The following is a 56,535-nucleotide window of genomic DNA, read 5'->3' as shown; positions in this document are numbered from 1 at the left end:
CATCAGCAACTGGTCGCCGGCGATTGTCTGGTATGGCTCGAAGCCGCCCCCCGTCTGGCGCGCGACGACGCTGACCACGCCGAGCGGCGCCAGTTCGTAGCCGATGCGGTAGTCGCCCAGCGCCGGCGACGTGGTGTTGAAACCGAGATAGATTTTTCCGTCGACGATGTTGACCCGCTTGGTGCCGGTATAGGCGGCGTCTATGGCGGCCGACTGATCGGCAGACAGTGAGAACATCTTGTCGCCGCCGATCAGGTCCAGCACGGGCCGGTCGAGCGTGAAAGCACCGAGCTTGCCGTCCGGAATCTGGAATTGCTTGCTGTGGATCTCCATCGGCGGATTCTCGTGGCCGTCCGGCTTCTTGAACTCCGACGAATTGATCTGGCTGTCGTCCCACACCTTCGAATAGCTGTAGGTCGTCACCGTCTCCTCGCCGCCGCCCAGCTTCTTCGTCGTCTCGGATTTCTCCTCTTCTTTCCACTGGTACATCTCGGCGCCGCGCGACAGCCGCAACCCCTGCGCCGAAATACCGAAGTCCGGATCGGCAAGGCCGCTGCTCGCCGTCACCGCCCCGGTGACATGGACGAGCTTGCCGTCATTGGCGGCATCGACGCTGTCGGCGCCGACCGAGACCACCGCGCCCGATCCCTCGGCCAGCGAGCGCGCCGTCTGCACGGCCCGGCCCTCGTTCCAGAACAGGCCGATCACCATCAGCACGATCAGGAGCAGCCCGAAGACGACCCCGGCGAGCGCGCGTTTGATCCGCCCGAACCACGAGACGGACGTCACTTCCTGAAATGAATCGCTCATTATTTCCCCCATCCCCCGAAACCAGTCTCGCGAAATCCGCGCTCTGCCGCGCAGTGGCAAGCAACCAGCGTCACCCCAAACCGGGGCGGACGCCCATCCGTCTCGGCACCGGGAGCTTATCGCAGTCGGCGAGCCGCCGATACGGCACAGTTGCGATCCGACCGGTTTCGCGGCCGTAAAGCCCATCGCTCACCGCCAATTCATTGAATTCGTTTCCGTCAAATCGCGTTGATGTCAGATTCGTCTGCAGTTGGATTGTAGCCGAATCAGCCGTTCCTTGGGGGGCGCGGCAATCACCAAAGCTTGATGGTCCGCAACTATTCCGGAATCAGATCGGCTAGTGGGCAATGCTCCACCAGCAGGCTCTTGCAGAGTGCGTAGTCTTCGTACGCGAAAACACCTTGGTGCGCCCTTAACCCCGTTGCGTGACGTGGTGCGGCAGACGGCGAACGACAATGCGGGCAAGGCGAGGCATGCGATCAATCCGAACGCAGAGCCTGTCGGTTGGGCAGCAAAAAGTGCACCATCATCGTAGTTCGATTCGGACGGATCTCAGTATAAAAAGGAGAGATATAGGAAAAATAAATAGGACAATAAATCCATATATGCTGCCGGCTATCAAAAATACGTTCTCATATGGGTAAAATGTAGTTATTAGACAAGCGATAATATACAATACTACGTTCTTTTCGTACAATTTGTCACCAAGTATGTTCAACATAAGATATGTGTACAAAATAGCGCATGTAAATATTTGTATTAAAGCCAGGCCGCTCATGCTCGCAAGCGGTCTAAAAAATACGTGAGGTATAGCCACTATGAGAATGGCAATCGACATCCCCTTGAGAGCTCGCGCTTTCATTTCAGTCCCTCGGTAATTTCCTTCTGGCAATTTTCCTACGTACGGACCGCAGTTTGATCAAGTCCGAGCTGTGGAGCCTGAAGGGCCGAATTACCTTCATGCCAGCATCTGAATCGGCGCACGCAGTGGCGTGCGCTGACCGGCTCCGCGCCCGCTATCTTGTTGTTGGACCATGATGTTTTTCCAGAATGCGTTCGCCCTTTGCGAAATGATGTTCTATTTTTTGAACCCACGGCTTGCGGGGCCGATTGATCGGAAGAACAAACGCATTTGAGCCCGGGAAAGCATTTATGAACGACGACACACCGGAAAGCGAAAGCGCCTCGGCGCTGGCGCCGTTCCGGCACGGCATCTTCCGGGCGGTGTGGTCCGCCAGCCTCGTCTCCAATTTCGGTGGCCTCATCCAGGGCGTTGGCGCCGCCTGGATGATGACGACGATCGCCACCTCGTCCTACCAGGTGGCATTGGTCCAGGCCTCGACCACCTTGCCGATCATGCTGTTTGCGCTGCTGGCCGGCGCCATCGCCGACAGCTTCAACCGGCGCAAGGTCATGCTGATCGCGCAGATCTTCATGCTCGTCGTCTCGGCTCTTCTGACCGTCTTCACCTATCTCGACCTGATGACACCGTGGACGCTGCTCGCCTTCACCTTCCTGATCGACAGCGGCACCGCGCTCAATAGCCCGTCCTGGCAGGCTTCGGTCGGCGACATGGTGCCTCGCACCAAGGTGCCGGCGGCGATCGCGCTCAACTCGATGGGCTTCAACCTGACGCGCAGCGTCGGCCCGGCGATCGGTGGTATCATCGTTGCCGCGGCAGGTGCCGCCGCGGCCTTCGCCGTCAACACGCTGAGCTATGTCGGCCTCATCGTCGTGCTGGCCCGCTGGAAGCCGGAACTGCCGGCATCGACCTTGCCGCGCGAGACACTGGGCGCCGCAATGGGCGCCGGCCTGCGCTATGTCGCCATGTCGCCTAACATCGGCAAGGTGCTGGTCAGGAGCTCGGCTTTCGGCTTCAGCGCCGGCGCGGTCCTGGCATTGCTGCCGCTGGTCGCGCGCGACGTCGTCAAGGGTGATGCCTTGAGCTACGGCATCATGCTCGGCGCCTTCGGCATCGGCGCCGTCGGCGGCGCGCTGACCAGCGTCAGGCTGCGGCAGCTGCTGTCCAGCGAAACCATGGTGCGCATGGCATTCGCCGGTTTCGCCGTCTGCGCCTTCAACGCCGCCGTCAGCAATCATGCCTGGCAGACGTCGCTCGGCCTGCTGCTCGGCGGCGCCTGCTGGGTGACGGCGCTGTCGCATTTCAACGTCACCGTGCAGATGTCGACGCCGCGCTGGGTCGTCGGCCGCGTGCTTTCGGTCTACCAGACCGCAACCTTCGGCGGCATCGCGCTCGGCAGTTGGGTCTGGGGTGTCGTTGCCGACGCCCATGGCGCCGAAGTCGCCCTGATGGCGGCCAGCGTCGCCATGCTGGCGGGAGGCGCCATCGGCCTGCTGCTGCCGCTGCCGCAGCAGGCGGTGCTCAACCTCGACCCGCTCAACCGTTTTCAGGAGCCGCATCTGGCGCTTGATCTCAAGCCGCGCAGCGGTCCCATCGCCATCATGATCGAATATGTCATCCGCAACGAGGACGTACCGGAATTCCTCGCCACCATGGCCGAGCGCGGCCGCATCCGCCGCCGTGACGGCGCCCGCAACTGGACATTGGCGCGCGATCTCGAAAATCCGTCGATATGGATCGAGCACTACCACACGCCGACCTGGGTCGAATATATCCGCCACAATCGGCGCGCCACCTACGCCGACGCGGTCATCGGCGAGCGCATAAGGGCGCTGCACAGCGGCAACGAGCCACCGCGCGTCCGCCGCATGATCGAGCGCCCGACGACTGCCGGCACGGCGCTGGTGATGCCGAAGGGACCGATCGAGCATTAAAGCATTTTGCAGCCAAGTGGAATCACTTGACGTCGCAGAAATGCGGTTAAGACAAATAGATAAAGCGGGATGCACCGTTCAATTTGAACGCATCCCGCTCCAGCGCAATTCCAGGAAAAGTGTGAAACGGTTTTCCGTCCGGAAGAGACAGAGCGGTTCGCCGTTTCCGTGAAACGATGAACCGCTCCAGCCACCCTGACGCCCTTCCGCTGGCGATTCGACTACATGAGCTCTATGACGAAATAATCGCCCTGCTGTATCCACTTTACCAGGAAGTTGATCGTCAGGTCGGTACCGCTCCAATACATCTCGACGGTTGATGGAGACGGCTTTATGAGGCCTCCCTCGATAAAGTCACTCGACCTCGTCCCAGATACGCCTGAGATGAAATTGAAATCCTGGAACTGGAATGTGACCTCGCAGCTGAGAGTGAACGGCGTGAACCCGCCGCCGGCCGGCTTGGGCAACGCGAACTGAACCAACGCCGGCTCTGCGTTCGGCTTTTCGGTCTTTGAAAAGCTGCCGGATGGCCCCTGCAGGTGCCAGGTGATTTCAGTGATTTCTTTCTTGGTGGCGTTGAACCAGAGACCCGTTGCTATCGTCAGCATCGCCGGCTTGGCGACCGGCGCCGCAGTAAGGGGAATACTGATGGTCTCGGTCTTGTAGCCAACGGCTGCAACTTGCAAGCTGACCGATGCTTGGCCGGTAGGCGGAGATAGCGTGAACGCTGTGTTGGTGGCCCCGACCACCGCGCCCCCTTGCGATATGGTCCCTCCAACCGATTGGGACTTGTTATCGGCGTCGACTGCTTTGATGGTTATCGTCGCCGGCTGGCCCGCTATCAGGGACGGGGGAGCCGCGGAGAGCAGCATTTCCCCGAGGGTGACATTGACGGGAACTCTGGTGAGCGGAGACATCTTCGTGCACAATGTCTGCATCACCGTAATTTGGTCTTCTACCTTGAGCTCGCCTACGTAAATCCCGAAGAAGAGCGTCGTCCAACCAAGTGGCGTATCGCTGGCGCGCCACTTCCCGTTCACGAATACATGCACGCGCGCCCCGGGAATCACGCCTGATACGTAAATTAGCCGCTGGAAGACCCGGACGGGCTGTTGAATATCCGGGGTCTTGAGTGGGGTCAGGTCGGACACTTTGATCGGGCCCCCGACCCGAAGCGCGAGGGGCTGACAAGTAAGCTCCAGCTGGGCGTGAATGTGCTCGCCGGCGCGCAACGGCCGAAATGTCTCGACCCAGACGAGGCCGCCAAAACTGAATACGGGCTTGCTGATTACAGGAGAATCTGGCGCATCCGAGTACAAACGTACGACCGCGTTGTCGACGCTGTTGACGAAAGCGCCGCTTGCACATTCAAATGCAGGCTCCATGACGGTCGGCGGAAATACGCTGCCCTGGTAAGACCCTACCACCAGCAACTTATCCGATGTGGCTGTCTTGCCGCATAGCTCCTGGATGACGACGAGCGATGGAAACGGCGGCGAGGCCGGGATCAGGGCCGACACGTCGGGAATCCAGTATTGGCCGGAACTCACATCCTCGCCGACTCCGATTCTCCCGAGCACGGTAGCTGCACCCGAAGTCGGATCGACAAGTTGGATCGTCAATGTCGCGCCGGGCTCGAGATTGGAGATAGGCAAAGCACGGGCTGCCGGGCAGGAGTACTGTGAGGCGTCGATTACGGGCTTTCTAACCGGCAAGGTTTCGTCGACGATCACCGGAGGGGCAGATGACGGACTTGATGCATTGCAGCGCTCGAAGTGCTGCGTGGCGCTGAAGACATCCGGATTGTGCGCGGCACGGCCAAGCAGCGCCAGGAGGTTGGCACCGACGAAAGGATATTCCAGCACGTCGCCATTGAAGTGGACCTTCGTGGTGGCGCCTTGAGCCAACCCCCTGACGGGTACTGCTTGCGCGCACCCAGGAACCGGGCCGACTGCTGGTGCCGGCATGGTATTTTCCCGATACGGCGTCTGTTCGGCGGGCAAGCTCGGGGTCTGACTGCTCTTCACCTGTCCGGCAGGCGTCTGAACGGACTGCACTGCGCTAAGCACATCGTTGGCCTGGATCGCCCCGCGAATGCGCACTGGTACGACATTTCCGCGTGCAGTATCGCTGCCAATCAATGCGCCGCCGTTGAAAATCTCGACCGTGGCGCCAGGATAGGCTGCGCCTATCAGCACCCAGTCGACGCACTCGTGCACCTGACTCAAATACACCAATGGGCTTAGCGTCGAGGGATACCCGAGCACGACGATCGGGACCGGGCTTGGATCACTGGTTTCGGCGCCGAGCGTCCAGCGTGCGGTCAATGCATCCCCCACGTTGAGGGAGCCTGCGGCGACCGGCACAAAGGTACTGGTTGTGGCGCCGGCATTTACCGCAGGGACGGGTACGCCATTTACCAGGAGGGAAATGCTCGAGCCGGGAAGCGGCCCATCGATACGGACCGAGGTACTCAAGACCGATACGGGGCCAATCACAATTGGTGCAAGGAGCGTGCTCATGTTCGTTTCCCTCTCTGTACGGCGCAGACATGTCGCCTGGTTCGAAACAGGACATAGAGGGAGCGCACTTACGGATGACTTACGGATGGGTCGGCGCGGTGCTGGACTGCGCGCGCGTCCGCCGCATGATCGAGCGCCCGACGACTGCTGGCACGGCGCTGGTCATGCCGAAGGGACCGATCGAGCATTAGTGGCTGGCGGTGCGTCCAGTTGGACGAGCAAATGAAATTGCGGCGCCTGGCCCAATCCGCGAATGCACGAACAGGATGGCCATTGTGGAGAGACGGTTATATCAGTTGGTGTGACTATGACCACTAAGGGGAGACGATGCGCTACATACGTCCGCTTTCAATGGAAGATGCCGTTGGCCAGTTGGCCGGATCAGTCGGCACGGTCGCCATTCTCGCCGGAGGCAGCGACCTCCTGGTGAGGATGAAAGGCGGCTTTATCGAACCCGACCTGATCCTCGATATCAAGGCGATCGAGGGCTTGAGTGAAATCCGCGAAACGGCGGACGGCTTTAGCATTGGCGCTGCGGTCCCCTGCGCCGTATTGGGAGAGAGCGCGGCCCTGATTAAGGCATGGCCGGGCGTCGTCGAGGCGGCGAAGCTGATCGGCTCGAAGCAGGTGCAGGGACGCTGCACCATAGTCGGCAATCTCTGCAACGCCTCACCGGCGGCGGACAGCGTGCCGGCGCTGGTGGCAGCTGGCGCCAGGGCATTGGTAGTCGGGCCAGGAGGCAGGCGCACGATTGCCGTGGAAGCGGTGCCGACTGGGCCGGGCAAGACGTCGCTGGCCAAGGGCGAGATCATCGAGGCAATCCTGCTCGACAGCCGTCTGCCGCGTTCGGGCGATGCCTATCTGCGTTTCATTCCGCGCACGGAGATGGACATCGCGGTGGTAAGCGCCGGCGTGAACTTGACGCTCGATGAGCAAGGTCGCGTCAAATCCGCCCGTCTGGCGTTGGGCGCCGTGGCGCCGACGGTGATTCTGGTCGAGGAGGCCGCCGAGGTTCTCATCGGCTCCAAGCTGGACGAAGCCACGCTGGAGAGGCTCGCCAAGGTCTGCTCGGGCGCCTGCCGCCCGATCGACGACAAGCGCGGCACTATCGAATTCAGACGGAAAGTCGCGGGTGTGCTGGCCAAGCGGGCCGCCACGACCGCCTATGCACGCGCAGGAGGCAAATGATGGCTGGTGTGGCAGTATCAACGACAATCAACGGCGACAATGTCGAGTTCCTTTGCCAGCCGGACGAGACGCTGCTTGATGTCCTGCGCGATCGCCTGGGGCTGACGGGCGCCAAGGAAGGCTGCGGCACCGGCGACTGCGGGGCCTGCAGCATCATCCTCGACGATCGGCTGGTGTGCTCGTGCCTGGTGCTCGGCGCGGAGGCCGAGGGCCGGCACGTCGAGACCATCGAGGGCATGGCGCATGGCGACAGGCTGCATCCGCTGCAGCAGAAATTTCTGGAACACGCCGCACTCCAATGCGGCGTCTGCACGCCGGGCTTCCTCATGGCTGCCAAGGACCTTTTGGCCAAGAATCCCGATCCGACCGAGGAGGAGATCCGCTTCGGCCTCGCCGGGAACCTCTGCCGCTGCACCGGCTATGACAAGATCGTGCGTGCCGTTCAGGACGCCGCCAGCGTGATGAAGGGAGCATGACGATGAATTTCGATCCGCGTTACTCCGGACGCAATTTCACCTCTGTCGGCACGCGTCCCATCCGTCCCGACGGCGTCGACAAGGTGACGGGCCGCGCACGCTATGGCGCCGACTTCAACATGGCCGGGCAACTGGTCGGGCGCGTTCTCAGAAGCCCCCATGCGCATGCCACGATCAGGAAGATCGACACGTCGAAGGCGGAGAAGCTCGCCGGCGTCAAGGCCGTGATCACCGCGGCCGACCTGCCCGACCTCACCGACGGCGATGCCGCCATGTACGACATCCTCGACAACTGCATGGCGCGCAAGAAAGCGCTCTATGACGGCCATGCCGTGGCCGCGGTGGCTGCGGTCGATGCCCGCACGGCGAGGCAGGCACTGAAGCTGATCGAGGTCGACTACGAGGTGCTGCCGCATGTCACCGATGTCGACGAGGCGATGAAGCACTCCGCACCCCTGGTCAACGACGCCATCTTCACCGAGGGCCTCGAGGAGAAGCCCGTCAAGCCTTCCAATGTCACCAAGCGCACCCAGTATGGCCATGGCGACATCCATGAAGGTTTCGGCCAGGCCGATTTCGTCGTCGAACGCTCCTTCAAGACCGAGCAGACGCACCAGGGTTACATCGAGCCGCATGCCTGCGTGGCCAATGTCAGCTCCGACGGCACCGCCGACCTGTGGGTCTGTACGCAAGGCCATTTTGTCTACCGGCAGCACTGCGCCCAACTGCTTGGCATGGAAGCCTCGAAGCTGCGCGTCACCTCGTCGGAGATCGGCGGCGGTTTCGGCGGCAAGACCCATGTCTGGGCCGAGCCGGTGGCGCTGGCGCTGTCGCGCAAGGCCGGCCGGCCGGTCAAGCTGGTCATGACGCGCGACGAGGTGTTCCGCGCCTCCGGCCCGACCAGCGCCACCTCGATCGATGTTCGGATCGGCGCCCGCAAGGACGGCACGATCACGGCGGCCGAGGCGACACTGCGCTATAGCTGCGGCCCCTATGCCGGCATGTGGGCCGAGATCGGCGCCATGACGGCCTTTGCCTGCTACAAGCTCGAGAACGTCAGGACGGTCGGCTACGAAGTGCTGGTCAACCGGCCCAAGACCGCGGCCTATCGCGCGCCGTCGGCTCCGATGGCGGCGTTTGCGGTGGAAAGTGCGGTCGACGAGCTGGCCAAGGAGATCGGCATGGACCCCGTCGAGTTCCGGATCAGGAACGCGGCGCAGGAAGGCACCAGATCGTCCTATGGACCGGTATACGGCCCGATCGGCATCGGGCCGACGCTGGAGGCGGCGAAGAATCACCCGCACATGAAGGCGCCGCTCGGCAAGAACCAGGGCCGCGGCATGGCCTGCGGCTTCTGGTTCAATTTCGGTGGCCAGACCTGCACCGACCTCAACATCGGCATGGACGGCTCGGTCTCGCTTGCCGTCGGCACGGTCGATGTGGGTGGTTCCCGCGCGTCGCTGTCGCTGGTGGCGGCGGAGGAGCTCGGTATCCCCTATGAGCAGGTCAAGGCGGTGGTCGCCGATACCTCCAGCCTCGGCTACAACGACATGACGGACGGCAGCCGCGGCACCTTCTCCTCCTCCATGGCGACGATCTCGGCCGCCCGCAACGCCATCAAGGTCCTCAGGCAGCGCGCCGCGCAGATGTGGGACATACCCGTCGACGACGTGGTCTGGGAAGAGGGTCACGCGATTGCCAAAGGCGCTACGCACGGCAACCTTTCGCCGCTGTCGATGAAGGAGATCGCGGCCGCGTCAGGGAAGACGGGGGGACCGATCGCAGGCCACAGTGAGCTCGTCGCCGACGGCGCCGGCGTCTCGTTCGCCACCCATATCTGCGATATCGAGGTGGATCCCGAGACAGGCTCCACCAGGGTGCTGCGCTACACCGTCGTCCAGGACGCCGGCAAGGCGGTGCATCCGACCTATGTCGAGGGGCAATACCAGGGGGGTGCCGCGCAAGGCATCGGCTGGGCGCTCAACGAGGAGTATATCTACGGCAAGGACGGGCGGCTGCAGAACCCTGGCTTCCTGGATTACCGGATCCCGGTCTGCTCGGACCTGCCGATGATCGACACGCAGATCCTCGAAATCCCCAATCCCAACCATCCTTACGGGGTGCGCGGCGTCGGCGAGACCTCGATCGTGCCGCCGCTGGCGGCGATCGCCAATGCGGTGTCGAACGCCGCGGGCGTGCGGATGACGCATATCCCGATGTCGCCGCCGCGCATCCTGGCGGCGCTCGAGGCGGAACGGGGAGGCTGATGGTCGAAGTAACGCTCTGGGGGTCGCTCGGCGCGATCGCCGGAGGCAAGAGCAAGGTCGAAATCGAGGCGAAGGATATTCGGGAGCTGTTCAGGAAGCTGGCTGAGCAGTATCCCGGCCTCGAGCCATACATCGATCGCGGCATCGCCGTCGCCATCGACGGGACGATCTATCGCGACACGTGGTCGAAGGAACTGCCGGAAGGGGCGGAGATTTTCCTGCTGCCGCGTCTTGCCGGGGGATAACTGGACAACCCTGTCCTACCCATTGACGACCAAGACATGGCCTAGGCTCGAGAAAAACCTCGGCTATCCACGAGAATTCTTGGCCAGTTCAGCCTGCGAGTTTGGCTCCTTTTCGATGACTGCTTCTGTGTCAATCACAGACATAGAGGCGAGCGAGCTACACGTCTGCTTTGAGGCGAAAGCAGCCGCCCGCAGCGTAGAAGTCAAATGGCTTGGGTCAGAACCTACCATTTACCAATGTCAGCTTCATGATTCATAGGCGCAGTCTTGGGGTCAGATGCGATGGCGGAGCGCCTCCACGATCACCGCCATCGCAGGCGAGAGCTGTCGCCTGCTCGGGTAGTAGAGGTGATAGCCCGCAAACGGCGGGCTCCAGTCGTCAAGCACGAGCCTAAGGCATCCCTTGGCGATGTGGTGGCTGACGAGGTTTTCCGGGACATAGGCGATCCCGAAACCGCTTATCGCAGCCTCGATCATGGGAATGGACGAATTGAAGGTGAGTTGGCCTTCCACCCGCACACGAAGGTCGCGGCCATCCCTGGCGAATTCCCAGGCATATAATCCGCCGAACGTCGCCTGCCGCATATTGATGCAGTCATGATCGACCAGATCCTGCGGTGCGGTCGGAACCGGATGGCGGGAAAAGTACTCCGGCGAAGCCACGGCCACGAGCCTCCAATCCGGCCCGATGCGCACTGCGATCATATCCCTGTCAATGCTCTCACCAAGCCGCACGCCTGCGTCGAAACGCTCCTCCACAATGTTCTTCATGCCGTTGTCGCTGTAGAGCTCGACACACACGTCAGGATAGTCGCTGAGCAAGGGCTGCAACTTCGGCCAGACGGTCGTCTGGAGCGCATGGTCGGACAGCGTGATGCGGACCGTTCCGGAGGGCTTGTCGCGAAAGGCCACCAGACTTGCAAGGTCGGCTTCGATTTCCTCGAAGCGGGGAACAAGAGATTGGAAAAGTCGCTCGCCGGCCTCGGTCGGAGCGACGCTCCGCGTCGTACGCGTCAGCAGGCGGACGCCAAGACGAGCTTCAAGCTCCTTGATTGTCGAGCTCAGAGTCGACTGCGAGGTTCCGAGCTTGGCCGCCGCCTTGGTGAAGCTGCGCTCCCGGGTGACCGCCACGAACCAGAGCAGATCCTTCATGCCATCGCGCTGCATAGGGCACCTCCCGTCTGACATTTATATCATAAGCAGATAAGTCCATGCGAATTACTCAGTCTAATAGAATGGGTTCCTCTGCAATATCTTCCAGCATGGTGACGGGGATGGGCGGCTGATCCACCCCCGTCGCCTTGCAAGGATGCCAATTATGGAAACGACCTACGACACAAGACTTGTCGAAGACCGCGCCGCATGGGGCGCGGTGCTGTCGATGGCTCTGTGTGTTTCCGTGCTCATCGCGTCGGAATTCATGCCGGTCAGCCTGCTGTCGCCGCTCGCGGCCGATCTCGGCATCACCGCGGGCCGCACGGGACAGGCGATCTCGATTTCGGGCGCTTTCGCCGTCGTGACCAGCCTGCTGGTCGCCGGCCTCACGCGCCGGATCGACCGCCGACTGGTCGTGACCGGCTTCACCCTTCTCCTCATCGTGTCCGGGCTCACTGTCACCTTCGCGCCGAACTACGCGTTCCTCATGGTCGGCCGAGCGCTGCTCGGCATCGCGATCGGCGGGTTCTGGTCGATGTCGACCGCGATCGTCATGCGCCTCGTGCCGCAAGACATGGTTCCGAAGGGTCTCGCCATGCTAAACGCTGGCAATGCCATTGCGGCCACCATCGCCGCGCCGCTGGGCAGTTTTCTTGGCGCCTATGTCGGCTGGCGCGGCGCTTTTTTCCTCGTCGTGCCGTTTGGGCTCCTGGCGCTGGTCTGGCAGTGGACAAGCCTGCCGGCGCTGCCCCCGCGCCGGAGGAAGCGTCCAGGCAATCCGCTGGCGCTCCTCGGCCGTTTTCCTGTCGCCATCGGCATGGCGTCGATCATGATGCTGTTCATGGGCCAGTTTGCGCTCTTTACCTATCTGCGGCCCTTCCTCGAGAGCGTCACTAGGCTCGACATCGCCGCGCTTTCGGCGATCCTGCTGGCGATGGGGCTGGCCGGGGTGCTCGGCACCCTCTGCATAGGCCGGCTTTTGCGCACGCGCCTGTTTAGCATCCTCATCGTCATCCCGCTGGTCATGGCCGCGTTGGCCGTAGCGCTCATCGCCTTCGGTACGCTGCCGATTCCTACAGCGCCGCTGCTCGTTGCCTGGGGCTTCTTCGGCACGGCCGCGCCCGTTGGCTGGGGCACGTGGCTCTGCCGCACGTTGCCGGACGACGCGGAGGCCGGCGGCGGGTTGCAGGTAGCCGTCATCCAGCTCGCCATCACCGGCGGCGCCGCCATCGGCGGCACGCTCTTCGATACGGTCGGCTGGTGGGGTGCATTCACTTTCGGCGCGGTGCTGCTCTGTGGATCGGCGCTCGCCGCCTTTGCAGCGTCGCATTTGGCCCGGAGGTCGCAGCCATGACGATCGACCGTCCGGACCTCAGCCGCCGCGCGTTGCTCGGCGGCGCGCTCGCGGCAACGGTCCTGCCGCGGGCCGCCCGCAGCCAGCAGGGCAGCGATCCAGGCAGCCAGGAGCCCACTGACATGAAGATCAAGATGATTTTCAATGGCCGGACCATGACCGCCACGCTCTACGACAATCCGTCGGCGCGCGACTTCTTCACCATGCTGCCGCTCGATCTCACCATCGACGACTACGCGCATAACGAGAAGATTGCCTATCTGCCGCGCAAGCTGACGGAGGAGGGCAGCGGCCCGTTCGGCAACGAGCGGCCATACGACCTTTGCTACTTCATGCCCTGGGGCAATCTGGCCATGTTCTACGCCGACTACCGCCATCCCGGGCTGATCAGGCTCGGCCGCTTCGACGCGGGCGAAGAGGCCCTACACGTAAGCGGCAAGTTCCCGCTTCGCATCGAACGCATTTGAGGACCCAACGGAGATAACCATGGACATTCTTCGCGCTGGCACCAGGCCTTCCGGCAAGGGGCCACCTGACTGGTTCACCGGCACGGTGCGGATCGATCCGCTCTTCAATCCCTTCGATGCCGGGCGGGTCCAAGGCGCACAGGTGACCTTCGAGGCCGGCGCCCGCACCGCCTGGCACACGCATCCGCTCGGCCAGACACTGATCGTCGTCTCGGGCCTTGGCCGCGTGCAGCGCGAGGCTGGCCCGGTCGAGGAAATCCGTGCCGGCGACGTCGTCTGGTTCGCGCCCGGCGAGAAGCATTGGCACGGTGCCTCACCCGAGACGGCCATGACCCACATTGCCCTCCAGGAGGTCAAAGACGGCAAGGTGGTGGACTGGCTGGAACACGTCATCGACGCCGACTACGGCGCCTGACATCGATTGAACGAAAGGAAAGCAAAATGCTCGCAACCGTTCTTCATAAGCCCGGCGACATCCGCTGCGAGGAAGTCGAAGACCCAATGATCCTTCGCCCGACGGATGCTATCATCAAGCTCTCGGCGAGCTGCATCTGCGGCTCGGACCTGTGGCCCTATCGCGGGCTGCAGCCGGTCAACGGCCCGATGCATATGGGCCACGAATATTGTGGCATCGTCGTCGAGGTCGGCGCAGAGGTGCGCACGGTCCGTCCCGGCCAGTTCGTCGTCGGCTCGTTCTGCCTCTCCGACAATACCTGCCCGCATTGCCGCTTCGGCTTCCAGTCGTCCTGTGTGCAGCGCGAGTTCATGTCGGGCGCGCAGGCGCCTTACGCCCGCGTGCCGTTGGCGGATGGCACACTGGTCGCCACCGCCGAGGTGCCGCCGGCCGAACTCATCCCTGACCTGCTGGCTGTGTCCGATGTGCTCGGCACCGGCTGGTATGCGGCCGACGCAGCCGAGGTCCGAGAAGGATCGACGGTGGTGGTGGTCGGCGACGGTGCGGTCGGCCTGATGGGCGTGCTTGCGGCCAAGGAGATGGGCGCCGAGCGCATCATCGCCATGAGCCGGCACGCCAGCCGCCAAAAACTCGCCCGCGAATTCGGCGCGACCGACATCGTCGCTGAGCGCGGCGAGGAAGGTGTGGCCCGGATCAAAGGGCTCACTAAGGACGTCGGCGCGGACTCGGTGCTGGAATGCGTTGGCACGGCGGAATCCTTCGACCAGGCGCTGGCCTGCTCTCGCCCCGGCGGCACCATCGGCTATGTCGGCGTGCCGCATGGCGTGAGCTTCGATGGCCAGAATCTCTTCTTCGGCCAGAAGCGCATGCTGGGCGGCCCCGCGCCGGTGCGCCGCTTCCTGCCCGACCTCATGGACCGTGTGCTCAAGGGCAGGATCAAGCCCGGCAAGGTCTTCGACCTCAAGCTGCCGTTGGCCGAGGTCGCTGAAGGCTACCGCGCCATGGACGAGCGGCGCGCCATCAAGGTCATGCTTTCGGTGTAAGCGAAGATTGGGCGGACGGCCTGTCCGCACCCACAAACCAGAAAAAGGACAACGACATATGACGATGAGATTGAAGATCGCTGCCCTTGCGCTTGCGCTTTCGGTCGCCACGCCGGCTTTCTCCCAAGAGTCCCCGATCATCGGCGCATGGCGCATGAGGTCGCTCGAGGCCGGTGCCGAGGGAAACCTCAAGCCCGTGCCATATTCCGGCCAGGTCATCTTCACCGAGGCCGGCACCCTCTCGGTGCAGGCCCAGAACCCCGACGCTAAGGCGCCGGACACGCCTTACAAGGCGAATGGCTACGAAGCCTATTACGGGCCGGTCGCCATCAACGACCAGGACAAGACCTTCGTCATCACGATCGAGTCCTCCCTGGTCCGCAACCTTGTCGGGAAGAGCATGAAACGCAAATTCGAAGTCTCGGACAACAAACTGGTCCTGACGCCGGACAATCCGGCCGAAGGCTGGCGCGTGACCTACGAACGTTACTGATCGGAACAGCCCGGCTGTCAAAGTGTTATCGGTGGCCACAATGGCGCGGACTTCTGACCGAAATGGCGCGATGGCGGAACTGGTGCCAATCATGGCGGCTGTCTTCGCCGGCTTCCTCCTGATCGGCTTGGCGCTACCCGTCCTGCCGCTGCATCTTCACCAGCAGCTCGGCTTCGGCCCCTTCGCAGTCGGGCTGGTGACGGGCAGCCAGTTCGTCGCCTCTATGCTGTCGCGCATTGGAGCCGGAAATTATGCCGATGGGCGCGGCGGCAAGCGGGCCGTCGTCGTCGGCCTCATTGCCGCTGCCCTGGCGGGGTTCATTTACCTCGGCTCGCTGGCATTGCTCGACCGGCCGGTAGCGTCCGCATCGGCGCTCTTCGCCGGCCGGGCGGTACTGGGCGCGTCTGAGAGCTTCATCATCACAGGCGGCGTCGCCTGGGGCCTCTCCCTTGCGGGCGGACAGAACTCCGGAAAGGTCATAGCCTGGGTGGGCACGGCGATGTTCGCAGCACTCGCGCTGGGAGCGCCCGTCGGATCTGCGCTTTATGCGGCGAGCGGCTTCACCGCGATCGCACTGGCGACGATCGTCCTGCCGCTTGCAACGGTGCTTGCCATCCTGCCGATGCGTGGCGCCAGCGCCACCGCGAGCAGCGTGCGGCATTCATGGACGAGCGTGGCGCAAGCGGTCTGGCTTCCCGGCGTCGGAGCTGCTTTCAGCAGCCTTGGCTATGGCGCAATCCTGTCCTTTGGCGCGCTGCTCTTTGCCGAACGCGGCTGGCAGCCGGTCTGGCTTCCCTTCACCGCTTATGCCGCGTCGCTGATCGCGGCAAGGCTGTGCTTCGGCCACCTGCCTGACAGGTTAGGGGGCGCGCGCGTCGCCGTGATCTTCGTGGCGGTCGAGGCGGCAGGGCTGATGCTGATCTGGCTTGCGCCCGGGCCCGTTCTCGCCGCCATCGGAGCGGGCCTGACTGGCCTCGGCTACTCGCTGGTCTATCCCGGTTTCGGTGCCGAGGCCGTAAGCCATCTTCCACCACGCAGCCGTGGCCTGGCCATGGGACTCTACACCGTCTTCCTCGACGTGGCGCTCGGCTTCGGCAGTCCGGCGCTCGGCTTGGTCGCCGCGTCGGCCGGGCTGCAATTCGTCTTCTTCGCCGTCGCGACGGCGATGCTTCCGGCGTTGGGCATCGCTCTGCTGCTGGGTCGCCGTAACGCTCCACTATAGAGCCGGATAGTCCGGGCTCGAGATGTCGCGCAACTACGATCGCTCCCGCTTCGCGGGAAGCTGAGGCATCAGCCGAACCTGCTTTTGGTGGCGATAGAGGCCGATCAGGTCGTCGGATCGATCATGGCCGGGTATGACGGCCATCGAGGGTGGATATCGCGCATCGCTATCTTGCAGTCCCATCGCCAAAAAGGGATCGGCGAGGCCCTCATCCATGAGGCCGAAAGGCGGCTCGCCGGCCTTGGTTGCATAAAGATCAACCTCCAAATTGTCGCTTCCAATTCGACGGTTCTTGGGTTCTACCGAAAGTGCGGATACGAGGTCGAGGAGCGCATAAGCATGAGCAAACTGTTACCGAAAGTTTGAGGTGCTCCGCCGATTAACTCGTCGTCGCGGCTCGACGGCTCAGGTCCATTGGAATCTTGCTGCCGGTCATTATTGTGGCAGGCGAACCTCTCCGGGTGAATCGCGCTGCGGGATGCGGCCGACGGCCGAAGCCGGGCGAAGTCCAGCCAGCCGGAGGGAGCCCTACCTACGGTCGAATTACTGGAGCAGTGAGGACATGCATGCAGATCGCATCCAAGCCACGCGTCCGCCTGGCAAGCCGTCAGGAACTGGATGGAATTGGGTTGCTCGTCTCAGAGGCTTTCGCATCGTTACGGCCCGTTCTGGCACCGCACATCTTCGAGCCCTACGTCAAGGATGCGCGGGATGTCGCGGGGCGATGGGCGAAAGCCAGCGTCGCGGTGCTCGAAGCCGAGGGACGCCTCGTCGGGACGGTCACCTACTACGCCGATGCCGCCTTTGACGGCATGGGCTGGCCGCCCGGGCTGGCAGGCCTCAGGACTCTCGCGGTTGTTCCCTCGGCACAGGGCCGCGGATATGGCCGCGCGCTTTGCGAATGGTGCGTCATGCAAGCGCGTCTGCAGGGCTCAGGCGGCCTTGCGCTTCACACTGCCTCGTCCATGACGTCTGCATACAAGCTGTATGAAAGCCTTGGCTTCGAGAGACGCCCCGCCCACGACCTTTTCGCATCCGACATTATTGGCTTTGATCCAGCACTCGGCGATCAGCAGATCATCGCCTACCTGCTGCCGCTCAAGCAGGTCAAGAGCAGCCGCGATCGATAATGTTCGACCGCCGTTTGAACGGACGGAGGCATCATCTCGCTTCCGGATGCTGTCCGCAGCTTCCACCGTTTGTCTCGATGCGAGCAGATCCTAGTCTTTCGTATAGTCAGGCCCAAAACGAGTCGGCAGGTTGTCGGCGAGTTTCAACCAAGGGAGCTTCTCCTCAAAAGCGACATGCAGCGTAGGTGCAAATTTTTCTGGCTCCTCCATCGCTGCCGCAAAAAAATGCATGACATCAGACATGTTTTTTGAGCGGAAGGACAGCGGCGTACCACAGTGATCGCAAAATGTTCTTTCCACACCGGGAGAAGAGTTGAATACCTTCGGTAGCTTGCCCAGCCATCGCCATTGGCCGTTCAAGACGCCAATATAGGAGGTCATCGGCGCAGAACATTGCCGCCGACAACTTTCACAATGACAGACCACGCAGGCCTGTGCCGGGCCATCGACTTCAAAGGCAATAGCGCCACATAAGCAATGACCACGCATGCAAATTCTCCTTGAGCCAACAAGGACAGCTTCATGCCTGGGCGTGAGGGAGGCGCCATGAAATGCGTCGAGCTGGCCCCCAATTCCGACATTCGGCGCTGGCGATTGTCCTCGCGTGCGCGAGGCGTTGCCTCCAAGCTGCCTTCACTACCCCCCTTTCGGCATATAGAAATGTTCGTAGAGTTTCTCCGCCGGGCCGCTGAATTCACGGCCTGGCAGGTCTATCGCAACCCGAACACTACAGTGGAATTGCGGTCACTTCTTTGGCCGTTCGGATCACGAACATCGTGTGGTATCGCGCGACGTTACTTCGGTCTCGGAACAGTCGCTCGCACAGCGCATCGAACTCTTCCATATCCGTCAGGCGGAGCATGAGGACGGCGTCGGTTTCGCCGCTTACACTGTAGGCCTGAGTGACGGCCGGTTCCTGAGCGGCCAACTCGAGAAAGTCCCTCATATACTGCTCACCATGACGCTCCAGTTCGACGGCGACGATCGCCTTCAAGCCCCGGCCAGCCTTTGCCGGTGCGAGAAGCGCGACAACGCGGTTGATGACACCGCTCTTCTTCAGTCGTCGTATGCGGCGCAGGCAGCTCGAAGGGGAAAGCCCGACTAACCCCGCCAGTTTGGCGTTAGTTCGCGAGGCATCATCCTGGAGCAGGTTGAGAAGCCTTCTGTCGATCTTGTCCATGTCGGTCGCGCTCATCGTCGGTGCGTTGCAATTTTATTGCATGGAATCGCAAACTTTGACCACAAATGCGAAGCGTCTCACGCTACTCAGATGGCTCCAGGGATGATGGAGCAGCATGATGGCAATTTGCGCCGCCTTCTATCGCAAGACATTGGAGACGCTTGAAATCTATTGGGAACTGGTTCGCGTCATCGTTCCGGTTGCGATTGCCACGCGACTGCTGCAGGACCTTGGCGTCATCCAGGCGATTTCTCCGTTCTTCTCCCCGCTCATGTTGCAGGTGGGGTTGCCACCTGAACTCGCCTTTGCCTGGCTGACGGGATTGCTGGTCGGGATCTGGGGCGCGCTTGTGATCGTATTCACCTTGGTTCCGGTTTCGGCGCTCAGCACTGCCGACATGACGGTTCTTTCGGCTCTCTTGCTGTTTGCACATGCCATTCCGATCGAGCAACGGATCATTCAGAGGGCTGGGCCGAGCTTCCTGGTCACCGCGGCGCTTCGTATTGGCGGGGGTTTGGTCTTTGCTGTCCTTCTGCATCAGATATTCGCCGCGACCGGATGGCTGTCAGGACCGGTGAAGCCGGCGTGGATGCCGACGAATGAAAGCACCGACTGGGGCGGCTTTCTCCTAGGTACGCTCAAAACCCTGGGCATCATGCTCGTTGTTCTGCTTGCGCTGAGCTGGGTGATCGAGCTTCTCAAGATGTCGGGCATTTTGGAGTGGATGAACAGAGGGCTTGCACCGCTCTTTCGGCTCGCCGGCATCGAAAAGCAGACGGTACCTTTCGCCGCTGTTGGCCTGTTTCTCGGGATTTCCTATGGCGCAGGACTGCTGATCCGCGAGGCGCGCACGCCTAGCGCGGAGCCGCGTCAGATATTCCTCGCCTGCGTGTTCATGGGTTTTGCCCACAGCCTCATTGAGGATACGTTGGTCGTTGTCACACTTGGCGCTGATGTTACGAGCGTGCTTCTCGGTCGCCTGGCGTTTGCCGTGCTCGCGACCGCCGTGATCGCAAAACTAATCAAGGCGGTTCCCGACGCTCTTTTCTTCAAGACACTCTTCCACAAGGAAGAAGACAGTCCGCGCAATCGGATTTCGGAGCCGGCGATTAGCGGGCCGTTGACGTGAGCCCTCCTTACGCAGCAGCCGACATGTGTGTCGCATCGCAATCGGGACAGGACGCGGCTACCCCTCGCCCGACAGATCGCGCCGCGCCTTGTCGAGTTCTTCGGCATAGCGCCGCATCAGGTGGCCTTCGGTCAGCAGACCGACCACCTTGCGATCGGTGAAATCCTCGACCACCGCCAATTCCTCGGCGCCGGCGCGCTGGAAGGTCTCGGCCGCCGATTGCACGTTCATGCTCGGCACCAGCACCGCATCCCTGAATTTGGCGAAGGACAGCACCGGCATCTCGTCATCCGACAAATGGCTGTGCAATTCGGCGACGATCAGCACGCCGACATAATGCAGGTCGGCGTCAACCGCGATGACGCGCTGCGAGGCACCGAGCGGCACCTGCTTGCGGAATTCCGCAAGCGTCGTCGAGGCGTCGATGGTGCGGACATCCTTTCGCATCATCGAGCCGACAGTCAGGCTCCGCATCCAGCCGACATCATGCGCGCTGCGGATCGTTTCGCCGCGCAGGTGAAAGCGCCATGTCGAGAAGGAATAGCCGAACGTTTCGCGCACCAGGATCGCCGCCATGAGCGAGGCAGCCAGCACCACGCCGGTCAGCGTCAGGTCGCGGGTCGATTCCAGCGCCAGGAAGGTCATCGTCAACGGGCCGCCGACGACGCCGACGGCGAGCGAGGTCATGCCGACGACGGCGGCGACGGCAGGGTCGATGCCGGTCGCCGGCGAGACGAATGCCATCGCGCCGGCAAACATCTTGCCGAGCAGCGCGCCGAGAAACAGCGAGGCAAAGAACAAGCCGCCGCGGAAGCCGGAGCCGAGCGAGATCGCCGAGGCCGCCAGCTTCAGCACGAAGACGCTGGCCACCACGGCCAGCCCGTAATTCATCGCGAATTCGCGGTGCAGCGCGCCATGGCCGCTGGACAGGACTTGCGGCGTGACCAGCCCCAGCAGCCCGACCATCACGCCGCCGATGGCGGGGCGCAGCGAGGCGTCGATCGACAGCCGGGCAAAGAGGCGCTCGATCAGGCTCACCAGATGCATGATGGCGATGGAAGCACCGCCGCCCAGAAGCCCGAGCAGCATGAACGGCAAATACTGGCTGACGGTGAGCTGCGGCAGACCGGCGAGCTCCAGCGGAAACGGCACGCCGCCGAACACCTCTGCGGTCAGCGAGGCCGAGATCGCGGCGGCCATTACCGGCGCGACATTGGCGACCGAGTAGATGCCGATGACCAGCTCGAAACCGTAGAAGGCGCCGGTCAGCGGCGCGTCGAAGGCGGCGGCGATCGCGCCGGCGGCACCGCAGCCGACCAGGATGCGGACATCGTTGCGGCGCAGCCTGAACAAGCGCGCCAGCCGCGACGCCAGGCCCGAACCCACCTGCGTATAGCCGGCCTCGAGCCCGACCGAAGCGCCGAAGCCGCTCGAGATCATCGTCTGCCCGGCGATGATGAAGGTGTCGGTCAGCGACATGCGGCCGCCATAAAGCGCGTTGGCTTCGATCGGATCGACCGGCGTGCGGAACTTCCGCTTTCTCAGCCAGATCACCGTCAGCCCGAGCAGGATGCCGCCGATCGCCGGTATCAGCGCCTGCTCCGGCCTTTGCAGCGAAAACATCGCCGAAAGCCGACCGCCGGGCTGAACGCCGAACATAAGCCCATGCAGGACCTGCACCAGTCCGCTCATGCCGGTGACCAGCGCACCCGCCATCACCCCGACCAGGGCAGCCAGAATGACGACGGCAATACCGCGCGCCTCGAGCAGCGGGATCGATCTGATCAGCACCGCGCGCAACCGGCGGGCATAGACTTGCGGTTCGTTTCTGGGCGGTTCGTTTCTGGAAAGCACCGGGGCGGCTCGCCGATATTCGTGGGTGCCTGATACCCTCGGCAACATCGCATGGCAACATGCAGGCCGCCGAGGTGTCATGCCCGCGTGATGCTGCGGCGATAAAGCCCATCCTCAGCTCGGGGAACCGCGTTGACGTAAACGTCAACCCAAAGCTATATGCGCCAGCGACCGTGGCTGTAAAACCAGCCATGCGACTTCGGCCAGGTGGACGCGCCAAGGCGCGACAAACGCAACGAGACGAGGAGAACCGCCATGAGCGTTCAGGAGATTGCCGACAAGATCAGGTCGCGCGTGGCGAGTGCCGGGTTCGATCGCTCGGTGAAATTCGACACCGGCAGCGACGGCGTCATCGTCATCGACGGCGCCGATGTCTCGACCACCGATGCGCCGGCCGATTGCACCATAAAGCTGTCGCTCGACGATCTGGACTCGCTGATATCAGGCGACCTCAACCCGACCATGGCCTTCATGTCCGGCAAGATAAAGGTCGAAGGCGACATGAGCGTCGCCATGGCGCTCAGCCAGTTGATCGGCTGATCGCTTGAGGTGAAACAAGCCGCCGCACGATGGCGGGCGGCTTGCTTCGAACCATCAGGCAGCGAGCGGCAGCCGCTGCGCCTTCAGCTTGCGCCCGGCCGCCTTCAGCGTGCCTTGCGCGCCGTCGAGCGCGCCGACAACCAGTTCCCGCGCCAGCAGGCGGTGCCGCTCGTAAGGCCCCGGCATGGCCAGCGAGCCGGTCTTTGCGGCCGAAAACCCGAAGCGCTCGTAATAGGGCGCGTCGCCGACCAGCAGGATCGCCGCATGGCCAAGCCGCTCGGCCTCAGTGACCGCATGGCGCATCAGCGCCGAGCCGATGCCGGCATTTTTCAGCGCCGGGTCGACCGCAAGCGGGCCGAGCAGCAGCGCTGCCGTGCCGCCCTCGCCCAGGACCACGTCCCACAGCCGCACCGTGCCGGCAACAGTGCCCGACGCATCGCGCGCGACAAAGGCCAGGCCCTCCGCAGGCCGGCGGCCGCGCCGCAGCTTTTCCGACGACTTCTTCCGGCGCTTCGGCCCCACCGCGCGATCGAGCAAAGCCTCGCGCGCCGGGACGTCGGCGGCGGTTTCGGCGACGACCGCAATCTCCCCCCTCGAGGGGGAGATGTCGCCGAAGGCGACAGAGGGGGTTGTCGCGCGTGAAGCGCCGGCCTCCATCTGCGGCAGGAGGCCGAGTCCAGTCGAACCGACCCCCTCTGGCCGCTTCGCGGCCATCTCCCCCTCGAGGGGGGAGATTCCCACGCCTTCAACGATGAGATCTGCAATGTTCATTTCCGCGATCCTTCACAAGCGGATTGTTCCACAGGCGAGCCCGGGCGGGCGACAGGCGCCCACCGGGGATGATCTGAGCAACTCTTGCGAGCCCTCAGATCACGTAGGATCGGAGAGGCTCGAAGCCGTTGAAGGCGACCGATGCATAGGTCGTCGTGTAGGCGCCGGTGCCCTCGATCAGCACCTCGTCGCCGATGGTCAGCGACAAGGGCAGCGGGTACGGCGTCTTTTCGTACATCACGTCGGCCGAATCGCAGGTCGGGCCGGCGAGCACGCAAGGCGCGGTCTCGCTGCCGTCATGTGCGGTGACGATCGGGTAGCGGATCGCCTCGTCCATCGTCTCGGCGAGACCGCCGAACTTGCCGATGTCGAGGAACACCCATCGCACATTGTCGTTGTCGGCCTTCTTCGAGATCAGCACGACCTCCGACTTGATCACCCCGGCATTGCCGACCATGCCGCGGCCCGGCTCGATGATCGTCTCGGGGATGGCGTTGCCGAAATGCTTCCTGAGCGCCGAGAAGATCGCCTGGCCATAGGCCTGCGCCACCGGCACATCCCTGAGATAGCGGGTCGGGAAACCGCCGCCCATATTGACCATCTTCAGCACGATGCCTTCGTCGGCGAGCGTCGCGAACACCTTCTTGGCGTCGGCCAGCGCGCGGTCCCAGGCGGTCAGGTCGGTCTGCTGCGAGCCGACATGGAATGACACGCCATGGGCGTCGAGGCCGAGCGCCCTGGCATGGCGCAGCACGTCGACCGCCATCGCCGGCACACAGCCGAACTTGCGCGACAGCGGCCATTCGGCACCCTCGCCGTCGGTCAGGACGCGGCAGAACACGCGGGCGCCGGGAGCGACGCGCGCGATCTTCTCGACCTCCTCGACGCAGTCCACCGCAAACAGCTTGATGCCGAGCTGGTAGGCGCGCTGGATGTCGCGCTCCTTCTTGATGGTGTTGCCGAAGGAGATGCGGTCCGCCGGCGCACCGGCGTCCATCGCCATCTCGACTTCGGCAACGGAAGCGGTGTCGAAGGACGAGCCCATCGCAGCAAGCAGGCGCAGGATTTCCGGCGCCGGATTTGCTTTCACCGCATAGTAGATCTTGGAATCGGGAAGCGCCTTCTCGAAGGCGCGGAAATTGTCGCGCACGACATCGAGGTCGACGACGAGGCACGGGCCGTTCGGACGTCGGGTGGCGAGAAAGTCAAGGATGCGCTGAGTAGCCATCGGGTCTCTCCATCAGCGCCTTTCGGCGCGCACAAAGGCTTGCGGACGCGGGCTCTCGGCCTCGCGAACACGCGGTGGACAAAGGCGGGACGGAAATCCATGGAACCAGCCGGTGGAGACCCCGGAACCATGAAGCGCCGTCTCGCGGCGGTGAACCTTGGCCTTGCCCGGCCTCGGTTCGCTTTGTCTGCCTTGGCTTGGATGGGAGACCCGTCCGCACTGCCGGCAATGAAGGTGTGCCTCTTCAGTAACCCCGGTCTTTGGACGACCGGCAGAACACCAGAAAGGCCCGCACCGTCGTTGCTTCAAGGTGTCCTCGGTTGGCGGTTGGCCGCTAAACCGACTGGAGGGGTTGGCTCCAGTTACCTTACCGATTGCCCTCACCATTCGAGGATCGGCGGACACCCACAGGCACGTGCGACTTTGGGCAAGCGCGATATAAGATCGAAAGATTTCACAATCAATAAAAATCGTATCGCAGGTTGTAAAATTTGTGGCATCGAACAATGCTGCGGGACCAGAAGAACAATGCTGCGGCAAGCACACCCGGATATCGAACGCATGACAGGCACTCGCGGCCCGCTGAACGCTTTTCTCGATCTTGATCAAGTCCCTGTTACCAATGCGCAATCCGGCCCGCTTGCCGGCTTGCGGTTGGCCGTCAAGGATATCTTCGACGTCGCCGGGTACCGCACCGGTTGCGGCAATCCGCAGAAATACCGCGAAGCCTCGCCGGCCACGGCCACCGCGCCGGCCGTCCAGACGCTGCTTGATTCGGGCGCCCGCTTCGTCGGCAAGACGCAGACCGACGAACTCGCCTTTTCCCTGCTGGGGCTGAACGCGCATTTCCCATCGCCGATCAATCCGGCGGCACCCGACCGCGTCACCGGCGGCTCGTCCTCGGGTTCTGCTTCTGCAGTCGCCGGCGGGCTGGCCGATATCGCCACCGGCTCCGACACCGGCGGCTCGATCCGTGCGCCGGCAAGCTTCTGCGGCCTGATCGGCCTCAGGACCACGCATGGCCGCATTTCGCTCGACGGCGCGATGCCGCTGGCGCCTTCGCTGGACACGTTCGGCTGGTTTGCCAGGGATATCGTCACCTACGAAAAGGTCGGCACGGTGCTGCTCGGCGACGATCCGCACCGCCACGAACTGGTACGCCCTCTTGCCCTCGACGCGCTGGACAGCCTCGTGCTCGGCCCGCTGGAGGCCGAGGAATATCGCGCCATGGTCCGCAGTGTCGCTTCGGTGCTGGGCGCGCCGCGCAGCGTTGGCCCGCTGTCGCATTCCACCGACGATCTTTATTGGTGCTTCCGCAAGCTGCAAGGCTATGAAGCCTGGCAAAGCCACGGCGCCTGGATCGCTGGCGGCGACCGCATGCTGGGACCCGGCGTCAAGGAGCGCTTCGAGCATGGCGCGACCGTCGGCCCGGCAACCGCGCAGCACGAAACGGAACGTCGCGTTTCGTTTCGCCTCGAGCTTACCGACCTGCTTGGCGAGGACGGCGTTCTTGTGCTTCCGACCGCTCCGGGTGCCGCGCCGCTCAAGGCCGAATTATTTGATGATTTGCAGATCTATCGCGAGCGCGCGCTGAGATTGCTGTGTCTTTCCGGCCTGTCTGGATTTCCGCAGATCACGCTGCCGCTCGGCAAGACCGGCGGGGCGCCGTTCGGTCTTTCGCTGCTCGGCCCGAAGAACAGCGACCGGCAGTTGATTACGCTCGCCGCCCGCATCCTTTCAGCCCACCAAGGAGGCGCATGACATGGATACGCTGACCCGCATGCGCGCCTTCATCGATGTCGTCGAGGCCGAAGGCTTTTCGGCGGCGGCACGCAAGATCGGCCGCTCGAAGGCGCTGCTGTCGAAATATGTGCGCGAGCTGGAGGACGAGCTCGGCGCGCTACTGCTCAACCGCACCACCAGGCAGTTCTCGATGACCGAAGCCGGCCACACCTATTACCGGCGCGCCTCGGAGATCGTGCGCGAGGTCGACAGCCTTGCCGATGCGGTGCGCGAATCCTCCGGCGACGTGCGCGGCAGGATCAAGCTGTCGGCGCCGCGCACCTTTGCCGACGCGCCGATCGGCCAATCGCTGATCGACTTCGCCAAGCAGCATCCCGACATCGTGCTCGACATTCATCTCGACGACCGCTTCGTCGATCTGGTCGAAGAGGGTTTCGATCTGGCAGTGCGCATTTCGCGGCTGGAAAATTCCTCACTGATCGCCAGGCGCCTGGCGCCGTTTTCGGTACGGCTTTGCGCGTCTCCCGAACTGATCGCCAAGCACGGCATGCCGGTCAGGGCGCAAGACCTTGCCCGCGTGCCTTGCATCATCGACACCAATGGCCGCTGGCTCACCAACTGGCCGTTCAAGGGCGACGGTGCCGATACGGTGAGTGTTTCGGTCTCCGGCCCGATCGAGGTCAACAGCCCGATGGCGGCGAGGGCGGCCGCCGTGGCTGGACTGGGGTTTTCCATCCTGCCGGATTTTATCGCCGCGCCCGACATCGAAAGCGGCAAGCTGGTGACTGCGCTGGATGACCGCATTCTGCCCGGCGGCGGCATTTTTGCTGTCTATCCGCACCGGCGCTATCTGCCTGCAAAAGTTCGCGTTTTCGTCGACTTCCTGGTGCAGTGGTTCAAGACGCTGGACAACGCATGAGCTTTCAGCCGCGTTGCGGTCCCATTTTCGCCCGCTTTCTGGTAACTGTCGGCAATTCACCGAAGCCGATTGAATCGCGACCGAGAATGCACCTGAAACGGCAAGCAATGATGCTGGCTTCGGCCTTGACCGCGACGTTTGCCGCCGTCGGACCGGCTGAGGTGCATCCCCACGTCTTCGCTGAAGCCCGCCTCGAAGTGGTCCTCGGCCCGGATCACCAAACTGTGAAGGCATTGCGCCATGTCTGGCGCTTCGATGATTTGTTTTCGAGCACGGTGATGATGGAGTTCGACAAGAATTCCGACCTGAAACTCGACGACAAAGAGCTGAAGGATGTCGCCGACACCGTCCATGCCTCGCTTGCCGAGTTCAACTATTTCCAGCTCGTCACCGTCGACGGCAAGGACGTGGCAATGACCCCGCCGCCTCATTTGATGGCCAATTTCGACAATGACCAGTTGATCATCCTGTTTGAATCTGAACCGAAGGTGCCGATCAAACTGAGCGGCAAGATAGATATCGGCGTCTACGACCCGACCTTCTACACCGCGATCGATTTCACCGAGGATGCCAATCTGCAGGTCGATGGGTTGCCGCCGACCTGCACCAGCAAGGTTGTCCGCCCGAACCCGGACGAGGCGATCGCCCAGAACCAGAAGACCCTGACCGAGGCCTTCTTCAACGATCCGACAGGCACCGACATGAGCAAGATCTTTGCCACCAAGCTTGAACTGACCTGTCAGCCGGAAGGATAGATCCAGTGACCAAACCGTCCCTGCGTTTGGCATTCGGTCTTCTGGCCGTCGCCTTTGTGATGACGCACTTTCTCGGCACCGCCCACGCCCAGAGTTCACTCGGCATCGGCACCAATGACGGCATGGCTCCAACCGCCACCGGCCCGTTCGCCCACATCCTGATGTGGATCAATCTGCGCCAGCAGGAATTCTATCATGCGCTTGCCGGCGCGATGAAGGCGATGCGCCAGGACGGCAGCAAGTTGTGGCTGCTCATCGGCCTGTCCTTTGCCTATGGCATTTTCCACGCCGCCGGCCCCGGTCACGGCAAGGCGGTGATCTCTTCCTACATGGTGGCCAATGAAGTGGCGCTCCGGCGCGGCATCATGCTGTCCTTCGTCTCGGCCCTGCTGCAGGCGCTGACCGCGATCGTGGTGATGCTGGTCGCCTATTTCTTGCTGCGCGGCACTGCTGTCTCGATGACAGACGCCGCATGGTTCCTCGAAATCATGAGCTATGTCTTCGTCACTCTGTTCGGCGCCTGGCTGCTGTGGCGCAAGGCCGGCCCGGCCATCCTTCGCCTGTTCGGCGCAAATCCGGGCTACAGCCTCTCGGCTGCCCATGCCGGCCATTCACATTCCGGCCATTCACATGCCGCCCATTCACATGCCCATGCGGCACATTCCCACGCGCTTGATGCGCATGACCACCACGATCATGCGCATGACCATCACGATCACGGCGCCCACGACCACGCCCATGCTGTGCACGATCACCACAGCCATGCGGCGGGCGAGGTCTGCGAGACCTGCGGACACTCGCATGCGCCCGACCCGGCGCTGCTTTCCGGTGATCGCTTCGATTGGCGCACGGCCTGGTCGGCGGTGGCTGCCGTCGGTATCCGCCCCTGTTCAGGCGCGCTGATCGTGCTGAGCTTCGCCTTGCTGAACGGGCTGTGGTTCGGCGGCATCCTTTCGGTGCTGGCCATGGCACTCGGCACCGCAATCACCGTCTCGGCCCTGGCGACGCTTGCGGTGACCGCGAAGAACTGGGCGGTGTATTTCGCCGGCGACGGCCGCATGGGCAACCGCATCCATTCCTTCGTCGAGATCGGCGGCGCCGCCTTCGTCTTCCTGTTCGGCCTGCTGCTGCTCTCGGCCAGCCTGACGACCGGCGGGTGACGTCCAGGCGCGACTCTCCCTTCTCCCCTTGTGGGAGAAGGTGTCGCCGAAGGCGACGGATGAGGGGTGTTCCAGCTTGGCGCCAACAGCGCTCTGTCCAGCACCCCTCAACCGTCTTGGCGCTGCGCGCCAATCCACCTTCTCCCACAAGGGGAGAAGGAAGACGGCGCCACGTTAAATCCTGCCGCCCAGCTCATCCTCAATATGGACGCGTATAATCTCATCAAAACTCGTCTCCGCCGCAAAGCCAAGCTCCCTCGAGCGCCGCGCCTCGAAGCGCGTCGGCCAGCCCTTGACGATCGCCCAGATCGTCTCGTCGGGCTCCTCGCGGATCAGTTTCACCGCCTTGGCGCCGGCGACACGTTCCAGCGCTTCGATCTGTTCGCCGACGGTGACGGCGACGCCCGGCATCGTCAGGTTGCGGCGCGGGCCGACGGCACTGCCGTCGATCTGAGCCGCATGGATCAGGAAATTCACCGCCGAACGCGGGCTGGCGTGTGTGTGGACGACCGAGCGCGGCACCGGCAGGATCGCTTCATGGCCGCTCAGCGGCTCGCGGATGATACCGGAGAAGAACCCTGAGGCCGCCTTGTTCGGCTTTCCCGGCCTGACGCAGATGGTCGGCAGCCTAATGCCGATGCCGTCGAAGAAACCGCGGCGCGTATAGTCGGCAAGCAGCGCCTCGCCGATCAGCTTCTGCGTGCCGTAGGAGGTCAGCGGCGTCGGGTGGAACTCGTCCGGAATGATGTCGGGAAACGGTGCGCCGAACACGGCGATCGACGAGGTGAAGACGACGCGCGGTGTATAGGCCGCCAAGCGGATGGCATCGAACAGCGCCCTTGTGCCGTCGAGATTGACGCGATAGCCGAGATCGAAATTGGCCTCCGCCTCGCCCGACACCACGCCGGCGAGATGGAAGATCACGTCGGGGCGCGGCGCGACCAGATTTGCCGTCGCGCCCGGCGCTGCAAGGTCGCCGGTGTGGACGCTAATGCCGACGCTGTCGAGGACCGGCGCCTGCGGCGGCACGATGTCGTGAAGGTCGAGCGCGGCGATCTTGCGGCCGCCGAGCGTCCCGTCCTTGGCCAACCTGGCGATGAGCTTGTGGCCGACCATGCCTGCCGCGCCGGTAATCAGAATGCGCATGTCACTTTCCCTTTTTGCGCTGGCTGCGGCTACGCAGCCAGAACACGACGAAGATTGCCACCATGAAGATCGCCGCGACGACGCCGGCAAGCACCGTCGAGACCTTGCCGACCGCCAGCATCACTGTTGGAAGATAATAGGCTGCGATGCCGAACAGCAGCAAAACCCAGGCGGCGCCGATCGCCGCATTGCGGGTGTCGCGGTCCATCACGCGGCGCCAGGGTGGCGAGAGTTCATGTCAATCGTTGCCAATGCCCAGAACTCCCGAAGTCAGTGATAATGGCCGCGGTGCGGTGCCGTATCATGCGCATGATCGTGCTCGTCATCATGCTCATGGCTGTCGGCACATCGGCCGAATTCCGGTTCGACCGTGGCATGGGCTATGCCATGTTCCGCCGCAAGCCGCTTCTTGATCGCGCTGACCGCCATATGCGCGTCGACGCCGTCATTGAGGCAGGCATGCAACGTCGCCATGTTGCTGGAACCGTCGATCGACCAGACATGCATGTGATGCACCTCGCGCACGCCCTTGATCGAGCCTTCGATGTCCCTGGCGATCAGGTCGCGGTCGAGGCTTGCCGGCACGCCTTCGAGCAGGACGTGGGCGGCCTCGCGCATCAGCGACCAGGCCGTGGACAGGATCAGCAGCGCGACAAGCACCGACAGGATCGGATCGATGGGCGTCCAGCCCGTCGCCAGGATCACCAGCGCCGCCACGATCGCCGCGGCCGAGCCTAGCAGGTCGCCGAGCACGTGCAGGATGGCGCCGCGCATGTTCAGGCTGCCGCGGTCGCCGCCATGCAGCACGTAGAACGAGCCGAGATTGACCAGCAGGCCGGCGATCGCGACGACCAGCATCGGCCCGCCGAGCACCGGAGCCGGCGCTTGCAAGCGGCCCCAAGCCTCGTAGACGATCCACAGCGCGATGGCGAAGATGGCGATGCCGTTGGTGTAGGCGACCAGCGTCTTGACCCGGCCGAAGCCGTAGGTGAGGCGCACGGTCGCCGGCCGGCTCGCAAGGTGAAAGGCATACCAGGCAAGGCCGAGCGCGACGCAATCGGCAAGCATGTGGCCGGCATCCGCCAGCAGCGCCAGCGATCCCGTCAAGAGACCGCCAAGCGCTTCGACGACCATGAAGCCGGCGGTCAGGCAGGCAGCGATCAGCACGCGCTTCTTGTCGGTCGAGCCGTGCACATGACCTGCGCGATGGCTGTGGTCGTGGACCTGCGAAGCGTGGTCGTGGGTATGCGCCATCTATAGCCCCTGCTAGAGCCTGATCCATCCCGGCAGACTCGGGATGGAGGCTCTATCTTTCTATTTGACCATGATCTTACCCGAAAAACCGGATACCACTTTTCGGGAGCATGGTCAGGCGCCGAACTCGGCGCGGAAATCCTCGAGCCGCCGCTTCTGCTGGCCATCGCTGTCGAAATTAGCCGGATCGAGCCACGCCTCATAGGCTCTGCGCAGATCAGGCCATTCCCTGTCGATGATCGAATACCACGCGGTATCGCGGTTTTCGCCCTTGACCACAAGATGCTGACGGAAAATGCCCTCGAACTTGAAGCCGAAACGTTCCGCCGCGCGCTTCGACGGCTCGTTGCGATTGTTGCATTTCCATTCGTAGCGGCGATAGCCAAGCTCGTCGAAGACATACTTCATGAACAGGAACTGCGCTTCCGTCGCGGCCGGCTTACGCGAGATCAGCGGGCCCCAATAGATGTTGCCGATCTCAATGACGCCGTAGGTGGCGTCGATGCGCATCAGCGTCTGGCGCCCGGCGACCTTGCCGCTGGCCTTGTCGATGACCGTGAAGAACAGCGGGTCTTCGCTGGCTTCCGCCTTGTCCAGCCATGGCTGGAAGGCGGCGCGGCTCTCCGGCGGGTAGTCTGGCAGCCAGGCAAAGCGGCCGTCGACATCGGCCACCGACGAGGCCTCAAACAGGCCGTCGCCGTGCTTTTCGGCGTTGAGCGGCTCCAGCCTGACAGTTCGCCCCTCCAGCACCTTGCGTTCGGGCCGCGGGCGCGGTTGCCAATTCTTGAGATTTTCCGACACCGAAAACTCCAATCCGTTTGACTTTTGCGGGCGGACGCTCACAAAAACGCACGCTCGCTGAAAGAACCACACGGACAGGAAAAATGCTCCACACGATTTCGGCCTTCGACCGCCTCGGCGAGGAAAATGCGTTCGCAGTGCTGGCGCGTGCCACGGCACTTGCCCACCAGGGCCGCGACATTGTCAATCTCGGCATCGGCCAGCCCGACTTCAAGACGCCGCAGCACATCGTCGAGGCCGCGATCAAGGCGCTGCGCGACGGCCATCACGGCTATACGCCGGCCAACGGCCTGCTGGCGACGCGCGAAGCGGTGGTCCGCCGCACGCTGGCCACTACCGGCGTCGAAGTCTCGCCCGAAGCGGTGATGATCCTGCCCGGCGGCAAGCCGACCATGTTCGCGGCCATCCTGATGTTCGGCGAGCCGGGCGCCGAAATTCTCTATCCCGATCCCGGCTTTCCGATCTACCGCTCGATGATCGAGTTCACCGGTGCTGCCCCCATCCCGGTGCCGATGCGCGAGGAGAACGGCTTTGCCTTTTCGGCTGCGGAGACCTTGGCGCTGATCACGCCGAAGACCAGGCTGCTGATTCTCAACTCGCCGGCCAATCCGACCGGCGGCGTCACGCCGCGCGCCGAGATTGAGAAGCTGGTCAAGGGGCTGGAAGCGCACCCGGACGTCGCCATCCTCTCCGACGAGATCTACGACGTGATGACCTATGACGGCGAGACGCACTGCTCGCTGCTCGCCTTCCCCGAAATCCGCGACCGGCTGATCGTGCTCAACGGCTGGTCGAAGACCTGGGCGATGACCGGCTGGCGCATGGGCTGGTCGATCTGGCCGAATGGCGACAAGGGCGCGCATCTCTACGACAAGGTGCGCAAGCTGGCGGTCAATTGCTGGTCCTGCGTCAACGCGCCGAGCCAGTATGCCGGCATTGCCGCCATCGACGGCCCGCAGGACGATGTCGACAAGATGATGCGCGCCTTCGACCGCCGCAGGAAGGTCGTGGTCGAGGGGTTGAATGCCTTGCCCGGCGTTTCCTGCATTACGCCGAAAGGCGCCTTCTATGCCTTCCCCAATGTTTCCAAGACCGGCTGGAAGGCCAAGAAGCTCGCCTCGGCGCTGCTCGAGGATGCCGGCGTGGCGCTGATCGGCGGCCCCGATTTCGGCATTCTCGGCGAAGGCTATGTCAGGCTGTCCTACGCCAATTCCGAGGAGAACATCCTGCGCGCGCTGGAGCGGATCGAGGCGTTCCTGGCGAAGTGAGGACGGCGAAAGGAGAAGCCAGATGTTCTATGCCATTCTTGCCTATCACGAGGAAGAAGCGATTACGGCACTGACGCCTGAGCAGGATGCGGCGCTGATGACCGATCTTCTCCAGATCAACGATCGGCTCTACCAGCAAGGCACCCTTGGGCCGGCGGCCCGGCTCGGCGCGACACAAGACGCCTGCACCTTGCGCGGGCCAGGCACCGGAATGGTTATCGACGGCCCCTTCGCCGAGACCAAGGAACAATTGCTGGGGCTCTATGTCGTCGACTGCGCCAACCGTGACGCCGCCATCGACATTGCGCGCGACCTTCGCCGCGTCAATCCGACCGCCGTCTACGAAATCCGCCCGATTTCGCTATATTTACCCGGCGTGCCGCTTCCGGTCACCCGGCCCTGATTTAGACCGGGTTGAGACTAATTTAGCCTCGCCCGACAAATGGCATCTTCGTCGCCATCACGGTCATGAACAGGACGTTCGCGTCGAGCGGCAGGCTGGCCATATGGAGGACGGCATCGGCGACGCGCTCGACATCCATCACCGCTTCGGCGGCAATGGTGCCGTTGGCTTGCGGCACGCCGACCGTCATCGCTTGCGCCATGTCGGTCAGCGCGTTGCCGATGTCGATCTGGCCGCAAGCAATGTCGTAGGGCCTGCCGTCCAGCGCCAGCGTCTTGGTCAGCCCGGTGATGGCGTGCTTGGTCGCCGTATAGGGCACCGAGCCCGGCCGTGGCGCATAGGCCGATACCGAGCCGTTGTTGATGATGCGGCCGCCCATCGGCTGCTGCCTGCGCATGGCGCCGAACGCGGCGCGAGCACACAGGAACGAGCCGGTGAGATTGACCCCGACGATGTCGTTCCACACGTCGACCGGGATGTCGTCGATCAACGTCGATTTGTAGCTCGTGCCGGCATTGTTGAAGAGCAGGTCGACGCGCCCGAAAGCCGCAGCCACCGTCTCGAACAGATCGTCGACCTGATCGGCCTTGCTGATGTCGCAGGCGAAGGCCAATGCCTTGGCCTGCGTCGGCCCGGCCGCGGCGATCGCATCCTCCAGCACCGGCTTGCGGCGACCGCAGAAGACCGTGTTCCAGCCGGCCTTGAGCAGCGCCGTGGCGACGCTTTTGCCGATGCCCGTACCGGCGCCGGTGACGATGGCGGTTTTATAGTCGGTCATGGCTGTACTCCCTGAAAGGGATGAGGCATCGCAAATGACGGGAACCATGGCAAGCCGGCCCAAAGCCTGTGCTCACAAAAAGGGCGGCCGTTGGCGACCGCCCCTGATCCGAACCGGGCATGGGAGGAGGAAAGCCGATCCGACTGGCTGAAATCATGCGCTCACCGGATTAACGAGAAGCTAACGCCAACGGCGCCGAGCTCCGAGGCTTCCTCTTCAAGCTACCAGCGCGAGCCTGCGACCGGCTTGCCCGTGCTGCCCGCTGCCGGCACCTTCGCCGCCGTCACCGTCGCCTCGACATGGTCGACCAGCGCATCCGGCAGGCCGAGACGGCCGGCAAGCAGGTCGAGATAGCCGCGTTCGGCCCGCGTGTCCGGATCGATGGCAAGACGCGAGGCGGTGTAGAGTTCCAGCTTTTGCGCATCGGTCTTGGCCCCGGCGATCAGCACATCCAGATCGAGCGGCGCCTCCAGTTCCGACATCAGGAATTTCTCCGCTTCGGCGCCGACGCCCGCTAGGCTGAGCTTGCCGGCGATCTTCTGCCGCTCTTCGTCATCGACGTGACCGTCGGCCTTCGCCGCCGAGATCATCGCCCTGACCAGCGTCAGCGTGAATTCGTCTTCGCCCTGCGGCGCTTGCGACGGATGGAAGGCGGTATCGGCCGGCGGCGGCAGCAATTCCGGTTCGCCTGCAGCTTGCGTCTCGGCCGGCGCGTTGCCGTTCTTGTAGTTCTGGTAGGCCTTGTAGGCGAGGCCACCGATCGCAGCCAACCCACCAAGCTTCACCGCCGCACCGGTGACCTGGCGGCCGGGGCCGGTTCCGAGCAGCACCGCGGCCAGCGCACCGGCGGCAAGCGGATTGTCCTTGGCCATCTGCACCGCCTGCCCGGCCTTGTGGCGGACGGTCGATCCGGTGCCGGGAATTTGCGAGCCGAGCAGATCGTCGAGGAGCTTCTTGGGATCGAACATCTATGCCTCCAGAATTGGCCCGGCCGAAGGTGCGCGGGCAGGTTTGCACGTCGAAGACCTAGGTCCCGCAGTTTGACATTACAATGACGGGGTGCATCGTTTTGCCCGCTGCCACGCATGACCTCGAATGGAGGTCTGCTGGGATTTCACGCGGAAATTAAAGTGCTGCAGCCTCCTTCCGCGCCAAAAAACGCGTGTCGAAACCAGCTTCGACTTCGAGTAATGTCGCGGCACGTCGCTTGGGAGGAGCCTGGCATGACCAATGAGACAGCCCGCCAGCCGGCACGCGATCCCCAGGAGCTGGAGCGCCTGCTGATTTCACGGCAATGGGTCGGAGACATTGACGGCATGGCAGCGCTTTTCGAGCAGCATGCCGTCATCGACAGCGGTAGCGGACAACTGACGTTCGGCCGCGAAGCCATCCGGGGGCTGTTCGCGGAGATCACCGCAACCGGCCGAAAATTTCAGTCCGGAGATCAGCGCCCGGCTGTCGTCAATGGCGACCTGGCGCTCACCTCGACCCGGCTTCCCGATGGCACCATCACCACCGAGGTCGCGCGCCGGCAGAACGACGGGACATGGCTGTGGGTCATCGATCGCTTCTCTGTTGCTTGACGTGAAGTTGCTTAACGTGAAGCTAACTTCCGATATGGCGATCGCCGCGCGCTTGCGCCAGCTCGACCTGGTGCTGGCGCTCGGCGTAGCGGGCGCGATCTTCGTTCGAGCGGGCATCGAAGCAATGCGGGCATGAGATGCCGGCAGCATATTTCGGCGACAGCCGGTCTTCTGCAGCCAGCGGATGCCGGCAGGCGCGGCAGAGTTCGGCCTCGCCTTCGAGCAGCCCGTGCGATACCGAAACGCGCTCGTCGAAGACGAAGCATTCGCCTTGCCACAGGCTCTGTTCGCCGGGCACGTCCTCGAGATATTTCAGAATGCCGCCCTTGAGGTGGAACACATCCTCGAAGCCGAGCGACTTCACATAGGCGGTCGCCTTCTCGCAGCGTATGCCGCCGGCGCAGAACATGGCGACCTTGCGCCCCTCGAGCTCGTGCCGATGCTGCTCGACCCAGGCCGGGAATTCGCGGAAGCTGGTGGTGGCGGGATCGACAGCACCTTTGAACGTTCCGAGCGACACCTCGTAGGCGTTGCGCGTGTCGATGACGATGGTGCCCGTATCCGAGATCAGTGCATTCCAGTCGGCCGGCGCAACATAGGTGCCTGCACCTGCCGCCGGATCGATATTGTCCACGCCCATGGTGACGATCTCGCGCTTCAACCGCACCTTCATGCGGTGGAACGGCATCGTTGCGGCGCTGCTGTATTTGATCTCGAGACCGGCGAGACCGTCGATGGATTCGAGATGATCGATGAGCGCCGCGATTGCCGGTTCACTGCCGGCGACCGTGCCGTTGATGCCCTCACGCGCCAACAGCAGCGTGCCTTTGACGCCGCGCGCGCAGCAGAAGGCGGCGAGCGGCGCGCGCAGAGCCTCGAAGGTGTCGAGCCGGGCGAAGCGGTAAAGCGCGGCAACGCGGAAGGCTTGGCTGGGAAGTGTCATCACCAAGCCACTAGACGCTCACGACAGCCTGATCAAGGCAGAGCCGGGAGCGGTCTGATCGCGGAAGGTTTCGAACACCACGCGTGACATCGCGACACGCCGCGTTTCGTGGACAGAAAAACCGCCTTCTGCTAACCGGTCGACTTGATCAACAGAGGAGAGACGACGAATGCCCAGCACGACCGAAAAGCTCCTGTCGCTCCTCAACGGCCAGCCGGTCATACCGGTGCTGAAGATCGCCAATCCCGCCGACGCGGTGCCGCTGGCCCGGGCGCTGGCCAGCGGTGGCCTGCCGGTGATAGAGATCACGCTGCGCACCGCCGACGCGCTGGAGGCGATCCGCCGGGTGGCGGGCGAGGTCGAAGACGCCGTCGTCGGCGCCGGCACCATCCTGGACGCCCGCCAGTTCGGCGAGGCGGCGGCCGCCGGTTCGAAGTTCATCGTCAGCCCCGGCATCACCCGCGAGCTTCTCGCGGCAGCCAAGGACAGCGACGTGCCGTTGCTGCCCGGTGCCATCACGCCGGGAGAGGTCATGGCCGCCCGCGAAGCCGGCCTGCGCTTTCTGAAATTCTTCCCGGCCGAACAGTCGGGCGGCACTGCCTCGCTCAAGGCTTTCGCCTCGCCGCTTGCCGACGTGAAATTCTGCCCGACCGGCGGTATCACCGGCAAGAACGCCGCCGACTACCTCAGCCTGCCCAACGTCATCTGCGTCGGCGGTTCCTGGGTGGCGCCGGACGATCTGGTCAAGGCCGGCAAATGGGACGAGATCGAAGCCTTGGCACGCGCGGCAAGCAAGCTCGGGCGCTAGCATCTTCTGCATCAAAAGCCGCGGCCGATCTGGCCGATCTGGTTCGCCGGCTGGTTCCCGCTCATGGGCTCGAACCACGATTCACGCCTTCAAAGGGCGCTGTCCTACCATTAGACGAAGCGGGAGAATGCCGACCGCTGGTTAGCATCCCTGGATGAAGGAAGCCAGTGCCGGCGGTGGAGGTAGCCGCGCGAGGTGCCCAGCGCGGCCTACTCGGTCTTGAAGCGGGCCACCGACATGAACTTGACGGCTTTGCCGGTGAACCGGTTTGCGTCGGCCATCTCGTTGCCCGGCTGGAAGCCTATCGTATAGACCTCGCTCGGTGCCGTACGGACGAAGTCGTAGGCGTAGCGCGGCGCCGTTGTCGCATCTGAAACAGTTGCGACATACTCACCGCTGTGCAGCGCCCACCGGGCGGACTGCGGCGCGGCGGCGACCACCACCGGCTTGGGGCCGGGCTTCAGGTCGCGGGCGGTGGCCCTGGGTTCCTTGCGTGTGGTCTTCACGCCTGCACCGATGACGGCGGCCGGATCGGAGCCTGCCGGGCGGGCAACGATGGCCTCGCGCGGCGATGCCCCGTCGCTCGATGCCCCGTCGTCGCTCGCCGGTTCCTCGAACACCGATGCTTGCTCGGAAAGCGACGCGACCTTGTATTCGTCGGTCGCGCTGACCCGTTCCAGAACGGCCTTGACCTCGTCGGGCTGGGAACTGTCGGGCCGCGCCGACGGCAATACCGAGAATGCGTCGGTGGCGGTGTTGCTCCGCTCGGCCGCACTCGCCAGCGCCAGCAACACTTGCTTGTCCTGCGGCGCAAGACCCACCGACGAAAGATCGGCCGGCAGCGAATGATTGGGCCGCCAGCTCGGCACGGGAATGTTGTTTGCCGCGACCTGCACCGGGCCGGCCGCAGCAGACGGGTCTGCTATGCCGAACGGAACATTTGCCGGCGCCACGCTTGCCGGCGCTTGCGCGGTCGCCACCGCCTGTTCAGTCGATCCAGCCGCATCCGCCACGCCGAACGGAACGTTTTCAGGCGGCTGGGCGCCGACGTCGGTCTTCGGACGCGGAGCAAAATCCGGCAGCGGAATGCTGCGGGCAGGCAATGCCGCGATGATCGTCTCCGGCGTGTCGTTCTCCGGTTCAGGCGCAGGCGCCGGAGCATCGGCGACTTCCGGAATCTGAGCGCGCTTGGCATCCTGAGGCGCCACGATGGCAATGCCAGGCAGGTTGCTGCTCTTGGCGGACGGCGCCGGCTTCACGTTACGGGGCTTTGGCGCCGGCTCGGCCATCGCCACATCGGCGCTGTCGTCCGCCTCGTCGTCGCCACCGCCGAAGAGGGCTGCCAGGAACCCACGGGATTTTTTGGCACCGCCGCTTGCGCTGGCGAGTTCGATGGCCGGTGCGCCGGCGCCCTTGCGGGCTTTGTAGGAGGCGAGCGCCTGTTGATAGCCAGGCAGCGGCTTGCCGTCGCTCGGCACATGCAGCGTCTTGCCGTTGGGGAACACGCGCGCCAGTTCCTGGCGGCTGATGCCGGGCCAGTGGCGTACATTGCCGACATCCATATGCACGAACGGCGAGCCGGAACTGGGATAGTAGCCGACGCCGCCGCCCTGCATCCTGAGGCCGACGTCGCGCAGCTTCTTCAGCGGCACGCCGGGAATATAGAAATCCATCGCCCTGCCGAGCATGTGCTGGCTTTTTTCGGCGACGCCCCTGCTGCGGCTGCGCAGCATCGAATTCGTGGCCGGCGAACGATAGCCGCAGACGACCTGGATGTAGTCGGTCGCGCCGCTCTCCCGATAGGCCTCCCAGACCAGGTCCAGCAGGCGCGGATCCATCTTGGTCGGCTCGTTGCGACGCCAGTCGCGCAGGATGATGTTGATCTTTCGCAAGCCCGCCTGGTCGTAGCGCCCGTTGCGCTTGTAGACGATCTCCGCCTTTTCATGCGTGTGGAGATGATAGAGCTTCAGCGAACGTGTCTCGGCGCTGGCGCCGGTTGCCGCTGCTGCAAGGAACCCGACGGCAACAATCACCGCTGCCAGCCATCTCGGCCAGACGCTCATGTGATAATGCCGCCCGTTTTTGTGTCGTTCGATTCTGTTCAAATCAAAAGGCCTTGCAGGCTGCCGTTTTGTCCCCGGATTTGACCAAACGGATGCGTGGTGTGTGCATCCGAATATCGATCCTAATGGTTAATCATCGCTTATTGAAGCCGAAATGCGGTAACACGGTGGCGATATCCCGCCAAAAATATTGCGCAGGATATCTTGGTAAACCGCTGGTTTAGATCATGTTTTGGCGCCAGCTCGAAACACGATCTGTTACCGTCCGCCTTAATACGTGAACACTGTGGCGAACACCTCGTTTCGAGGCGCAGTTGCGTGGAATGATGTCCGGATGAGAACCGGCTTGGCCCTGTGACTCAGGAAGCGAGCCGTTCGACGCGGCCGGTTTCCGGGTCGATGCCGTATTCCTTGAGCTTGCGGTAGAGCGTCGACCGGCCGATGCCGAGGCGGCGGGCGACTTCGCTCATCTGGCCGTTATAGTGATCGATGGCGAGCTTGATCATTTCGAGTTCGACGTCGGCCAGCGCACGCACATTGCCGCGCTCGTCGAGCGCCCGCAGCGTGCCGAAACGAGGCTTGGCTGGTGCATCGGCGTCGGCGGCTGCGATGCCGCCAGCGGCCGATATGTTGTCGCGCGGCTGGCTGCCCGAAGCCACTCCGGAAGCTGGCCACCCTGGAGTTGGCCCCCCTGAAGCTGGCCACCCTGGAGCTGGCAAGGCGATACCCGAATCGAGATTGACCGTGCCCTCGACTTGCGCCCGGATCTGCGGGAATTCTTCTTCGGTCAGCATGTCGCCGTCGGCGAGCACCGAAGCCCGGAAGACGGCGTTTTCGAGCTGCCTTATGTTGCCCGGCCAGTCATAGGCCTGCAGCATGGCAAGCGCCGCAGCCGAGATGCCTCGCAGGCGGTGGCGCGGATCGGCGGGCGCCACCTTCTCCATGAAGTGCTCAACCAGATACGGGATGTCGTCGCGACGGTCGCGCAATGGCGGCACGAAGATCGGATAGACGTTCAGCCGATAGAACAGGTCCTCGCGGAACTTGCCGTCCTTGACCTGCTGCAGCAGGTTGCGATGGGTTGCCGAGATCAGCCTGATGTCGACCCTGACGGTCGAGCGCCCGCCAACCGGATCGACCTCGCCGTCCTGTACGGCGCGCAACAGCTTGACCTGCACGTCGAGCGGCAGGTCGCCGATTTCGTCAAGGAACAGCGTGCCGGTGTGCGCTTCGACGAACTTGCCGGTATGTTTTTCGGTGGCGCCGGTGAACGAGCCCTTCTCGTGCCCGAACAGGATCGATTCGACCAGATTGTCGGGGATGGCGCCGCAATTGACGGTGACGAAGGGTTTCGAGCGGCGGTCGCCGCTGCCCTGGATGGCGCGCGCCACCAGTTCCTTGCCGACGCCGGATTCACCTTCGATCAGGATCGGAATGTTGGACGCCGCCGCCTTGCGGCCGAGCCGGATCACCCGATCCATCGCCGGACTGTGGGTGATCATGTCCTTGAACGTCAGATGGCCGCCGCGCTGCCGTGACGAGCGCTTCACTTCGCCTTCGAGCGCTTCGACCTTGAGGGCGTTGCCGATCGACGCCTGCAGCCTATCGGGGGAGGCCGGCTTGACGACGAAGTCGAAGGCGCCGTGACGCATTGCCGAAACGACGGTTTCGATGCCGCCCTGCGCGGTCTGCACGATGACGGGAATGTGGATGCCACGCTCGCGCATCGCCTTCAGCACGCCGATGCCGTCGAGCCCGGGCATCATAAGGTCGAGGATGACCACCGACACGTCGCGCGCATTGGGTCCGTCGACAAACTCGAGACCCGCCTCGCCGCCATCGGCGACGATCGCGGTGTGGCCGAATTTCGTCACCGCCGCCTCGAGAAGCCTGCGCTGCACGGGATCGTCATCGACTATGAGTATGGAAGCTGCCATGACTGATCCGACCGTGCCCGCCCGAGAATGCGCCCTATGGATCATCTTGGCACAGGGTTCTAAATAAGCTTTCAAAAAACCCGGTGAATGAATTCCTTAGGATTTGACCGGCTTCTCGTTTCCTCGAATTTTTGTGTCTGGAAGGATCGGCAATGCGCATGGTTTTTGCTCGAAAGCTGGCGGCGGCGCCCGGTCAGGGCGTGGCGGAGCTTGGCGACCTGCCGGAATGGAATCTGGCCGATCTCTATTCGGGCATGGAAGCGCCCGAGTTGAAGCGCGACATCGCCAAGGCCGCCGTCGATGCCATCGCCTTCGAGAGCCGTTGGAAAGGCACGCTCGCCGCCGAGGCCGGGCGTGGCAGCGCCGGCAGGCTTGGCGAGACGCTTCAGGCCTATGAAGCGCTGGAGGAGCTGATCGGCCGCATCGTCTCCTATGCCGGGCTTGTCTATGCCGGCAACACGTCGGATCCGCAGCGCGCCAAGCTCTATGGCGACATCCAGGAAAAGATGACCGATGCCAGCGCGCACCTGCTGTTTTTCGCGCTCGAGCTGAACCTCATCGACGATGGCGCGATCGAAAACGCACTCGCGGCCGATCCGGCCTTCGCCCATTACCGGCCCTGGGTGCTCGATCTGCGCAAGGACAAGCCCTATCAGCTCGAAGACCGCATCGAGCAGCTCTTCCATGAAAAATCGATCACCGGGCGCGGGGCCTGGAACCGCCTGTTCGACGAGACGATGACCGATTTGCGCTTCGACGTCGACGGCGAGGAGCTGACGCTGGAGCCGGCACTCAATCGCCTGCAGGACGCAGACAGCGAGGTGCGCCGCCGGGCGTCCGAGGCGCTGGCCACGACCTTCCGCAAGAATTTGCGCGTCTTTACGCTGGTCACCAACACGCTGGCCAAGGACAAGGAGATTTCTGACCGCTGGCGCGGCTTCGAGGACATTGCCGATTCCCGCCACCTCGCCAACCGCGTCGAACGCAGCGTGGTGGATGCACTCGCCGCCGCGGTTCGCGACGCCTATCCACGCCTGTCGCATCGCTATTACGCGATGAAGGCGCGCTGGCTCGGCATGGAGGTGATGAACCACTGGGACCGCAATGCGCCATTGCCCGAGACCCCGCAGGCAGTCATCGGCTGGGACGAGGCCAAGAACACCGTGCTTTCCGCCTACCAGCGCTTTTCGCCCGACATGGCGGAGATCGCCAGAACTTTCTTCGACCGCAACTGGATCGATGCACCGGTGAGACCCGGCAAGTCGCCTGGCGCCTTCGCGCATCCGACCGTGCCTTCGGCGCATCCCTATGTGCTGCTCAACTACATGGGCAAGCCGCGCGACGTGATGACGCTGGCGCACGAGCTCGGCCACGGCGTGCACCAGGTGCTGGCCGGCGGCCAGGGCGCCCTGATGGCATCGACGCCGCTGACGCTGGCCGAAACCGCATCGGTGTTCGGCGAAATGCTGACCTTCCGCTCGCTGCTCGAGCAGACCACCGACAAGCGCGAACGCAAGGCCATGCTCGCCCAGAAGGTCGAGGACATGATCAACACGGTCGTGCGCCAGATCGCCTTCTACGAGTTCGAGCGCAAAGTGCATGCCGAGCGCAGGAGCGGCGAACTGACCTCCGACAAGCTCGGCCAGTTCTGGTTGGAAGTGCAGGCGGAAAGCCTCGGGCCGGCGATCAAGCTGCGCGAAGGGTACGAGATTTTCTGGACCTATATCCCGCATTTCATCCACTCGCCTTTCTACGTCTATGCCTATGCATTCGGCGATTGCCTGGTGAACTCGCTCTACGCGGTCTACCAGAACGCCGAGCGCGGCTTTCAGGAGAAATATTTTGCCATGCTGCGCGCTGGCGGCACCAAGCATCATTCCGAGCTTCTGGCACCGTTCGGCCTCGACGCGGCCGACCCTGCCTTCTGGCAGATCGGGCTTGGCGTGATCAGCGGACTGATCGACGAGCTGGAAGCACTGGACAATTGATGCGCAACACTGGGTGATGCGCAACACCGGATGACCGGGTTTTCCAGAACAGTTTAGCTGCAATGCATATTGGCGATGGTTCTATTCTTGTCTTGGATATTTGTTCTTAAATAACTTTCCATGGAAGTTTTCCGTTAGATTCCCGTAAGCTGTATGATAGCGTCCGCCCTCAAGCTCAGCCGGGCACGAATGGATCCGGTCGGAAAATCCCGACCGGTCATGGCGTGTCGGCGGATGCGACAACGGTTGTTGGCCAGGGGCAAACCGGTCGCCGACAGCTCGATCGAAGCCGGCTGTTCTGCAAATTGCGGAACCACCATCGAATGGTCCTTCGCCGAGGTCATGGCTCCACAGGCCAGGGCGGACGGATCGGACTGGAGAGAGAAAGACAATGGGCACTTTTTTCTACATGCTCCTGGCGTTCCTGGTAGGTGTGTTGGTTGGCTGGTTCATTTGGGGACGCCTGCGTGGCGAACTCGACAGTTTGCGCGGCGATCTAGACCGCACGCGCAGCGAACGCGACAGATTGCGGGCCGATAGCGACCGTCTGACCGGTGAGTTGGATGCATGCGGCCGCGCCCGCGCCGATCTCGAACGCCGGCTGGGCGAGGCGAAAACCACCCAGGCGCCAACCGCGAAGGCGGCAACAGCCAAGGCGCCAGCCGCCAAGACCGGCGCGACCAAAGCCGCGATGCAGGCGCCGTCAACGCTGATGTCGACATCCGCACCGGCTAAACCGGCGCCGAAGAAATCTGCAACGGCGAAGGCCGCGACCGCGCCACGCGCAAGTGCCGCGAAAACGGCAACGCCGAAACCGCCTGCATCGAAAGCGAGCGCCGCGCCGACGACCGCGCCAGCGGCAAGCAAGGCTGCGCCGGCGGCAAAGAAAGCCGCGACCGGCAAGGCAACAGCCACCGCGGCAGGCAAAGCCAACGATCTGCGTCGCCTGATCGGCATCGGCCCCACCAACGAGCGGCTGCTCAAAGGGCTTGGGGTCACGACCTATGCCCAGATCGCCGCCTGGACGCCCGACGATGTCAAGCGGATCGAGGCGACGTTGAATTTCGACGGCCGTATCGAACGTGAACGCTGGATCGAGCAGGCGAAACTGCTTGCCGCCGGCGACGAAAAGGAATTTGCGCGCCGCTTCCCGACCGCGGGAGAAGCCAGCAACACCTGATCCATCGCAGGCGGCATCTGGAACAAGGCGGCGCCCTCTGGCGCCGCATTTGTTTTTGCCGCCGCGCCTTTGCGTCTTGAGACGCCGCTCCCTCGATTGCACACGGTCGAGCCCCCATATAGATCGATCGCTGGTGACCGCAGCATCCGAGCCTTATGTCCCTGCCCCTGCCCTTTGCAATTTTCAGGAACGACGAGACCGCGCGGCAGCTCGTTTTCGACCGGCCGGCCGAGATAATCGCAGCGCATGGCGAGGCGGACTTTTTGCCTGCCCTGGAAGCCGCGCAGGTAGCACATGACGGCGGCAAATGGCTGGCCGGTTATTTCTCCTACGAGGCCGGTTACCTGCTCGAACCCAAGCTCGTTCCGCTGCTGCCGGCCGGCCGCCGCGCCCCGCTTTTCTGCCTCGGCGTGTTCGACGCGCCAGTCGAGGAGACGATCGCGCCAGGCGATCTGCCGGCTAGCAACGGCCCAATCTTCGACGCCAAGGCAGCCTGGTCTTCGGACGACTACGCCAAACGCTTTGCCAGGCTGCATGACCATATTCGCAAGGGCGACTGCTACCAGGGCAATCTGACCTTTCCGGTCCGCGCGCAATGGTCGGGCGATCCGCTGGCCGCCTTCAACGCGCTGACCGAACGCCAGCCGGTGAAGTATGGCGCGCTGGTCGCGCTCGGCGATCCGATCGTCTTGTCGCGTTCGCCCGAACTGTTCTTCGAGGTGGACGCGGAAGGCATGATCGAGACGCATCCAATGAAAGGCACCGCGCCGCGCGGCGCCACCAAGGCCGAGGACGATCGCCTGAAAGCGTTCTTGCGCAACGACGAGAAGAACCAGGCCGAGAACCGGATGATCGTCGATCTCCTGCGCAACGACATCTCACTGATCAGCGAGGTTGGCACGCTCGATGTGCCGGAGCTTTTTCGCATCGAGAGCTACCCGACGGTCCACCAGATGGTGAGCCGCGTGCGGGCAAAACTTTTGCCCGGCCTCGCCATCCGCCAGATTTTCGCCGCGCTGTTCCCCTGCGGTTCGATTACCGGCGCGCCGAAGATCCGCGCCATGGAGATCCTGCGCGAGCTGGAAGGTGGCCCGCGTGACGTCTATTGCGGCGCCATAGGCTGGATCGCGCCCGGCGGCCGGATGCGCTTTTCGGTGGCGATACGCACCATCTCGCTCTTTGCCAATGGCGAGGCGGTCTACAATGTCGGCGGTGGCGTCGTCTTCGATTCGACAGCCGAAGAGGAGTACCAGGAGTGTCTGCTGAAAGCCCGTTTCGCGACGGGAACACTGCCGATTTCGAACTGATCGAAACAATGCGCTGGGAACCCGGCTCGGGTTTCGTCCGTTTCGACCGCCATCTCGCGCGGCTTTACGGTTCGGCAAGCGAACTCGGCTTCGCCTGCGACCCGCAAAGGGTCGGCGAAGCGCTGATGAATGCGGTCGGCCGCCAGCACATCGCATTGCGCACTCGCCTCGTCCTGTCGCGCAAGGGCGAAGTGGCGGTGTCGGTGCAGCCCTACGAGCCGCTCGCCGCAGACAAGGTCTGGACCCTGCAGCTGGCGCGCGTGCGGCTTGATTCGAGCGACATGCTGCTGCGCCACAAGACCAGCGGCCGACAAACCTATACGCGCGCCCGCGCCGAATATCTCGCCAGCCGCGCCAACGAGGTGCTGCTCGCCAATGAGCGCGGCGAAATCTGCGAGGGCACGATCACCAACGTCTTTGCCGATTTCGGCGACGGCGTGCTGGCCACGCCGCGGCTCGATTGCGGCCTGCTGCCTGGCGTCCTGCGCGGCGAACTGCTGGATCAAGGCCGCGCCGGTGAAGCGGTCTACACGTGGAACGAACTGCAATCGGCCAAGGCGCTGTTCGTCGGCAACTCGCTGCGCGGATTGATCCCGGCGCGGCTGGGCTGAAGCATCTGGAGACAACAATGTTCGTGGTTTCGCTGAACTACAAGGTGCCGCTGACCGAGATCGACTGCCTGCAGCAAGCGCATGTCGAGTGGCTGAAGGCCTGCTATGCGCAAGGTATCTTTGTCGCCTCCGGGCCAAAGCGGCCAAGGACCGGCGGCATCATCATCGCGCGCGGTCCACGCGAGGAGCTCGATGCCAGACTGGCGGACGATCCCTTCGCCAAGGCAGGTGCCGCCGATTACGAAATCACCGAATTCACGGCGAGAATGGCCGCTGCCGCACTGGAAGCCTACAAAGAGGCATGAGTTTCCGCCCACCGACCCACACACCCTATGACGGCTCGTCGAAACTGTTCACCATCGGGCTGAAGCCGCTCAATCTCGATAGATGGATCGAGGTCGACGAATATCTGCTGCCCTATCTTGCCGAGAAATGCCGGCTTTACGCGGAAATTCCCGACAAGGTTTTTGTCGAGGAGCAAGCAACGCGCGACGCCCAGCGCGAAGTGCTCGATCTGGTCGGTGCGCATCTGGCGGCGAACTTTCCTGAGACCCACAGGCGTACCGCCGACGGGATCGAGGTGATCGGCGGCACCGACGATCTCGAAGGCTCGGGCACCGCAGCTTCTTTCAGCGATGCGCCGCTTGCCGCGGCGTCGTTGCTCGTCCAGGAAGATTTGATCCTGATGCGCCGCGACGACAGCGGCTGGCGTCTGGCGGCCGGCTCGCTCTGCTTCCCCTCGTCATGGTCGCTGATCGAAAAATTCGGCAAGCCGCTGCAGCAGATCCACGCGCCGGTACCGGGTTTCGGCCCGGGCACACGCCCGGCCGATCTCATCAACCGCATGTTCGACGGCCTCCAGGGCCAAGCCGTCGAGCGCTACAACTGGTCGATCCAGGCGGGCGACGCGCTCTACCATCCGCTCTCCAACCTCGAACGCATCGACCGCGCCAGCTGTCGCCCGTCGAGATTCCCGGATGGCGACATCGACGCCCATGCCTTTATCCGCGTCGAACGGCAGACGCTGAGAAAGCTCCCCGTTTCGGGCGACGTACTCTTCACCATCCGCATCCATCTCGACCCGCTCGCCGTGCTGGAACGCCACCCCGACCGCGCGGCGCTCGCGGCGTCCTTGGCCGAACAACTTCTGGCGCTGGACGAGGCACAACTCGACTACAAGGGGATGACCGCCGACCGTGACCGGCTGGTCGCGTGGCTCAGGGCGCTAGTGCTGTCCTAAATCGCGGCCAGGCCCAGCAGCAGGATCGCGGACATTGCGGTAAAGACGGTGACGTTGACATCCCACCGCCAGCCCGCCGGTCCAAACGGCGGCCGGAACGGCGGATAGCCGTTCTCGTCATACAGCACGCCACCGTAGATCGGCCGCGAGAGCATGGCCGCGAAGAATGCTCCATACATAGCCGCGGCCAATCCCCCGGCGAGATAGAGCCGCTCGGCTTCGAGTTGTCCCTTGATCCAGATAAGTCCGAGCGCAATCAGCGCCACTCCGGTGTAGCTCAGCACCTGCCAGACGACATGAAACCGGGCGTGTGGGGTCCACAACGGATTGGTTGCATGTGTGGCGTTCAAGTCGGCTTTGATCGTCGCTACACCGTAACCCACAGTCGCGACGCTTAGCAGAATTCGAGCAAGCAGATGACTGTCATAAGCGAGTTCCATCGCATTTTCCTCCCCTCACGCCGGAACGACTTGAATGGCACCCTGGGCACAGAAGAGCTGCCCATCGGCCAGCCGCGCATAATTATGGACGATCCCCTGCCATCCTTTCGGTGCGACGGACTCCCGGCCCACCGATTGTCCACGTGCCCGGACAGGCAATGCGCCCGCTTCTGGCCGGCTTCCCGCTCGACGATGAAAGGCTCGACGGTTTCAAACAGGGTTTGGCGGAGGCGAATTTGTCGATCGACGATGTCCCGATCCTCGAGACGATCCCAGGCGAGCCATCTGCCGGAGCAGTGGTGTTCGACAGGGCGCCTGAAGCAACCGCGATCCTGACCATGTCGGATTGGCAGGCGATCACAATACTGGACGAGGCGGTTCGCCGCGGCATCGGCGTGCCGGGCCACGTATCGGTCGTTGGCTTCGATGGGACTGCTGAATTCGCACGCACCACGCCTCCGATGACCACTGTGGCGCAAGACGTGATCGGAAAAGGCAGGCTTGCCGCCCGAATGGTTATTGACAATGAAGCCCCCCCCGCCAGGTCGTTCTGCCGGTAGAACTGGTGGTTCGAGCCTCCACAGCCGCGCCGAGGGCAAAAATCCGCTGAAACGCGCGGATGCGCCATCCGCATCTGGGGCGGCGCTGGCAGCGTCTTTTCGCTGAGCAGCGTCTGGCACTGAACGGGGCACAACTTGACTATAAGGGCCTGACAGCCGACCGTGACTGTCGGCGGAAGACAACTGTAACTTGTGGCTTGGGGGAACAATGATCCAGCATCTTGGCAGGCCGGTCACGTTCATGGCCGCGATCCTGGTACTGTCGATAGCAGCTGAGGCGGAGCCGAGGCCTGCGCCGACGATCTGCTGGACCTGCCGGTCTCCGAGGCACGTGACCTCTTCAAGCCTGAATTCGCAAGACTGGTCGAGCCGTAGCCGGGATGGCGCGGTGTAACGCCGGCCGTCCGCTTTTCGCTTTATTGTGACAATGATCTATGGTTTGTCGCGCCGCGGCCAAGCCGCTGTTCCGAAGCGTTTTTTGAGGGAGTAATCGATAAATGGCGAATGAAAACTGGCCCGTTTACGGTGAGATCACCGGCCCTGTCGTGATGATCGGCTTCGGCTCGATCGGACGGGGAACGCTGCCGCTGATCGAGCGCCATTTCAAATTCGACAAGTCGCGCATGACGGTCATCGACCCGCGCGACGCCGACCGCAAATTGCTTGACGAGCGCGGAATCACTTTCATGCAGGATGCAGTGACCAAAAAGAACTACAAGAAGCTGCTGACACCGCTTTTGACCAATGGCGGCGGCCAGGGCTTTTGCGTCAACCTGTCGGTCGACACTTCCTCGCTCGAGTTGATGAAGCTCTGCCGCAAGCTTGGTGTCCTCTATATCGACACGGTGGTCGAGCCCTGGCTCGGCTTTTATTTCGACGAAAAGGCCGACAACGCCTCACGCACCAACTATGCGCTGCGCGAGACCGTACGTACTGAAATCGCGAAGAGCCCGGGCGGCACCACGGCGATCTCGTGCTGCGGCGCCAATCCGGGCATGGTCTCGTGGTTCGTCAAGCAGGCACTGGTCAATCTCGCCACAGATCTTGGCTTCGACTTCTCGGAACCCGCGCAGCACGATCGCGAAGGCTGGGCCAGGCTGATGAAGAAGGCCGGCGTCAAGGGCATCCATATCGCCGAGCGCGACACCCAGCGCACCAAGAAGCCCAAGCCGATGAACGTGTTCTGGAACACCTGGTCGGTCGAAGGCTTCATTTCGGAAGGGCTGCAGCCGGCCGAGCTCGGCTGGGGCACGCATGAGGCGTGGATGCCGAAGAACGCCAAAAGCCACAAGAACGGTTCGAAGGCCGCTATCTATCTGGAGCAGCCCGGCGCCAATACACGCGTGCGCACATGGTGTCCGACGCCCGGCCCGCAATACGGTTTCCTGGTGACACACAACGAAGCGATCTCGATCGCCGATTTTTTCACCTTGCGCGGCAAGAAGGGCAAGGTGCAATACCGGCCGACCTGCCATTACGCCTATCATCCCTGCAACGACGCAGTGCTGTCGCTGCACGAGATGTTCGGTGTCGCCGGCAAGGCTCAGCCCGTGCATCACGTGCTCGACGAAAATGAACTGGTCGATGGCGTCGACGAACTCGGCGTGCTGCTCTACGGCCACGCCAAGAACGCCTACTGGTACGGCTCGCAGCTATCGCTGGCCGAGGCGCGCAAGCTGGCGCCCTATCAGAATGCTACGGGCATGCAGGTCACGTCGGCGGTGCTGGCCGGCATGGTCTGGGCGCTGGAAAATCCCGAGGCCGGCATCGTCGAAGCCGACGAGATGGATTACAAGCGCTGCCTCGACGTGCAGAACCCATATCTCGGGCCGGTCAGGAGCTATTATACCGACTGGACACCGCTCGACAATCGGCCTGGTCTGTTTCCCGAGGATCTCGACACCAAAGACCCGTGGCAATTCCGCAACATCCTCGTTCGATAGCAGCGTTGCCTCGACACTCCGCCAGCTTGCAATCGCCCGGAAATCGGGCGATTGAAGAGGGGCGGCCTAGAGCGACGTGCGTCCATTTGGACGCACAAAGTACGCTCTAGCACTTTGAATGTGCGCATCGTGCTTTCCGAAAATCGGATCGATTTTGGGCCGATGCGAGAGGAGAGGATCTTGAAGATGACGATTGCGCAAAGACTGCTTTCGGCTGGCATTGCCGCGGCCGCTACGGTCGCGTTGGCGGCCTGCACGACAACCGGCCCAGGCGAGCCGCCGGTGATCACCGCCAAAGGGGTTGAAGGCTCCTGGATCGACGCGCAGGGCACGGGCTTGTCCACCTTCAAGGGCGGCAGCTTCGCGACCGTCGCAACCGACACCGGCCAGAAGCTTGCCGATGGCAGCTACACCATGACCGGCGGCACCTCGGTCGAGATCCATGGCACTTCGCTGATCCGCCAGACGCCAATCAGCTTCAACTGCTTGATGGTCTCCACCAGCCAGCTCAATTGCACCAGCGCGAGCGGACAGAATTTTGTGCTGACCAGGCGCACCTGAAATCCGATTCCGAATTTACTTTGCACAAGGGCGGCGGCTTCAAGCCGCCGTCTTCTTGCGCCGGCAAAGCTGATGCCGATTTCAGCTTGCATCGACTGAAACGCGATGTGAACATGGCCTGAGAGGGCTGTTACATCCCAGTCAAACAAGAGCGTTAACGCCACTGGTCAAGTCACCCGGGAGACGAGAATGAAGAAGATTGCTGCCATCGCCGCGCTGTCGGCATCGGCGCTTGGCCTGTCGGCTGGGGTATCCTTTGCCGACTACACGCTCAACATCCTGCACATCAACGACTGGCACAGCCGCATCGAGAGCAACAACAAGTACGAATCGACCTGCTCGGCCGAGGAGGAGACCAAGGGCGAATGCGTCGGCGGTGCCGCCCGCCTGGTCACCGCGATTGCGCAGGAGCGCAAGAAGCTGGAGGGCCAGAACGTGCTGCTGCTCAGCGCCGGCGACAATTTCCAGGGCTCGCTCTTCTACACGACCTACAAGGGCAAGACCGAGGGCGAATTCCTCAACCAGATGAAATTCGACGCCGAGGCGCTTGGCAACCATGAGTTCGACGATGGCGAGTCGGCGCTGGTGCCGTTCCTCGACATGATCAAGTTTCCGGTGCTCGGCGCCAATGTGAAGGCCAATGCGCAATCCAAGCTCGGCGACCGCGTCAAGCCGTCGATCGTGGTCGAGGTCGGCGGCCAGAAGATCGGCATTGTCGGCGCGGTCACCAACGACACGCCGGAGCTTGCCTCGCCTGGCCCGAACATCGCCATTGAAGATGACGTCAAGTCGATCACCGCCGAGGTCGAGAAACTGAAGCGAGAGGGCGTCAACAAGATCATCGCGGTCACCCATATCGGCTACAAGCGCGAGCGCGACGTGATCGCCAATATCCCGGGCATCGACGTGGTGGTCGGCGGCCACAGCCATTCGCTGCTGTCCAACACCGACCCCAAGGCGGAAGGCCCATATCCGACGATGGTCGACAATCCGGACGGTTACAAAGTGCCTGTCGTGCAGGCGGCGTCCTATTCGAAATATCTCGGCGAGTTCAAGGTCGTGTTCGACGACAACGGCGTCGTCAAGGAGGCAAGCGGCGATCCCATCCATCTCGACAAATCGATCACGCCCGACCCCGCCGTGCTTGCTCGCATCAAGGAACTCGGCGCGCCGATCGAGGCCTTGAAGAACAAGGAAGTCGCCGAGACCACCAAGGCGATCGACGGCAGTCGCGAAAACTGCCGCGCCCGCGAATGCGAGATGGGCAATCTGGTCTCCGACGCCGTCCTCGACCGGGTCAAGGGCCAAGGTGTCGAGATCGTCATCTCGAATGGCGGCGGCTTGCGCGCCTCCATCGACCAGGGCACCGTCACCATGGGCGAGGTTCTCACCGTCCTGCCGTTTCAGAACACGGTGGCGACCTTCCAGATCTCCGGCAAGGATTTGGTTGCCGGCCTCGAAAGCGGCCTCAGCCAGGTCGAGGACGGCGCCGGGCGCTTCCCGCAGGTTGCCGGCCTGAAATATGCGTTCGACAAATCGGCGCCGCCTAACGGACGCGTCAAATCGGTCGAGGTCATGGAAGGCGGCGCCTGGACGCCGATTAAGCCGGACAAGGATTACCTGGTCGCCACCAACAACTATGTCCGCCAGGGCGGCGACGGCTACAAGGTGTTCGCCGAGAAGGCCAAGAACGCTTATGATTACGGCCCGGGGCTGGAACAGGTCGTCGCCGACTACCTAGGCGCGCACCGGCCCTATACGCCGAAGCTCGACGGCCGCATCACCGAGATCGCCGCGACCGTGGCCCCGGCCGCAGAACCTGCCAACCCTGCCGAACCGCCAAAGCCTGCTGAGGCTGCGCCGGCAAAGCCTGCTGAGCCGGCAATGCCCGAAATGCCGGCCGGCTCTGGCGACATTTCCAAAACACCACCGGCCGTCCCGGCTGAAACAGCGCCGGCACCCGCACCCGCCGAGCCGGCCCAGCCGGCGGCACCTGCGGCTCCGGCCACACCGGCTCCGGCGACCCCTGCTCCGGCTGAGCCGGCACCGGCCGAAAGCAGCCATGTAATCGTCGCCGGCGATACCTATTGGGATCTCGCGGTGAAGGCTTATGGCGACGGCACCAAATGGAAAATAATCTCCGATGCCAACAAAGCCTACGAGCCACGCCGCCTTCCGGTCGGCGCAACCTTGACGATCCCGGCGGCCTCGAAGTAATCCAGCCGCAGGAACGCAATGCACCCGCCCGGCAGACCGGGCGGGTGTTGCATTTCTGGGATAAGGTGCGGCCAGACGCAGCATTTGAAAACCGGCGCGGCATCGCTACTTTCGCCGCGGCACCGTTGGTTTGCGGTGTTGGAGAACCTCATGACGCTTGCCAACCCTGCTGAAATCAAAGCCGAGAAGACTGCCGCCTCGCCGTCGGCAGGGCGCCCTCTGGTCAGGACCGGCAAGGTCGGCGTCATGCTGATCAATCTCGGCACCCCGGACGGCACCGACTTCAAGCCGATGTGGCGCTACCTCCGGGAGTTCCTGTCCGATCCGCGCGTCATCGAGCTCAACAAGGCGATCTGGTATCCGATCCTCTACGGCGTGGTCCTCACCACCCGGCCGAAGAAATCAGGGGCCAACTATGCCAGGATATGGAACCGGGAGCGCAACGAGTCGCCGCTGCGAACCTACACCCGCGCCCAGGCCGAGAAGCTCGGGCTCGCGCTCGGCGAGCTACCCAATGTCGTCGTCGACTGGGCGATGCGCTACGGCAACCCTTCGACCGAGAGCGTGGCCGAGAGACTGGTCGAGCAAGGCTGCGACCGCATCCTGTCTTTCCCGCTCTATCCGCAATATTCGGCGACGACGACTGCGACTGCCAACGACCAGCTGTTTCGCGCGCTGATGAAGATGCGCCGCGCCCCGGCCATTCGCAGCGTGCCACCCTATTACAACGAGCCGGCCTATATCGAGGCGCTCGCCCGTTCGATCGAAAAGCATCTGGCGAGCCTCGACTTCGAACCGGAAATTGTCATCGCTTCCTATCACGGCATTCCGAAACCCTATTCCGACAAGGGCGACCCCTACCAGGCCCATTGCCTCGAGACGACCCGACTGCTGCGCGAAAAGCTCGGCTGGGATGAAAACAAGCTGATTACCACCTTCCAGTCGCGCTTCGGCGCGCAGGAGTGGCTGCAGCCCTACACCGACAAGACGGTCGAAAGACTAGGGCGCGAAGGCGTGAAATCGGTCGCCATCGTCAATCCAGGATTTTCCGTCGACTGCATCGAGACGCTGGACGAGATCGGCAGGGAAGCGTCCGAGACCTTCCATCATGCCGGCGGCAAAAAGTTCGCACACATCCCTTGCCTCAACGACAGTGCCGAGGGCATGGCGGTGATCGAGGCGATGGTGCGGCGCGAGCTGTCCGGCTGGGCCTGAACAGATCACCCGTCTATGCACCCGCAATCCGTGATCACCTGATTGTAACATTGCTGAAACACACTTAAGTGTTTGATGGGAATCGGTCGCGTGGAATATCCAACATGGCCGGCCTTTGAGGGGAGAGCCAAATGGGTTTCAGTGGTTTTGATATCGCGCTTCTTGTTCTTGTCGCCCTTGTCGTGCTGGTGCTTATCAAGGGCATCCGAACAATTCCGCAAGGCTATAATTATACCGTCGAACGTTTTGGCCGTTACACCAAGACATTGAACCCAGGCCTCAACCTGATCGTGCCTTTCGTCGACCGTGTCGGCGCCAAGATGAACATGATGGAGCAGGTGCTCGACGTTCCGACGCAGGAGATCATCACCCGCGACAATGCCACCGTTGCCGTCGATGGCATCGCCTTCTATCAGGTGCTCAACGCGGCGCAGGCCGCCTACCAGGTCTCCGGCCTGCAGAATGCGATTCTCAATCTCACGATGACCAACATCCGCACCGTGATGGGCTCGATGGACCTCGACGAACTTTTGTCGAACCGCGACGCCATCAACGAGCGCCTGCTGCGCGTCGTTGACGAGGCGGCGCATCCCTGGGGCATCAAGATCACTCGTGTCGAGATCAAGGACATCAACCCGCCGGCCAATCTCGTCGAATCGATGGGCCGACAGATGATGGCCGAGCGCAATAAGCGCGCGCAGATCCTCGCCGCCGAAGGCCTCAAGCAATCGCAGATCCTGGAGGCCGAAGGCCGCAAGGAAGCCGCCTTCCGCGATGCCGAGGCGCGCGAGCGCTCGGCCGAGGCTGAAGCACGCGCCACGCAGGTGGTGTCGGAGGCGATTTCCAAAGGCGACGTGCAGGCGCTCAACTACTTCGTCGCGCTGAAATACACCGAAGCGCTGACCAAGATCGGCTCAGCGACAAATAGCAAGCTCGTGCTGATGCCGATGGAGGCCTCATCGCTGATCGGCACGCTCGGCGGTATTGGCGAAATCGCCAAGGAAGTTTTCCGAAGCGAAGGCACCGCCGGTGCCGCACGACAGGCCGCCCGCCCGCCGGTCGTTCGTCCGAGCGAAACCTGAGGCCACAGCCATGCTCGACCGCATTGTTTCCGAACTCGGCCCGTGGAGCTGGATGGTCCTCGGCTTCGTCCTGCTGGTAATGGAGGTCATCGCGCCGGGCATTTTCATGCTGTGGATCGGCATTGCCGCGCTGTTGATCGGCGTCGTCTCACTGCTCATCTGGGATGCCGGTTTCTGGACCTGGCAAGTCCAGGTCCTCGCCTTCCTCGCGCTGTCGCTGGTCTCGGCCTATGTCGGCAAGCGGCTGGTGGGCGGGCGCCATGATGAAACCGACCAGCCCCTTCTCAACCGTCGCGGCGCACAGATGGTCGGCCGGACGGCGACCCTTGCCGAGCCGATCAAGGA

General features: G+C 63.1%; 54 protein-coding genes and 1 tRNA gene (2 of these 55 cut by a window edge). 36 read left to right on the top strand and 19 right to left on the bottom strand.

The features are described from left to right. Nucleotides 1-810, bottom strand: the 5' portion of a protein-coding gene (locus NKI29_RS15960) for a TMEM43 family protein (RefSeq protein WP_352620429.1). 378 nt of this gene lie to the left of the window's left edge; 810 of the gene's 1,188 nt are visible here — the first part of the coding sequence; the start codon lies at nt 808-810; its stop codon lies beyond the left edge, outside the window. Nucleotides 811-1,962: 1,152 nt separating this feature from the next. Between NKI29_RS15960 and NKI29_RS15955 the strand changes: the two genes are divergently transcribed. Further along, a complete protein-coding gene (locus NKI29_RS15955) occupies nt 1,963-3,606 on the top strand; it encodes an MFS transporter (RefSeq protein WP_352767625.1) in 1,644 nt (547 codons plus the stop codon). Between the two features lie 221 nt (nt 3,607-3,827). Here the strand turns inward: NKI29_RS15955 and NKI29_RS15950 are convergent, their stop codons facing one another. Beyond that, nucleotides 3,828-6,128, bottom strand: a complete 2,301-nt coding sequence (locus tag NKI29_RS15950; protein ID WP_352796667.1) for a hypothetical protein — start codon at nt 6,126-6,128, stop codon at nt 3,828-3,830. A gap of 327 nt (nt 6,129-6,455) precedes the next feature. On the opposite strand from NKI29_RS15950, the gene NKI29_RS15945 reads away from it, so the two are divergent. The 4 genes from NKI29_RS15945 to NKI29_RS15930 are packed head-to-tail and all read left to right on the top strand — an operon-like array spanning nt 6,456 to nt 10,304. After that, complete coding sequence (locus NKI29_RS15945) at nt 6,456-7,316, top strand: FAD binding domain-containing protein (RefSeq protein WP_352454097.1); 861 nt, start codon at nt 6,456-6,458, stop codon at nt 7,314-7,316. Next, the gene (locus tag NKI29_RS15940) at nt 7,316-7,792 is read left to right on the top strand and encodes a (2Fe-2S)-binding protein (RefSeq protein ID WP_023675443.1); all 477 of its coding nucleotides are present in this window, start codon (nt 7,316-7,318) and stop codon (nt 7,790-7,792) included. Before NKI29_RS15945 ends, NKI29_RS15940 begins: the two co-directional genes overlap by 1 nt. 2 nt (nt 7,793-7,794) lie before the next feature. Continuing rightward, complete coding sequence (locus NKI29_RS15935) at nt 7,795-10,059, top strand: xanthine dehydrogenase family protein molybdopterin-binding subunit (RefSeq protein WP_352796686.1); 2,265 nt, start codon at nt 7,795-7,797, stop codon at nt 10,057-10,059. Next, a complete protein-coding gene (locus tag NKI29_RS15930; protein ID WP_023675441.1) occupies nt 10,059-10,304 on the top strand; it encodes a MoaD/ThiS family protein in 246 nt (81 codons plus the stop codon). Before NKI29_RS15935 ends, NKI29_RS15930 begins: the two co-directional genes overlap by 1 nt. 273 nt (nt 10,305-10,577) lie before the next feature. Here the strand turns inward: NKI29_RS15930 and NKI29_RS15925 are convergent, their stop codons facing one another. Further along, the gene (locus tag NKI29_RS15925) at nt 10,578-11,471 is read right to left on the bottom strand and encodes a LysR family transcriptional regulator (protein ID WP_352576064.1); all 894 of its coding nucleotides are present in this window, start codon (nt 11,469-11,471) and stop codon (nt 10,578-10,580) included. 151 nt (nt 11,472-11,622) lie between these two features. Here NKI29_RS15925 and NKI29_RS15920 point away from each other — a divergent pair, with 151 nt between their 5' ends. The 8 genes from NKI29_RS15920 to NKI29_RS15885 all read left to right on the top strand — a co-directional run bounded on the left by NKI29_RS15920 (nt 11,623) and on the right by NKI29_RS15885 (nt 17,583). Next, nucleotides 11,623-12,813 (top strand): MFS transporter, encoded by a 1,191-nt coding sequence (locus tag NKI29_RS15920; protein WP_352454095.1) that lies wholly within the window; start codon nt 11,623-11,625, stop codon nt 12,811-12,813. Then, nucleotides 12,810-13,280, top strand: a complete 471-nt coding sequence (locus NKI29_RS15915) for a cyclophilin-like fold protein (protein WP_023675438.1) — start codon at nt 12,810-12,812, stop codon at nt 13,278-13,280. Before NKI29_RS15920 ends, NKI29_RS15915 begins: the two co-directional genes overlap by 4 nt. A 19-nt stretch (nt 13,281-13,299) precedes the next feature. Beyond that, nucleotides 13,300-13,695, top strand: a complete 396-nt coding sequence (locus tag NKI29_RS15910; protein WP_352796663.1) for a (R)-mandelonitrile lyase — start codon at nt 13,300-13,302, stop codon at nt 13,693-13,695. Between the two features lie 26 nt (nt 13,696-13,721). Next, on the top strand, nt 13,722-14,738 hold the full coding sequence (locus tag NKI29_RS15905; RefSeq protein ID WP_352568103.1) for a zinc-dependent alcohol dehydrogenase family protein: 1,017 nt from the start codon (nt 13,722-13,724) through the stop codon (nt 14,736-14,738). Between the two features lie 58 nt (nt 14,739-14,796). Next, complete coding sequence (locus tag NKI29_RS15900; protein ID WP_352796660.1) at nt 14,797-15,231, top strand: lipocalin-like domain-containing protein; 435 nt, start codon at nt 14,797-14,799, stop codon at nt 15,229-15,231. 40 nt (nt 15,232-15,271) lie between these two features. Then, nucleotides 15,272-16,453 carry an arabinose transporter gene (locus NKI29_RS15895; protein ID WP_352796659.1) on the top strand — a complete coding sequence of 394 codons (1,182 nt, stop codon included), beginning with the start codon at nt 15,272-15,274 and terminating at the stop codon, nt 16,451-16,453. 6 nt (nt 16,454-16,459) lie between these two features. Beyond that, nucleotides 16,460-16,819, top strand: a complete 360-nt coding sequence (locus NKI29_RS15890) for a GNAT family acetyltransferase (RefSeq protein ID WP_352796684.1) — start codon at nt 16,460-16,462, stop codon at nt 16,817-16,819. 200 nt (nt 16,820-17,019) lie between these two features. Then, entirely contained in the window at nt 17,020-17,583 is a 564-nt protein-coding gene (locus tag NKI29_RS15885; protein WP_352796657.1) for a GNAT family N-acetyltransferase, read from the top strand. Nucleotides 17,584-17,673: 90 nt separating this feature from the next. Here NKI29_RS15885 and NKI29_RS15880 read toward each other — a convergent pair whose 3' ends face one another. Together NKI29_RS15880 and NKI29_RS15875 are read right to left on the bottom strand one after the other, a co-directional pair. Next, nucleotides 17,674-18,072, bottom strand: coding sequence for a GFA family protein (locus NKI29_RS15880; protein ID WP_352448190.1), 399 nt, complete (start codon nt 18,070-18,072; stop codon nt 17,674-17,676). A gap of 238 nt (nt 18,073-18,310) precedes the next feature. Beyond that, the gene (locus tag NKI29_RS15875; protein WP_352796654.1) at nt 18,311-18,763 is read right to left on the bottom strand and encodes an Lrp/AsnC family transcriptional regulator; all 453 of its coding nucleotides are present in this window, start codon (nt 18,761-18,763) and stop codon (nt 18,311-18,313) included. A 118-nt stretch (nt 18,764-18,881) separates the two neighbouring features. Between NKI29_RS15875 and NKI29_RS15870 the strand changes: the two genes are divergently transcribed. Beyond that, a complete protein-coding gene (locus NKI29_RS15870) occupies nt 18,882-19,892 on the top strand; it encodes a nucleoside recognition domain-containing protein (RefSeq protein WP_352796682.1) in 1,011 nt (336 codons plus the stop codon). 57 nt (nt 19,893-19,949) lie between these two features. Here NKI29_RS15870 and NKI29_RS15865 read toward each other — a convergent pair whose 3' ends face one another. After that, nucleotides 19,950-21,683, bottom strand: a complete 1,734-nt coding sequence (locus tag NKI29_RS15865) for a chloride channel protein (RefSeq protein ID WP_502896705.1) — start codon at nt 21,681-21,683, stop codon at nt 19,950-19,952. Between the two features lie 318 nt (nt 21,684-22,001). Between NKI29_RS15865 and NKI29_RS15860 the strand changes: the two genes are divergently transcribed. Then, a complete protein-coding gene (locus tag NKI29_RS15860; protein WP_352524570.1) occupies nt 22,002-22,286 on the top strand; it encodes an SCP2 sterol-binding domain-containing protein in 285 nt (94 codons plus the stop codon). Between the two features lie 54 nt (nt 22,287-22,340). Here the strand turns inward: NKI29_RS15860 and NKI29_RS15855 are convergent, their stop codons facing one another. Continuing rightward, nucleotides 22,341-22,943, bottom strand: a complete 603-nt coding sequence (locus NKI29_RS15855; protein ID WP_352644253.1) for a GNAT family N-acetyltransferase — start codon at nt 22,941-22,943, stop codon at nt 22,341-22,343. A gap of 208 nt (nt 22,944-23,151) precedes the next feature. Further along, a complete protein-coding gene (gene odc2 / locus NKI29_RS15850; protein ID WP_352448194.1) occupies nt 23,152-24,285 on the bottom strand; it encodes an ornithine/lysine decarboxylase in 1,134 nt (377 codons plus the stop codon). Nucleotides 24,286-24,846: 561 nt separating this feature from the next. Here odc2 and NKI29_RS15845 point away from each other — a divergent pair. The 4 genes from NKI29_RS15845 to NKI29_RS15830 all read left to right on the top strand — a co-directional run bounded on the left by NKI29_RS15845 (nt 24,847) and on the right by NKI29_RS15830 (nt 28,862). Next, nucleotides 24,847-26,046: an amidase gene (locus tag NKI29_RS15845; protein WP_352588042.1), complete on the top strand. Its 1,200-nt coding sequence runs from the start codon at nt 24,847-24,849 to the stop codon at nt 26,044-26,046. A gap of 1 nt (nt 26,047) precedes the next feature. Beyond that, the gene (locus NKI29_RS15840) at nt 26,048-26,947 is read left to right on the top strand and encodes a LysR family transcriptional regulator (protein WP_352588045.1); all 900 of its coding nucleotides are present in this window, start codon (nt 26,048-26,050) and stop codon (nt 26,945-26,947) included. Nucleotides 26,948-27,033: 86 nt separating this feature from the next. Continuing rightward, on the top strand, nt 27,034-27,702 hold the full coding sequence (locus tag NKI29_RS15835; RefSeq protein WP_352564924.1) for a DUF1007 family protein: 669 nt from the start codon (nt 27,034-27,036) through the stop codon (nt 27,700-27,702). A 5-nt stretch (nt 27,703-27,707) separates the two neighbouring features. Further along, nucleotides 27,708-28,862, top strand: coding sequence for a nickel/cobalt transporter (locus tag NKI29_RS15830; RefSeq protein ID WP_502896704.1), 1,155 nt, complete (start codon nt 27,708-27,710; stop codon nt 28,860-28,862). Nucleotides 28,863-29,036: 174 nt separating this feature from the next. On the opposite strand, the gene denD is transcribed toward NKI29_RS15830, so the two are convergent. From denD to NKI29_RS15810, 4 genes are all read right to left on the bottom strand, one after another. Beyond that, a complete protein-coding gene (gene denD / locus NKI29_RS15825) occupies nt 29,037-30,008 on the bottom strand; it encodes a D-erythronate dehydrogenase (RefSeq protein ID WP_352568116.1) in 972 nt (323 codons plus the stop codon). Between the two features lies 1 nt (nt 30,009). After that, nucleotides 30,010-30,216, bottom strand: coding sequence for a hypothetical protein (locus tag NKI29_RS15820; RefSeq protein ID WP_352448198.1), 207 nt, complete (start codon nt 30,214-30,216; stop codon nt 30,010-30,012). A gap of 62 nt (nt 30,217-30,278) precedes the next feature. After that, a complete protein-coding gene (locus NKI29_RS15815) occupies nt 30,279-31,262 on the bottom strand; it encodes a cation diffusion facilitator family transporter (RefSeq protein WP_352568118.1) in 984 nt (327 codons plus the stop codon). Between the two features lie 114 nt (nt 31,263-31,376). Continuing rightward, nucleotides 31,377-32,063, bottom strand: a complete 687-nt coding sequence (locus NKI29_RS15810; protein WP_352568119.1) for a GNAT family N-acetyltransferase — start codon at nt 32,061-32,063, stop codon at nt 31,377-31,379. Nucleotides 32,064-32,146: 83 nt separating this feature from the next. Between NKI29_RS15810 and NKI29_RS15805 the strand changes: the two genes are divergently transcribed. Both NKI29_RS15805 and NKI29_RS15800 read left to right on the top strand, forming a co-directional pair. Continuing rightward, on the top strand, nt 32,147-33,331 hold the full coding sequence (locus tag NKI29_RS15805; RefSeq protein WP_352568120.1) for a pyridoxal phosphate-dependent aminotransferase: 1,185 nt from the start codon (nt 32,147-32,149) through the stop codon (nt 33,329-33,331). Nucleotides 33,332-33,353: 22 nt separating this feature from the next. Beyond that, nucleotides 33,354-33,734 carry a YciI family protein gene (locus tag NKI29_RS15800; RefSeq protein WP_352568121.1) on the top strand — a complete coding sequence of 127 codons (381 nt, stop codon included), beginning with the start codon at nt 33,354-33,356 and terminating at the stop codon, nt 33,732-33,734. 22 nt (nt 33,735-33,756) lie between these two features. Here NKI29_RS15800 and NKI29_RS15795 read toward each other — a convergent pair whose 3' ends face one another. Beyond that, on the bottom strand, nt 33,757-34,512 hold the full coding sequence (locus tag NKI29_RS15795) for an SDR family oxidoreductase (RefSeq protein ID WP_352698598.1): 756 nt from the start codon (nt 34,510-34,512) through the stop codon (nt 33,757-33,759). A 221-nt stretch (nt 34,513-34,733) separates the two neighbouring features. Further along, nucleotides 34,734-35,480: a tellurite resistance TerB family protein gene (locus NKI29_RS15790; RefSeq protein ID WP_352698596.1), complete on the bottom strand. Its 747-nt coding sequence runs from the start codon at nt 35,478-35,480 to the stop codon at nt 34,734-34,736. A 255-nt stretch (nt 35,481-35,735) separates the two neighbouring features. Between NKI29_RS15790 and NKI29_RS15785 the strand changes: the two genes are divergently transcribed. Next, nucleotides 35,736-36,095 carry a YybH family protein gene (locus NKI29_RS15785; RefSeq protein WP_352568124.1) on the top strand — a complete coding sequence of 120 codons (360 nt, stop codon included), beginning with the start codon at nt 35,736-35,738 and terminating at the stop codon, nt 36,093-36,095. Nucleotides 36,096-36,117: 22 nt separating this feature from the next. Here NKI29_RS15785 and trhO read toward each other — a convergent pair whose 3' ends face one another. After that, complete coding sequence (gene trhO / locus NKI29_RS15780; RefSeq protein ID WP_502896703.1) at nt 36,118-37,038, bottom strand: oxygen-dependent tRNA uridine(34) hydroxylase TrhO; 921 nt, start codon at nt 37,036-37,038, stop codon at nt 36,118-36,120. A 169-nt stretch (nt 37,039-37,207) separates the two neighbouring features. On the opposite strand from trhO, the gene NKI29_RS15775 reads away from it, so the two are divergent. Next, entirely contained in the window at nt 37,208-37,846 is a 639-nt protein-coding gene (locus NKI29_RS15775; protein ID WP_352568126.1) for a 2-dehydro-3-deoxy-phosphogluconate aldolase, read from the top strand. A gap of 51 nt (nt 37,847-37,897) precedes the next feature. On the opposite strand, the gene NKI29_RS15770 is transcribed toward NKI29_RS15775, so the two are convergent. The 3 genes from NKI29_RS15770 to NKI29_RS15760 all read right to left on the bottom strand — a co-directional run bounded on the left by NKI29_RS15770 (nt 37,898) and on the right by NKI29_RS15760 (nt 41,846). Continuing rightward, nucleotides 37,898-37,971 (bottom strand) — tRNA-Gln (locus NKI29_RS15770). Between the two features lie 84 nt (nt 37,972-38,055). After that, a complete protein-coding gene (gene mepK / locus NKI29_RS15765) occupies nt 38,056-39,909 on the bottom strand; it encodes a peptidoglycan L,D-endopeptidase MepK (RefSeq protein WP_352568127.1) in 1,854 nt (617 codons plus the stop codon). 359 nt (nt 39,910-40,268) lie between these two features. Then, nucleotides 40,269-41,846, bottom strand: coding sequence for a sigma-54-dependent transcriptional regulator (locus NKI29_RS15760; RefSeq protein WP_352568129.1), 1,578 nt, complete (start codon nt 41,844-41,846; stop codon nt 40,269-40,271). A 152-nt stretch (nt 41,847-41,998) separates the two neighbouring features. Between NKI29_RS15760 and NKI29_RS15755 the strand changes: the two genes are divergently transcribed. The 6 genes from NKI29_RS15755 (at nt 41,999) to NKI29_RS15730 (ending at nt 48,172) form a co-directional block, all read left to right on the top strand. Beyond that, nucleotides 41,999-43,834: a M3 family oligoendopeptidase gene (locus NKI29_RS15755; protein ID WP_352454076.1), complete on the top strand. Its 1,836-nt coding sequence runs from the start codon at nt 41,999-42,001 to the stop codon at nt 43,832-43,834. Nucleotides 43,835-44,225: 391 nt separating this feature from the next. Continuing rightward, nucleotides 44,226-45,014, top strand: a complete 789-nt coding sequence (locus NKI29_RS15750; RefSeq protein WP_352454075.1) for a helix-hairpin-helix domain-containing protein — start codon at nt 44,226-44,228, stop codon at nt 45,012-45,014. A gap of 155 nt (nt 45,015-45,169) precedes the next feature. Continuing rightward, nucleotides 45,170-46,321: an aminodeoxychorismate synthase component I gene (locus NKI29_RS15745; protein ID WP_352454074.1), complete on the top strand. Its 1,152-nt coding sequence runs from the start codon at nt 45,170-45,172 to the stop codon at nt 46,319-46,321. After that, complete coding sequence (locus tag NKI29_RS15740; protein ID WP_352568132.1) at nt 46,270-46,932, top strand: aminotransferase class IV family protein; 663 nt, start codon at nt 46,270-46,272, stop codon at nt 46,930-46,932. The genes NKI29_RS15745 and NKI29_RS15740 overlap by 52 nt, the downstream gene beginning before the upstream one ends. Before the next feature lie 17 nt (nt 46,933-46,949). Further along, a complete protein-coding gene (locus tag NKI29_RS15735) occupies nt 46,950-47,237 on the top strand; it encodes a YciI family protein (RefSeq protein WP_352454072.1) in 288 nt (95 codons plus the stop codon). Continuing rightward, entirely contained in the window at nt 47,234-48,172 is a 939-nt protein-coding gene (locus NKI29_RS15730) for a heme-dependent oxidative N-demethylase family protein (protein ID WP_352796650.1), read from the top strand. Before NKI29_RS15735 ends, NKI29_RS15730 begins: the two co-directional genes overlap by 4 nt. Here the strand turns inward: NKI29_RS15730 and NKI29_RS15725 are convergent. Further along, complete coding sequence (locus NKI29_RS15725) at nt 48,169-48,612, bottom strand: DUF6640 family protein (RefSeq protein ID WP_031194347.1); 444 nt, start codon at nt 48,610-48,612, stop codon at nt 48,169-48,171. The genes NKI29_RS15730 and NKI29_RS15725 overlap by 4 nt on opposite strands. A gap of 158 nt (nt 48,613-48,770) precedes the next feature. Here NKI29_RS15725 and NKI29_RS15720 point away from each other — a divergent pair, with 158 nt between their 5' ends. From NKI29_RS15720 to NKI29_RS15690, 7 genes are all read left to right on the top strand, one after another. Next, the gene (locus NKI29_RS15720; RefSeq protein WP_352796648.1) at nt 48,771-49,172 is read left to right on the top strand and encodes a substrate-binding domain-containing protein; all 402 of its coding nucleotides are present in this window, start codon (nt 48,771-48,773) and stop codon (nt 49,170-49,172) included. A gap of 497 nt (nt 49,173-49,669) precedes the next feature. Further along, complete coding sequence (locus NKI29_RS15715) at nt 49,670-51,115, top strand: homospermidine synthase (protein ID WP_352568136.1); 1,446 nt, start codon at nt 49,670-49,672, stop codon at nt 51,113-51,115. Nucleotides 51,116-51,301: 186 nt separating this feature from the next. Continuing rightward, a complete protein-coding gene (gene omp10, locus NKI29_RS15710) occupies nt 51,302-51,676 on the top strand; it encodes an outer membrane lipoprotein Omp10 (protein ID WP_023720183.1) in 375 nt (124 codons plus the stop codon). 189 nt (nt 51,677-51,865) lie between these two features. After that, nucleotides 51,866-53,893: a 5'-nucleotidase C-terminal domain-containing protein gene (locus NKI29_RS15705; RefSeq protein WP_352796645.1), complete on the top strand. Its 2,028-nt coding sequence runs from the start codon at nt 51,866-51,868 to the stop codon at nt 53,891-53,893. A 150-nt stretch (nt 53,894-54,043) separates the two neighbouring features. Then, nucleotides 54,044-55,108 carry a ferrochelatase gene (gene hemH, locus NKI29_RS15700; protein WP_352755008.1) on the top strand — a complete coding sequence of 355 codons (1,065 nt, stop codon included), beginning with the start codon at nt 54,044-54,046 and terminating at the stop codon, nt 55,106-55,108. Nucleotides 55,109-55,239: 131 nt separating this feature from the next. Further along, nucleotides 55,240-56,190: an SPFH domain-containing protein gene (locus NKI29_RS15695; RefSeq protein WP_352568140.1), complete on the top strand. Its 951-nt coding sequence runs from the start codon at nt 55,240-55,242 to the stop codon at nt 56,188-56,190. Nucleotides 56,191-56,200: 10 nt separating this feature from the next. Further along, nucleotides 56,201-56,535, top strand: partial view of an NfeD family protein gene (locus NKI29_RS15690; protein WP_023675390.1) — the 5' portion only. 130 nt of this gene lie beyond the right edge of the window; 335 of the gene's 465 nt are visible here — the first part of the coding sequence; it begins with the start codon at nt 56,201-56,203; the stop codon falls past the right edge of the window.

The organism is Mesorhizobium sp. M0678, assembly GCF_040320505.1.
Lineage (GTDB): Bacteria > Pseudomonadota > Alphaproteobacteria > Rhizobiales > Rhizobiaceae > Mesorhizobium.
This window is presented reverse-complemented; position numbering and strand designations above follow the sequence as displayed.

Excerpts from the sequence above, each read along its gene's own strand:
- NKI29_RS15835 (WP_352564924.1), top strand. The coding sequence starts at position 27,034 with ATGCACCTGAAACGGCAAGCAATGATGCTGGCTTCGGCCTTGACCGCG.
- NKI29_RS15750 (WP_352454075.1), top strand. The coding sequence starts at position 44,226 with ATGGGCACTTTTTTCTACATGCTCCTGGCGTTCCTGGTAGGTGTGTTG.
- NKI29_RS15925 (WP_352576064.1), bottom strand. The coding sequence starts at position 11,471 with ATGCAGCGCGATGGCATGAAGGATCTGCTCTGGTTCGTGGCGGTCACC.
- trhO (WP_502896703.1), bottom strand. The coding sequence starts at position 37,038 with ATGACACTTCCCAGCCAAGCCTTCCGCGTTGCCGCGCTTTACCGCTTC.
- NKI29_RS15845 (WP_352588042.1), top strand. The coding sequence starts at position 24,847 with ATGACAGGCACTCGCGGCCCGCTGAACGCTTTTCTCGATCTTGATCAA.
- NKI29_RS15705 (WP_352796645.1), top strand. The coding sequence starts at position 51,866 with ATGAAGAAGATTGCTGCCATCGCCGCGCTGTCGGCATCGGCGCTTGGC.
- NKI29_RS15900 (WP_352796660.1), top strand. The coding sequence starts at position 14,797 with ATGACGATGAGATTGAAGATCGCTGCCCTTGCGCTTGCGCTTTCGGTC.
- NKI29_RS15905 (WP_352568103.1), top strand. The coding sequence starts at position 13,722 with ATGCTCGCAACCGTTCTTCATAAGCCCGGCGACATCCGCTGCGAGGAA.
- NKI29_RS15860 (WP_352524570.1), top strand. The coding sequence starts at position 22,002 with ATGAGCGTTCAGGAGATTGCCGACAAGATCAGGTCGCGCGTGGCGAGT.
- NKI29_RS15745 (WP_352454074.1), top strand. The coding sequence starts at position 45,170 with ATGTCCCTGCCCCTGCCCTTTGCAATTTTCAGGAACGACGAGACCGCG.
- NKI29_RS15940 (WP_023675443.1), top strand. The coding sequence starts at position 7,316 with ATGGCTGGTGTGGCAGTATCAACGACAATCAACGGCGACAATGTCGAG.
- mepK (WP_352568127.1), bottom strand. The coding sequence starts at position 39,909 with ATGAGCGTCTGGCCGAGATGGCTGGCAGCGGTGATTGTTGCCGTCGGG.
- NKI29_RS15815 (WP_352568118.1), bottom strand. The coding sequence starts at position 31,262 with ATGGCGCATACCCACGACCACGCTTCGCAGGTCCACGACCACAGCCAT.
- NKI29_RS15805 (WP_352568120.1), top strand. The coding sequence starts at position 32,147 with ATGCTCCACACGATTTCGGCCTTCGACCGCCTCGGCGAGGAAAATGCG.
- omp10 (WP_023720183.1), top strand. The coding sequence starts at position 51,302 with ATGACGATTGCGCAAAGACTGCTTTCGGCTGGCATTGCCGCGGCCGCT.
- NKI29_RS15880 (WP_352448190.1), bottom strand. The coding sequence starts at position 18,072 with ATGCGTGGTCATTGCTTATGTGGCGCTATTGCCTTTGAAGTCGATGGC.
- NKI29_RS15800 (WP_352568121.1), top strand. The coding sequence starts at position 33,354 with ATGTTCTATGCCATTCTTGCCTATCACGAGGAAGAAGCGATTACGGCA.
- NKI29_RS15840 (WP_352588045.1), top strand. The coding sequence starts at position 26,048 with ATGGATACGCTGACCCGCATGCGCGCCTTCATCGATGTCGTCGAGGCC.
- NKI29_RS15785 (WP_352568124.1), top strand. The coding sequence starts at position 35,736 with ATGACCAATGAGACAGCCCGCCAGCCGGCACGCGATCCCCAGGAGCTG.
- NKI29_RS15820 (WP_352448198.1), bottom strand. The coding sequence starts at position 30,216 with ATGGACCGCGACACCCGCAATGCGGCGATCGGCGCCGCCTGGGTTTTG.
- NKI29_RS15870 (WP_352796682.1), top strand. The coding sequence starts at position 18,882 with ATGGCAATTTGCGCCGCCTTCTATCGCAAGACATTGGAGACGCTTGAA.
- NKI29_RS15955 (WP_352767625.1), top strand. The coding sequence starts at position 1,963 with ATGAACGACGACACACCGGAAAGCGAAAGCGCCTCGGCGCTGGCGCCG.
- NKI29_RS15935 (WP_352796686.1), top strand. The coding sequence starts at position 7,795 with ATGAATTTCGATCCGCGTTACTCCGGACGCAATTTCACCTCTGTCGGC.
- NKI29_RS15730 (WP_352796650.1), top strand. The coding sequence starts at position 47,234 with ATGAGTTTCCGCCCACCGACCCACACACCCTATGACGGCTCGTCGAAA.
- NKI29_RS15920 (WP_352454095.1), top strand. The coding sequence starts at position 11,623 with ATGGAAACGACCTACGACACAAGACTTGTCGAAGACCGCGCCGCATGG.
- hemH (WP_352755008.1), top strand. The coding sequence starts at position 54,044 with ATGACGCTTGCCAACCCTGCTGAAATCAAAGCCGAGAAGACTGCCGCC.
- NKI29_RS15760 (WP_352568129.1), bottom strand. The coding sequence starts at position 41,846 with ATGGCAGCTTCCATACTCATAGTCGATGACGATCCCGTGCAGCGCAGG.
- NKI29_RS15885 (WP_352796657.1), top strand. The coding sequence starts at position 17,020 with ATGCAGATCGCATCCAAGCCACGCGTCCGCCTGGCAAGCCGTCAGGAA.
- NKI29_RS15755 (WP_352454076.1), top strand. The coding sequence starts at position 41,999 with ATGCGCATGGTTTTTGCTCGAAAGCTGGCGGCGGCGCCCGGTCAGGGC.
- NKI29_RS15875 (WP_352796654.1), bottom strand. The coding sequence starts at position 18,763 with ATGGACAAGATCGACAGAAGGCTTCTCAACCTGCTCCAGGATGATGCC.
- denD (WP_352568116.1), bottom strand. The coding sequence starts at position 30,008 with ATGCGCATTCTGATTACCGGCGCGGCAGGCATGGTCGGCCACAAGCTC.
- NKI29_RS15790 (WP_352698596.1), bottom strand. The coding sequence starts at position 35,480 with ATGTTCGATCCCAAGAAGCTCCTCGACGATCTGCTCGGCTCGCAAATT.
- NKI29_RS15715 (WP_352568136.1), top strand. The coding sequence starts at position 49,670 with ATGGCGAATGAAAACTGGCCCGTTTACGGTGAGATCACCGGCCCTGTC.
- NKI29_RS15915 (WP_023675438.1), top strand. The coding sequence starts at position 12,810 with ATGACGATCGACCGTCCGGACCTCAGCCGCCGCGCGTTGCTCGGCGGC.
- NKI29_RS15795 (WP_352698598.1), bottom strand. The coding sequence starts at position 34,512 with ATGACCGACTATAAAACCGCCATCGTCACCGGCGCCGGTACGGGCATC.
- NKI29_RS15855 (WP_352644253.1), bottom strand. The coding sequence starts at position 22,943 with ATGGAGGCCGGCGCTTCACGCGCGACAACCCCCTCTGTCGCCTTCGGC.
- odc2 (WP_352448194.1), bottom strand. The coding sequence starts at position 24,285 with ATGGCTACTCAGCGCATCCTTGACTTTCTCGCCACCCGACGTCCGAAC.
- NKI29_RS15725 (WP_031194347.1), bottom strand. The coding sequence starts at position 48,612 with ATGGAACTCGCTTATGACAGTCATCTGCTTGCTCGAATTCTGCTAAGC.
- NKI29_RS15775 (WP_352568126.1), top strand. The coding sequence starts at position 37,208 with ATGCCCAGCACGACCGAAAAGCTCCTGTCGCTCCTCAACGGCCAGCCG.
- NKI29_RS15910 (WP_352796663.1), top strand. The coding sequence starts at position 13,300 with ATGGACATTCTTCGCGCTGGCACCAGGCCTTCCGGCAAGGGGCCACCT.
- NKI29_RS15895 (WP_352796659.1), top strand. The coding sequence starts at position 15,272 with ATGGCGCGGACTTCTGACCGAAATGGCGCGATGGCGGAACTGGTGCCA.
- NKI29_RS15695 (WP_352568140.1), top strand. The coding sequence starts at position 55,240 with ATGGGTTTCAGTGGTTTTGATATCGCGCTTCTTGTTCTTGTCGCCCTT.
- NKI29_RS15945 (WP_352454097.1), top strand. The coding sequence starts at position 6,456 with ATGCGCTACATACGTCCGCTTTCAATGGAAGATGCCGTTGGCCAGTTG.
- NKI29_RS15950 (WP_352796667.1), bottom strand. The coding sequence starts at position 6,128 with ATGAGCACGCTCCTTGCACCAATTGTGATTGGCCCCGTATCGGTCTTG.
- NKI29_RS15735 (WP_352454072.1), top strand. The coding sequence starts at position 46,950 with ATGTTCGTGGTTTCGCTGAACTACAAGGTGCCGCTGACCGAGATCGAC.
- NKI29_RS15930 (WP_023675441.1), top strand. The coding sequence starts at position 10,059 with ATGGTCGAAGTAACGCTCTGGGGGTCGCTCGGCGCGATCGCCGGAGGC.
- NKI29_RS15720 (WP_352796648.1), top strand. The coding sequence starts at position 48,771 with ATGCGCCCGCTTCTGGCCGGCTTCCCGCTCGACGATGAAAGGCTCGAC.